Source organism: Acinetobacter sp. RUH 2624 (assembly GCF_000162375.2).
GTDB classification, from domain to species: Bacteria; Pseudomonadota; Gammaproteobacteria; order Pseudomonadales; family Moraxellaceae; genus Acinetobacter; species Acinetobacter nosocomialis.
Genome location: NZ_KI391939.1, coordinates 2,043,596 through 2,094,954, shown reverse-complemented (window position 1 = coordinate 2,094,954; position 51,359 = coordinate 2,043,596). Strand labels below are relative to the sequence as shown.

The 51,359-nt window shown below is 38.6% G+C and carries 58 protein-coding genes, 1 tRNA gene and 1 pseudogene (1 of these 60 cut by a window edge); 29 read left to right on the top strand and 31 right to left on the bottom strand.

All coding sequences use genetic code 11. The features are described from left to right. From tolA to HMPREF0014_RS16485, 9 genes are all read right to left on the bottom strand, one after another. A partial coding sequence (gene tolA, locus HMPREF0014_RS26305) for a cell envelope integrity protein TolA (protein ID WP_020992257.1) occupies positions 1–899 on the bottom strand: 899 nt, incomplete at its 3' end. 3 nt (positions 900–902) lie between these two features. Next, the gene (tolR, locus tag HMPREF0014_RS16520; RefSeq protein WP_002052868.1) at positions 903–1,355 is read right to left on the bottom strand and encodes a protein TolR; all 453 of its coding nucleotides are present in this window, start codon (positions 1,353–1,355) and stop codon (positions 903–905) included. Continuing rightward, complete coding sequence (gene tolQ / locus HMPREF0014_RS16515; protein WP_002052880.1) at positions 1,355–2,053, bottom strand: protein TolQ; 699 nt, start codon at positions 2,051–2,053, stop codon at positions 1,355–1,357. Before tolQ ends, tolR begins: the two co-directional genes overlap by 1 nt. Before the next feature lie 24 nt (positions 2,054–2,077). Continuing rightward, a complete protein-coding gene (ybgC, locus tag HMPREF0014_RS16510) occupies positions 2,078–2,485 on the bottom strand; it encodes a tol-pal system-associated acyl-CoA thioesterase (protein WP_002052673.1) in 408 nt (135 codons plus the stop codon). A 210-nt stretch (positions 2,486–2,695) separates the two neighbouring features. Beyond that, the gene (locus HMPREF0014_RS16505) at positions 2,696–4,030 is read right to left on the bottom strand and encodes a M20 family metallopeptidase (RefSeq protein WP_004885765.1); all 1,335 of its coding nucleotides are present in this window, start codon (positions 4,028–4,030) and stop codon (positions 2,696–2,698) included. Positions 4,031–4,234: 204 nt separating this feature from the next. Further along, a complete protein-coding gene (gene ruvB, locus HMPREF0014_RS16500) occupies positions 4,235–5,239 on the bottom strand; it encodes a Holliday junction branch migration DNA helicase RuvB (RefSeq protein WP_002052424.1) in 1,005 nt (334 codons plus the stop codon). 8 nt (positions 5,240–5,247) lie between these two features. Then, positions 5,248–5,847: a Holliday junction branch migration protein RuvA gene (gene ruvA, locus HMPREF0014_RS16495; RefSeq protein ID WP_004707498.1), complete on the bottom strand. Its 600-nt coding sequence runs from the start codon at positions 5,845–5,847 to the stop codon at positions 5,248–5,250. Positions 5,848–5,855: 8 nt separating this feature from the next. Next, positions 5,856–6,524, bottom strand: coding sequence for a hypothetical protein (locus tag HMPREF0014_RS16490; protein ID WP_004885766.1), 669 nt, complete (start codon positions 6,522–6,524; stop codon positions 5,856–5,858). After that, positions 6,524–7,864, bottom strand: a complete 1,341-nt coding sequence (locus tag HMPREF0014_RS16485; protein ID WP_004885767.1) for a deoxyguanosinetriphosphate triphosphohydrolase — start codon at positions 7,862–7,864, stop codon at positions 6,524–6,526. Before HMPREF0014_RS16485 ends, HMPREF0014_RS16490 begins: the two co-directional genes overlap by 1 nt. 309 nt (positions 7,865–8,173) lie before the next feature. On the opposite strand from HMPREF0014_RS16485, the gene purL reads away from it, so the two are divergent. From purL to HMPREF0014_RS16470, 3 genes are all read left to right on the top strand, one after another. Then, positions 8,174–12,007: a phosphoribosylformylglycinamidine synthase gene (gene purL, locus HMPREF0014_RS16480; protein ID WP_004885769.1), complete on the top strand. Its 3,834-nt coding sequence runs from the start codon at positions 8,174–8,176 to the stop codon at positions 12,005–12,007. Positions 12,008–12,089: 82 nt separating this feature from the next. Continuing rightward, positions 12,090–13,304 carry a multidrug effflux MFS transporter gene (locus HMPREF0014_RS16475; RefSeq protein ID WP_006581320.1) on the top strand — a complete coding sequence of 405 codons (1,215 nt, stop codon included), beginning with the start codon at positions 12,090–12,092 and terminating at the stop codon, positions 13,302–13,304. 123 nt (positions 13,305–13,427) lie between these two features. Next, on the top strand, positions 13,428–13,901 hold the full coding sequence (locus HMPREF0014_RS16470) for a hypothetical protein (protein ID WP_004885773.1): 474 nt from the start codon (positions 13,428–13,430) through the stop codon (positions 13,899–13,901). On the opposite strand, the gene HMPREF0014_RS16465 is transcribed toward HMPREF0014_RS16470, so the two are convergent. Further along, a complete protein-coding gene (locus tag HMPREF0014_RS16465; protein ID WP_004885775.1) occupies positions 13,896–14,489 on the bottom strand; it encodes a hypothetical protein in 594 nt (197 codons plus the stop codon). The two genes, HMPREF0014_RS16470 and HMPREF0014_RS16465, sit on opposite strands and share 6 nt — an antisense overlap. A gap of 171 nt (positions 14,490–14,660) precedes the next feature. On the opposite strand from HMPREF0014_RS16465, the gene HMPREF0014_RS26440 reads away from it, so the two are divergent. After that, on the top strand, positions 14,661–14,786 hold the full coding sequence (locus HMPREF0014_RS26440) for a KGW motif small protein (protein WP_023188229.1): 126 nt from the start codon (positions 14,661–14,663) through the stop codon (positions 14,784–14,786). Between the two features lie 68 nt (positions 14,787–14,854). Next, positions 14,855–15,172, top strand: a complete 318-nt coding sequence (locus HMPREF0014_RS16460) for an NIF3 1 (protein ID WP_004707506.1) — start codon at positions 14,855–14,857, stop codon at positions 15,170–15,172. Here the strand turns inward: HMPREF0014_RS16460 and HMPREF0014_RS16455 are convergent. Next, positions 15,169–15,969, bottom strand: a complete 801-nt coding sequence (locus HMPREF0014_RS16455) for an enoyl-CoA hydratase-related protein (protein WP_004885783.1) — start codon at positions 15,967–15,969, stop codon at positions 15,169–15,171. The genes HMPREF0014_RS16460 and HMPREF0014_RS16455 overlap by 4 nt on opposite strands. Positions 15,970–16,078: 109 nt before the next feature. Here HMPREF0014_RS16455 and HMPREF0014_RS16450 point away from each other — a divergent pair, with 109 nt between their 5' ends. Continuing rightward, on the top strand, positions 16,079–16,654 hold the full coding sequence (locus HMPREF0014_RS16450) for a nicotinate-nicotinamide nucleotide adenylyltransferase (protein WP_004885787.1): 576 nt from the start codon (positions 16,079–16,081) through the stop codon (positions 16,652–16,654). Between the two features lie 11 nt (positions 16,655–16,665). Here HMPREF0014_RS16450 and HMPREF0014_RS16445 read toward each other — a convergent pair whose 3' ends face one another. From HMPREF0014_RS16445 to dapD, 8 genes are all read right to left on the bottom strand, one after another. Then, positions 16,666–17,028 carry a glyoxalase/bleomycin resistance/extradiol dioxygenase family protein gene (locus tag HMPREF0014_RS16445; protein WP_004885789.1) on the bottom strand — a complete coding sequence of 121 codons (363 nt, stop codon included), beginning with the start codon at positions 17,026–17,028 and terminating at the stop codon, positions 16,666–16,668. An 11-nt stretch (positions 17,029–17,039) separates the two neighbouring features. After that, on the bottom strand, positions 17,040–17,609 hold the full coding sequence (locus HMPREF0014_RS16440; RefSeq protein WP_004885791.1) for a CAP domain-containing protein: 570 nt from the start codon (positions 17,607–17,609) through the stop codon (positions 17,040–17,042). 121 nt (positions 17,610–17,730) lie between these two features. Further along, positions 17,731–18,192 carry a peroxiredoxin gene (locus tag HMPREF0014_RS16435; protein ID WP_004885795.1) on the bottom strand — a complete coding sequence of 154 codons (462 nt, stop codon included), beginning with the start codon at positions 18,190–18,192 and terminating at the stop codon, positions 17,731–17,733. Between the two features lie 17 nt (positions 18,193–18,209). After that, positions 18,210–18,896 carry a diphthine--ammonia ligase gene (locus HMPREF0014_RS16430; protein WP_004885797.1) on the bottom strand — a complete coding sequence of 229 codons (687 nt, stop codon included), beginning with the start codon at positions 18,894–18,896 and terminating at the stop codon, positions 18,210–18,212. 91 nt (positions 18,897–18,987) lie between these two features. Then, positions 18,988–19,404 carry a hypothetical protein gene (locus HMPREF0014_RS16425; protein WP_002052853.1) on the bottom strand — a complete coding sequence of 139 codons (417 nt, stop codon included), beginning with the start codon at positions 19,402–19,404 and terminating at the stop codon, positions 18,988–18,990. Positions 19,405–19,417: 13 nt separating this feature from the next. Further along, positions 19,418–20,089, bottom strand: a complete 672-nt coding sequence (queC, locus tag HMPREF0014_RS16420) for a 7-cyano-7-deazaguanine synthase QueC (protein WP_001247780.1) — start codon at positions 20,087–20,089, stop codon at positions 19,418–19,420. 40 nt (positions 20,090–20,129) lie between these two features. Further along, positions 20,130–20,840 carry a 7-carboxy-7-deazaguanine synthase QueE gene (gene queE, locus HMPREF0014_RS16415; protein WP_004885803.1) on the bottom strand — a complete coding sequence of 237 codons (711 nt, stop codon included), beginning with the start codon at positions 20,838–20,840 and terminating at the stop codon, positions 20,130–20,132. Between the two features lie 78 nt (positions 20,841–20,918). Then, positions 20,919–21,740 carry a 2,3,4,5-tetrahydropyridine-2,6-dicarboxylate N-succinyltransferase gene (dapD, locus tag HMPREF0014_RS16410; RefSeq protein ID WP_002052807.1) on the bottom strand — a complete coding sequence of 274 codons (822 nt, stop codon included), beginning with the start codon at positions 21,738–21,740 and terminating at the stop codon, positions 20,919–20,921. Between the two features lie 285 nt (positions 21,741–22,025). Here dapD and carO point away from each other — a divergent pair, with 285 nt between their 5' ends. Next, positions 22,026–22,775, top strand: a complete 750-nt coding sequence (gene carO, locus HMPREF0014_RS16405; protein WP_004885810.1) for an ornithine uptake porin CarO type 1 — start codon at positions 22,026–22,028, stop codon at positions 22,773–22,775. 86 nt (positions 22,776–22,861) lie between these two features. Here carO and HMPREF0014_RS16400 read toward each other — a convergent pair whose 3' ends face one another. From HMPREF0014_RS16400 to HMPREF0014_RS16375, 6 genes are all read right to left on the bottom strand, one after another. After that, positions 22,862–23,785: a CysB family HTH-type transcriptional regulator gene (locus HMPREF0014_RS16400; RefSeq protein WP_002052645.1), complete on the bottom strand. Its 924-nt coding sequence runs from the start codon at positions 23,783–23,785 to the stop codon at positions 22,862–22,864. A gap of 71 nt (positions 23,786–23,856) precedes the next feature. Further along, positions 23,857–24,918 carry a sulfate ABC transporter ATP-binding protein gene (locus tag HMPREF0014_RS16395; protein ID WP_002052588.1) on the bottom strand — a complete coding sequence of 354 codons (1,062 nt, stop codon included), beginning with the start codon at positions 24,916–24,918 and terminating at the stop codon, positions 23,857–23,859. A gap of 11 nt (positions 24,919–24,929) precedes the next feature. Continuing rightward, positions 24,930–25,814: a sulfate ABC transporter permease subunit CysW gene (cysW, locus tag HMPREF0014_RS16390; RefSeq protein ID WP_004707525.1), complete on the bottom strand. Its 885-nt coding sequence runs from the start codon at positions 25,812–25,814 to the stop codon at positions 24,930–24,932. After that, complete coding sequence (gene cysT / locus HMPREF0014_RS16385; RefSeq protein WP_004885813.1) at positions 25,811–26,644, bottom strand: sulfate ABC transporter permease subunit CysT; 834 nt, start codon at positions 26,642–26,644, stop codon at positions 25,811–25,813. Before cysT ends, cysW begins: the two co-directional genes overlap by 4 nt. A gap of 80 nt (positions 26,645–26,724) precedes the next feature. Further along, entirely contained in the window at positions 26,725–27,333 is a 609-nt protein-coding gene (locus tag HMPREF0014_RS16380) for an alpha/beta hydrolase (RefSeq protein WP_004885816.1), read from the bottom strand. A 30-nt stretch (positions 27,334–27,363) separates the two neighbouring features. Next, positions 27,364–28,371, bottom strand: a complete 1,008-nt coding sequence (locus HMPREF0014_RS16375; protein ID WP_002052521.1) for a sulfate ABC transporter substrate-binding protein — start codon at positions 28,369–28,371, stop codon at positions 27,364–27,366. 263 nt (positions 28,372–28,634) lie between these two features. Between HMPREF0014_RS16375 and pabC the strand changes: the two genes are divergently transcribed. The 4 genes from pabC to HMPREF0014_RS16355 all read left to right on the top strand — a co-directional run bounded on the left by pabC (position 28,635) and on the right by HMPREF0014_RS16355 (position 31,684). Further along, positions 28,635–29,447 (top strand): aminodeoxychorismate lyase, encoded by an 813-nt coding sequence (pabC, locus tag HMPREF0014_RS16370; protein WP_004885819.1) that lies wholly within the window; start codon positions 28,635–28,637, stop codon positions 29,445–29,447. 1 nt (position 29,448) lies between these two features. After that, on the top strand, positions 29,449–30,519 hold the full coding sequence (gene mltG / locus HMPREF0014_RS16365) for an endolytic transglycosylase MltG (protein ID WP_004885822.1): 1,071 nt from the start codon (positions 29,449–29,451) through the stop codon (positions 30,517–30,519). 9 nt (positions 30,520–30,528) lie between these two features. Beyond that, positions 30,529–31,128, top strand: a complete 600-nt coding sequence (tmk, locus tag HMPREF0014_RS16360; protein WP_002052412.1) for a dTMP kinase — start codon at positions 30,529–30,531, stop codon at positions 31,126–31,128. A 133-nt stretch (positions 31,129–31,261) separates the two neighbouring features. Beyond that, positions 31,262–31,684, top strand: a complete 423-nt coding sequence (locus HMPREF0014_RS16355; RefSeq protein ID WP_004885824.1) for a PaaI family thioesterase — start codon at positions 31,262–31,264, stop codon at positions 31,682–31,684. Between the two features lie 50 nt (positions 31,685–31,734). On the opposite strand, the gene nadB is transcribed toward HMPREF0014_RS16355, so the two are convergent. Further along, on the bottom strand, positions 31,735–33,378 hold the full coding sequence (gene nadB, locus HMPREF0014_RS16350; RefSeq protein WP_031944226.1) for an L-aspartate oxidase: 1,644 nt from the start codon (positions 33,376–33,378) through the stop codon (positions 31,735–31,737). A gap of 230 nt (positions 33,379–33,608) precedes the next feature. Here nadB and HMPREF0014_RS16345 point away from each other — a divergent pair, with 230 nt between their 5' ends. The 13 genes from HMPREF0014_RS16345 to HMPREF0014_RS16285 all read left to right on the top strand — a co-directional run bounded on the left by HMPREF0014_RS16345 (position 33,609) and on the right by HMPREF0014_RS16285 (position 44,480). Further along, the gene (locus HMPREF0014_RS16345; protein ID WP_002052609.1) at positions 33,609–34,985 is read left to right on the top strand and encodes a Do family serine endopeptidase; all 1,377 of its coding nucleotides are present in this window, start codon (positions 33,609–33,611) and stop codon (positions 34,983–34,985) included. A 118-nt stretch (positions 34,986–35,103) separates the two neighbouring features. Continuing rightward, entirely contained in the window at positions 35,104–35,559 is a 456-nt protein-coding gene (locus HMPREF0014_RS16340; RefSeq protein ID WP_004885831.1) for an acyl-CoA thioesterase, read from the top strand. Positions 35,560–35,572: 13 nt separating this feature from the next. Continuing rightward, positions 35,573–36,121 (top strand): GNAT family N-acetyltransferase, encoded by a 549-nt coding sequence (locus HMPREF0014_RS16335; RefSeq protein WP_004885833.1) that lies wholly within the window; start codon positions 35,573–35,575, stop codon positions 36,119–36,121. Between the two features lie 183 nt (positions 36,122–36,304). Beyond that, positions 36,305–38,122, top strand: coding sequence for a translation elongation factor 4 (gene lepA, locus HMPREF0014_RS16330; RefSeq protein WP_002052578.1), 1,818 nt, complete (start codon positions 36,305–36,307; stop codon positions 38,120–38,122). 70 nt (positions 38,123–38,192) lie between these two features. Beyond that, positions 38,193–39,020: a signal peptidase I gene (gene lepB, locus HMPREF0014_RS16325; RefSeq protein WP_002052421.1), complete on the top strand. Its 828-nt coding sequence runs from the start codon at positions 38,193–38,195 to the stop codon at positions 39,018–39,020. 24 nt (positions 39,021–39,044) lie between these two features. Continuing rightward, positions 39,045–39,419, top strand: coding sequence for a DUF4845 domain-containing protein (locus HMPREF0014_RS16320; protein ID WP_001224037.1), 375 nt, complete (start codon positions 39,045–39,047; stop codon positions 39,417–39,419). Next, positions 39,391–40,083 carry a ribonuclease III gene (rnc, locus tag HMPREF0014_RS16315; protein ID WP_004707545.1) on the top strand — a complete coding sequence of 231 codons (693 nt, stop codon included), beginning with the start codon at positions 39,391–39,393 and terminating at the stop codon, positions 40,081–40,083. Before HMPREF0014_RS16320 ends, rnc begins: the two co-directional genes overlap by 29 nt. Before the next feature lie 11 nt (positions 40,084–40,094). Continuing rightward, positions 40,095–41,117, top strand: a complete 1,023-nt coding sequence (gene era, locus HMPREF0014_RS16310) for a GTPase Era (RefSeq protein ID WP_079376989.1) — start codon at positions 40,095–40,097, stop codon at positions 41,115–41,117. 18 nt (positions 41,118–41,135) lie between these two features. Then, positions 41,136–41,336 (top strand): NF038104 family lipoprotein, encoded by a 201-nt coding sequence (locus tag HMPREF0014_RS16305; protein WP_004885836.1) that lies wholly within the window; start codon positions 41,136–41,138, stop codon positions 41,334–41,336. A gap of 9 nt (positions 41,337–41,345) precedes the next feature. After that, complete coding sequence (gene recO / locus HMPREF0014_RS16300; protein ID WP_004707550.1) at positions 41,346–42,059, top strand: DNA repair protein RecO; 714 nt, start codon at positions 41,346–41,348, stop codon at positions 42,057–42,059. Positions 42,060–42,072: 13 nt separating this feature from the next. Further along, positions 42,073–42,798 (top strand): pyridoxine 5'-phosphate synthase, encoded by a 726-nt coding sequence (pdxJ, locus tag HMPREF0014_RS16295; protein ID WP_002052525.1) that lies wholly within the window; start codon positions 42,073–42,075, stop codon positions 42,796–42,798. 6 nt (positions 42,799–42,804) lie between these two features. Further along, entirely contained in the window at positions 42,805–43,449 is a 645-nt protein-coding gene (locus tag HMPREF0014_RS16290; RefSeq protein ID WP_002052437.1) for a tRNA-(ms[2]io[6]A)-hydroxylase, read from the top strand. A 272-nt stretch (positions 43,450–43,721) separates the two neighbouring features. After that, on the top strand, positions 43,722–44,480 hold the full coding sequence (locus tag HMPREF0014_RS16285; protein WP_004885840.1) for an SDR family oxidoreductase: 759 nt from the start codon (positions 43,722–43,724) through the stop codon (positions 44,478–44,480). A 187-nt stretch (positions 44,481–44,667) separates the two neighbouring features. Here HMPREF0014_RS16285 and HMPREF0014_RS16280 read toward each other — a convergent pair. After that, a tRNA-Asn gene (locus tag HMPREF0014_RS16280) sits at positions 44,668–44,743 on the bottom strand. Positions 44,744–44,792: 49 nt separating this feature from the next. Here HMPREF0014_RS16280 and HMPREF0014_RS25965 point away from each other — a divergent pair. Beyond that, positions 44,793–44,937 (top strand): annotated as a pseudogene (locus tag HMPREF0014_RS25965) (hypothetical protein); the annotation flags it as partial. A 41-nt stretch (positions 44,938–44,978) separates the two neighbouring features. After that, positions 44,979–45,407 (top strand): hypothetical protein, encoded by a 429-nt coding sequence (locus tag HMPREF0014_RS16275; RefSeq protein WP_004885843.1) that lies wholly within the window; start codon positions 44,979–44,981, stop codon positions 45,405–45,407. A gap of 14 nt (positions 45,408–45,421) precedes the next feature. Here HMPREF0014_RS16275 and HMPREF0014_RS16270 read toward each other — a convergent pair whose 3' ends face one another. Next, positions 45,422–45,859 carry a PaaI family thioesterase gene (locus HMPREF0014_RS16270; RefSeq protein WP_004707558.1) on the bottom strand — a complete coding sequence of 146 codons (438 nt, stop codon included), beginning with the start codon at positions 45,857–45,859 and terminating at the stop codon, positions 45,422–45,424. A 186-nt stretch (positions 45,860–46,045) separates the two neighbouring features. On the opposite strand from HMPREF0014_RS16270, the gene HMPREF0014_RS16265 reads away from it, so the two are divergent. After that, positions 46,046–46,456: a GFA family protein gene (locus HMPREF0014_RS16265; RefSeq protein ID WP_004885853.1), complete on the top strand. Its 411-nt coding sequence runs from the start codon at positions 46,046–46,048 to the stop codon at positions 46,454–46,456. A gap of 51 nt (positions 46,457–46,507) precedes the next feature. Here the strand turns inward: HMPREF0014_RS16265 and HMPREF0014_RS16260 are convergent, their stop codons facing one another. Further along, positions 46,508–47,743, bottom strand: coding sequence for a pyridoxal phosphate-dependent aminotransferase (locus tag HMPREF0014_RS16260; RefSeq protein ID WP_006581328.1), 1,236 nt, complete (start codon positions 47,741–47,743; stop codon positions 46,508–46,510). Between the two features lie 208 nt (positions 47,744–47,951). Here HMPREF0014_RS16260 and HMPREF0014_RS16255 point away from each other — a divergent pair, with 208 nt between their 5' ends. Further along, a complete protein-coding gene (locus tag HMPREF0014_RS16255) occupies positions 47,952–48,131 on the top strand; it encodes a hypothetical protein (RefSeq protein WP_000139632.1) in 180 nt (59 codons plus the stop codon). A 30-nt stretch (positions 48,132–48,161) separates the two neighbouring features. On the opposite strand, the gene HMPREF0014_RS16250 is transcribed toward HMPREF0014_RS16255, so the two are convergent. Then, entirely contained in the window at positions 48,162–49,598 is a 1,437-nt protein-coding gene (locus HMPREF0014_RS16250) for a diguanylate cyclase (protein ID WP_004885857.1), read from the bottom strand. 143 nt (positions 49,599–49,741) lie between these two features. Next, a complete protein-coding gene (locus HMPREF0014_RS16245) occupies positions 49,742–50,533 on the bottom strand; it encodes a hypothetical protein (protein ID WP_002052788.1) in 792 nt (263 codons plus the stop codon). Positions 50,534–50,712: 179 nt separating this feature from the next. Here HMPREF0014_RS16245 and uvrB point away from each other — a divergent pair, with 179 nt between their 5' ends. After that, on the top strand, positions 50,713–51,359 hold the start of the coding sequence (gene uvrB, locus HMPREF0014_RS16240; RefSeq protein ID WP_004707569.1) for an excinuclease ABC subunit UvrB. It continues 1,375 nt past the right edge of the window; the window shows 647 of its 2,022 coding nt (coding positions 1–647); its start codon is at positions 50,713–50,715; the stop codon falls past the right edge of the window.

The window sequence follows — 51,359 nt, the reverse complement described above, 5'->3', positions numbered from 1 at the left end:
TGTTTGGCTTTTGCATCAGCCTCAGCTTTGCGCTTAGCATCTTCAGCCGCTTTCTGCTTTTGGGCCTTCGCATCAGCTTCAGCTTTATGCTTAGCCTCTTCAGCCGCTTTCTGCTTTTGGGCTTTCGCATCAGCTTCAGCTTTACGCTTGGCTTCCTCAGCTACTTTCTGCTGTTTAACTTTCGCATCTTCAGCTGCTTTACGTTTAGCATCTTCCGCAGCTTTGCGGGCCTCATGTTTAGCTTTTGCCTCAGCTTCAGCTTTACGTTTTGCTTCTTGTTGTGCCTGAAGTTTTGCATTTTCTGCTTCACGTTTTAGTTTTGCGTCAGCCTCAGCTTTACGTTTGGCTTCCTCAGCAGCTTTGCGAACTTCACTTTGTTCATGTTTAGTTTTTGCTTCAGCTTTACGCTTTTGTTCAGCCTCAACTTTTGCAGCTTTCGCTTCAGCTTGACGCTTAGCTTCAGCCTGCTGTTTTTGAGCTTCCTCTAAACGTTGTTGTTCCGCAGCTTGCTTCGCTTTAGCAGCTTCTTCAGCTTTACGTTTTTCCTCAGCTAATTTTGCTTGCTCAGCTTTTTGCTTTTGGGCAACCAGATGTTGTGCTGTTGGTGGAGGAGGTGGCACTGGTACTGCTGGAATATTTTGAGGAACATTTTCATCCACAATCGGACTTAAAACTTCTTCAGCCTGATTTTCTGCTGTGGTTTGTTGCTCAACTTCTTTTGCTAAAGGCGGTGGTAAATCTTCTGGCTTAACTAAAATAGTCGTCAGCTTTTTTGGCTGTTCAGGTGGTTTACTCAAGCCTAAAAAAAGCAAGCCGACAATAGCAATTGCATGAACTCCAAGTGTGAAGCCCAATGCAATTGCATTTTGTTTAAAAGGAGGCTTTTGATTTTTGTTCATAGCTTATTTTAAAGGCTCTGTCAGAAGGCCAACTTGCGTTAAACCTGCTTCTTGTAAACTTGCCATCAATGATACGACTTCGCCATAAGGACGAGATTTATCACCATTCACTAAAACCGTAAGCTGTTTGTTTTCTTGTTCAGCTTGCTTTTGTGCTTCACTTAAAACAGATTCAAGTTTTTCACGAGAAAGTGGTTCGTTATCTTTGTAGTCTTGATATTGAAGATAAATATTGCCGTCTTTACCAATGGTTACCATGGCTGGCATATCTTTGGATTCAATTGGACGATTATTTGCCTGCGGTAAATCAACTTTAATACCGCTAGTAATCATGGGAGCAGTCACCATGAAAATGACTAAAAGCACAAGCATTACATCGATATAAGGGACGACGTTCATGTCACTTTTTAATGGTTTTTTTATGCGCTCAAAGCGCCCTGAACGTTGAATAGCCATTATGCATCTTCCTGTGATGAACCCACAGATTGACGTTGCAATAAAGCAATCATTTCTTCGGCAAATAGTGCACGGTCAGAGTAGACGCTTTCACCTTTAGCCGTAAAGTGGTTAAAAGCTAATACCGCAGGAATTGCAGCAAATAAACCAATAGCAGTTGCAATAAGCGCTTCAGCAATACCCGGCGCAACTGTTGCTAAAGTCACTTGATCAACGGCAGCCAAACCGATAAAGGCATTCATGATTCCCCAAACTGTACCGAATAAACCGATATATGGAGCAACAGAACCGATACTTGCTAGAGTACCTAGGCCATATTCAAGAGTACCCTGATCACGACTTAAACCTACACGTAAAATACGCTCGGTGCCTTCGATCGTTTGAGAGGTAGACGCGTTACGCTTTTTAAGTTTGAAAAACTCACTCAGTCCTTGATAAAAGATATCCTCAAGGCCTGAGCGTTTTGAATTGAGTTGTGCGTTGTTATAGAGCGTATTAAGTTCAGCACCAGACCAGAACATTTTTTGGAAATGTTCATCACCTTGACGTGCTTTTTTATAACCCATATGTAACTTGGCAATTAAGTACCAACTAAAGATTGATGCTAACAATAAAATTAGCATGACCAATTGGACGACTGGACTTGCTTGTAAGATAAGGTCAGAAATATGCAGGGTTGATTCAATGTTTGTTGCCATAGTTACATATGCCGGTTGCTTTTTTTAGTCTTGTTCCAATTCTTTACGAATAAGATCACGTATTTCTTCAGGAAGGCGACGTGGCATCATTTCTTTACTTAAACATGCCAATTCAACCTCGCCAGAAGCAAGCAAGATTTCACCACGATAAATATTTTGTTGCAACACAAATGACGCAGCTTTACATGAAACTACACGTGCTGTAACAGTAATTAAGTCATCCATTAAAATAGGACGCATGTATTTCACATCAATTTTATGAACAACAAAGTTGTAATCTTTTTGACGCCAGTAATGGTCAACACCAGCAGCGCGGAGCCATTCTGTACGGGTACGTTCCATATAGCGAATGTGGTTGGCATGGTAAACAATACCACCTGCGTCCGTATCTTCGATATAAACACGAATGTTGAATTCAAAATGATTCGCCATGAGAGTATTCCGTTTTAGTTCACTATAGAGCTTTATATTTAAAATATGACTGCTGAATAAAACATCAGTTCTATCTCAAGTCATACATCTGCTTTTAAATACGGGGCAGTTTAGCAGATTGCATACTAAGTCCTATGGCACAACCTTTCAATTGCGATGGCTGTCTTTGTTGTCTAAAACCGTACCCTCTATGACGAGCATATTGTTAAGTTAAGACTGTTTCCAAGCAGCCTGAACTTGTTTAGCTATATTGGGATAATCTAATACAAATCTTATATGCAGCTCAGTTCCTGTTTTTAAGGCCTTATTATCTACAATAAAATAGGGGCTATGATTTGGTGCAGCTTGAGTTAAATCATGATTTTCTGGTGTTGCACCCAAGAAAATAAAAAATGAGGGCATTAATTTACCATAATAGGCAAAATCTTCACTTGCGCTTGCATTATGATCCAAAACATGAAGTTTTGAGTCTCCAACAACCTTGAGTAATGTGGGTTGAATAAGTTGAGTCAGTGCTTTGTCATTCATTGTTACGGGAGCATAGGGCGCAATTTCAACTTTGGCAGTCACATCATTAGCTTGAGCATTATGCTCTATCATGGCTGGTAAACTTTTTAAGATATTCGCCCGTATCTGTTCGTTATTAGAACGAATAGTCCCCACCATATTAACTTGTTCAGGAATTATATTTCCTGCTGTGCCACCCTGAATATTACCAATGCTCACTACACCCATACCTTTGGTGAGATCAGTCCTTCGGCTAATAAGGCTTTGTAAATTATTAATCATTTGTGCCGATGCATAAATTGGATCTCTACCTAACCAAGGGGTAGAGCCATGTACTTGCTTGCCGTTGACTTGGATACGTAAATGATCTGCACTATTTAAAATTGCACCGTCTTTATAATAAAGATGTCCACTTTGCATACCAGATATGACATGTATGCCAAAAATGGCTTCAGGTTTATAGTCTCTAAATGCTCCATCTGCGATCATTTTTCTTGATCCGATTTGATCACCTTGCGTGAAATTGTCTATATCTGCTCCACCTTCTTCAGCGGGTTGAAAAACAAAGACAACGGTACCTGATATTTTATCTTTATTGGCAGCCAGAATTTTTGCAGCCCCTAATAACATTGCAGTGTGCGCATCATGTCCACAAGCATGCATTACATAGGTTTCTTTACCTTGGTAAATTGCTTTTTGTTTACTTGCAAATGGCACACCACTTTTTTCTTCCATAGGTAGTGCATCCATATCGGCTCTAAGCGCAATAATAGGGCCGGGTTTATTTCCTTTTAAAATACCTACAACCCCTGTTTTGGCATAACCCGTTTTGACTTGAATGCCATAAGACTTTAATTCTTTTTGAACAAGTGCAGATGTTTTAAATTCCATATTGCCAAGTTCAGGATTTTGATGAATATGTTGTCTTAACTGAATGACCTGATTTTCATTTTGTTGTGCAGCATCTTTGATCCAATCTGCTAGGCTCAGTTGACTCATTAAGGCGAATGGCAGAAGTAAAGCGGCTTTTTTGTACATGTCCTTATCCTAAAAATATTATTGTTCATAAGATTTAATATCTAGATTTCTTATAATTCAGTTTTTAAAAATATTAAAAAATCAATAAGGTATAAATAAAGACTTAAAAGGTATAGAGTAATTAACTTATTGATAAGACAGTTATTATTTGAGTTAAAAAGAATAGTTAAATTAAAAAAGGAAGAGAAAATTCTCTTCCTTTGATTAGTTTTTAGGCTCAGGGGGCGTCATTCCAAACTGTAAATAAGATTGGTTGGTTGCTATACGACCTCGTGCGGTACGCATGACATAACCTTGTTGAATTAAATAAGGTTCAATCACGTCTTCAAGTGTGCCGCTGTCTTCAGCCATGGCAGCTGCAAGCGCTTCAACTCCAGCAGGACCGCCATCAAAACGCTCGAGTAACATGCTCAAATAACGACGGTCTAGGGTATCTAGACCAGCTTTATCAACATTGAGCATATCAAGCGCACGTTGTGCCATTTCATGAGTCACTTCACCCGTACCTTTTACTTGTGCATAGTCTCGAACACGTCGTAATAAACGGTTGGCAATACGCGGAGTACCGCGTGAGCGACGAGCTACTTCTTCTGCACCTTCAACTGTAATTGGTACATCCATGAGGTTTGCAGAACGTGACACGATATGAGTTAGGTCTTCTACAGAGTAAAACTCAAGACGCTGCACAATACCAAAACGGTCGCGTAGAGGTGAGGTGAGTAAGCCGGCACGTGTGGTGGCAGCAACGAGCGTAAAAGGTGGTAAATCTAGTTTAATTGAACGAGCAGCAGGGCCTTCACCAATCATGATATCGAGTTGGTAATCTTCCATTGCCGGATACAGAATTTCTTCAATCACTGGAGAAAGACGGTGAATTTCATCAATAAATAGAACATCGCCTTCTTCAAGGTTGGTGAGCATTGCAGCCAAATCACCCGCACGCTCTAAAACAGGTCCTGAAGTGGATTTGAGATTGCCACCCATTTCACGCGCAATAATATTGGCAAGCGTGGTTTTTCCTAAGCCCGGTGGACCGAAAATCAGTGTGTGATCGAGTGCTTCACCACGACCACGAGCCGCACCGATGAAAATTTCCATTTGCTCGCGTACAACTGGCTGTCCAATATAATCGGCAAGTGAAGTCGGTCGAATAGCCCGATCAAAATGATCTTCAGGTTTTTCTGTTCCACTGATTAGACGGTCTTGCATAAGTGTATTTACTTCATCATTGATTTAAGAGCAGCACGAATAATATCGGCTGATTCAGTGTAATCGGCTTTAACCGCAGCTACAGCTTTTTGTGCTTCAAGTGGTTTATAACCTAAAGATTGCAGCGCAGCTTCTGCTTCAGCAACTGGAGAGTTCGCAGCAAATTGAATTTGAGGCATGGTAGCCACAGTTGAAGTGCCTTGAGCCAAGGTTTTGAAACGGTCACGTAGTTCAATCATTAAACGTTCAGCCGTTTTTTTACCTACGCCCGGAACTTTAACCAAAGTGTTTACATCGTCATGTTCAATTGTGTGTACTAGCAATTCAACACTTAAAGTAGAGAGAATACCTAATGCCATTTTCGGGCCAACACCATTTACTTTTAATAAGGTGCGGAAAATTGTTTTCTCTTGAGCATCACTAAAACCATAAAGCTGCTGAGCATCTTCACGGACGACCAAATGTGTCCATAGCGTAACTTTCTGGCCTTTTTGTAATTGGCAAAATGTTGAAAGTGGCGTATCAATTTCATAGCCCACACCATTTACATTCAGTAAGACAGTTGGGGCTTCTAAGGCAAACACTTCGCCAATTAAACATCCGATCATTGAATCTTTCACTTATTTGTTAATGGTTGAATAGTAGATGCCATTTGTTCTAAACGCAAAATGGCTTTTAAAATTTCCTTTCGATTTCGTGTGGATTTTATCCATGCAGGTAGACGCGAAAAGTAACTGCTATTACCAGTCTGTTTCGTTCGTTCTCTTAGATTAGCTTCAACAAACATTTTTAATTCTTTTAAATGTGTAGGGTTATAAACGTATATATCTCCATGCCTACTTGAAGTTTTCAAATAAAGTTCAAGTCCATAATTTGTATAACCAAATTTTTGGTCTAAAACAAAATCTACATTATATTTTTCAAATTTTGAAAAATTTTGGCATAAATGACATTTAGCTTGAATATACGGAGGATATGCTCCGGAATTATTCAGCTTTTGATTTGCTTTGAGCCATGACCCCCCACAACTGTGACAACGCTGATAAGTTGTGGCGTAAAAATGGCCATTGTGACGACTCGATATTGAACTATCTTCAGCTTTAATTTGATAACAACAATTTAAACAACTAAAAGAAAAAGTTCCGTGATAAGGCGCATTTACTAGTGACAAAGGACTGTCATATTTCAAGATACTCAGATAAGAACATTTAGGACATTTGACCCACTGATCTGAATACATAAAAGATGATGGATAAAGCCCTCTATCAACATGTCGACTTATCATTAAAACAGACCTATTTTATTACCTTGTAGCTCTTGCGCCAAGCTATAAGCCTGATGATCTGAAAACTTACTAATAATATCGAGTACCTGCATGATATTGTTATAGTGGTTGTTGCTAAAGCGAGCACCGTATAAATGGAGAATAGACATTAAACGTTGCTCTTTAAAGCTTAAAGATTTATGCGGCATGGTTAATGGTACAAATGCATCAAGAATAGTTTGCAAACTTTGGTGAGCAATAATTTCTAAACCAGACTTTTGTGGATGTTCAAATATTTTTTCACGTGCCAGATTTTTGGCTGTTTCAATTCCTTTAGCAATATCAGGTGAGCAGTATTGTAAAAGGCTACCTTGAAGCTGACCCGTAATAATTTCATACTGATGCTTGGCAAAAGCTGTTGTGACTTCATCAACCAAACGTTTCATAACACGGCCACGTAATGCCGAGATTTTTTGTTGCCATGTGCTGCTTGGAAGTGATAGCTCTTCAGGTTGACCATAATCTGCAATTAAGTTGAGAAAAATCGGCTCAACCTCTTGGTAACTCAGCATATTTAGAATAATGCCATCTTCTAAGTCGATGAGGGCATAGCAAATATCATCAGCAGCTTCTAACAAATAGGTAAGTGGATGGCGGCAGTAGTGATATTCACCTAATTGAATGAGACCAAGCTGTTCAGCAATTTGCTTTAAAATTTCTTTTTCAGATTGATAACAACCAAACTTCGCCCGTTGGTGAGAGGGACGATCGCCTTGGGAAGCAATTGTTTTTGAAAGCCAAGGATATTTTAAATAAGCGCCTAAGGTCGCGTAAGTTAAACGCATACCTCCATCATCTGGGTGGTAGTCAATACGGGTTAATAAACGTAAACCTTGAGCATTGCCTTCAAACTGACGAACATCGGCTTCTTCTTCGGGCGTCAATTTTTTTAGAAAATCATTATGTGAGGCATCGTCAAACCATTCACGAATCGCATACTCGCCGGCATGACCGAAGGGTGGGTTGCCAATATCATGAGCAAGGCAGGCTGCTTGAATGATTGCACCGACATCGGCAGGAGAAATCCAAACGGGCAATTCATCTTTTATTTTTTCGGCTGCCAGCATGCCCATGGAACGGCCAATACAGGAAACCTCAAGGGAGTGAGTTAAACGGGTATGGATACCGTCATGCTGTGCTAGAGGGTGAACTTGAGTTTTACGGTTTAACTGACGAAAACTTTGCGAGAATATAATGCGGTCATAATCTTTATGAAATGGGCTACGAGCCAACTCTGTACTGCTTTTTTTACTGCCTAAACGAACTGCAGAAAGCAGTTCTAACCAACGCATTTGTTCCATTTATCATTATTCAAAACTATAAAGCCTGATCATGCCAAAAAAAACTTAAAAGCACTAGCGTGGTGCGACATAGTTTGTCTTAGTTCAGGTTTTATTATGTTATTGAATAAACATGAAACAATTTATTTTGAGTGAGAATGATTAAAAAAATGATTTTGAACAAAAAACACGTCACTTCTTGCAGAATTAGGTTACAGAATACTGATTCTACATCTAGCTGATTTTAGCAAGACACAGTAGAATATGCGCTCTCTCTAAAGTCACATTGCGGTAAGGTTCACAAGACCTGCCCGTGGAGCCAAAATCAACATGTTTATCGTGGCCGGTGCAGCAGCACATTCTTCTTTTAAGAAAGCTCAACTATTAACACGTTTATCGTCAATTAGTTCTGTTCAATCTTTTGACAGCCAATGGGTCTATTTGTTTGATCAAGCGCTCAACGAGCAGCAACATCAATCTGCTTTGCAATTATTAAATGACGGTGAGTCTTTTGAATTTCGTCAACCTGCAAGTGATGAGATTCAGATTTTAGTGACACCACGTGTGGGTACTATTTCACCTTGGTCTTCTAAAGCAACTGACATTTTCAAAAACTGTAATACGCCAGTTCACCGTTTAGAACGTGGTCTTTTATTTACGTTAAAAGGTGTTTCTGAAATTTCTAATGAAGTAAAACAAGTACTTCATGACCGTATGACTGAAACTGTTTTTGCACAAATTGAAGATGCAAAAGCACTATTTTCAGAAACAGCACCAAAACCTTTAAATTCAATTGATATTTTAGGTCAAGGTAAAGAAGCATTAGTAAAAGCCAACAACGAATTTGGTTTTGCTTTATCTGAACAAGAAATTGATTATTTAACAGAAGCATTTACTCGACTTGGTCGTAACCCAAATGACATCGAGTTAATGATGTTTGCACAAGCAAACTCTGAACATTGTCGTCATAAAATCTTTGGTTCTGAATGGACAATTGATGGTGAAAAACAACCATTATCATTGTTCCAAATGATTAAAAACACCTATAAAGAATCTCCAACTGACGTGTTATCAGCATATAAAGATAACGCTTCTGTAATTGTTGGTTATGACACGATGCGTTTTTATCCGAAAGCAGATGAAAACGGTCATTTTGTTTACAAATATAAGAGCCAAGCTGCTCATATTTTAATGAAGGTTGAAACGCACAACCACCCAACAGCAATTTCTCCATTTGCTGGTGCAGCAACAGGTTCAGGTGGTGAAATCCGTGATGAAGGTGCAACTGGTCGTGGTGGTAAACCAAAAGCGGGTTTAACAGGCTTTACAGTTTCTAACTTAAATATTCCTGGTTTTGAACAACCTTGGGAAGAAAACTACGGTAAACCTTCACGTATGGCATCGCCATTACAAATTATGATTGAAGGTCCATTAGGTGGCGCGGCATTTAACAATGAATTTGGCCGTCCTGCATTAAATGGTTATTTCCGTACTTTCGAACAAAACGTAAATGGTGAAGTGAAGGGCTTCCATAAGCCAATCATGATCGCTGGTGGTTACGGTAACATTCGTCCTGACCATGTAGAAAAAGATGCGATTCAACCGGGTGACCTGCTCATTGTATTGGGTGGTCCTGCGATGTTAATCGGTCTTGGTGGTGGTGCAGCCTCTTCTGTAGATAGCGGCACAATGGGTGAAAGCCTTGATTTCGCATCTGTACAACGTGAAAATCCAGAAATGGAACGCCGTTGTCAAGAAGTGATTGATACATGCTGGCGTTTAGAAGACTTCAACCCAATCGTATCTATTCATGACGTAGGTGCAGGTGGTTTATCAAATGCAATGCCTGAGCTTGTAAACGACCACGAGTTAGGTGCAGTTCTTAACCTTCGTAAGATTCCTTCATTAGAGCCGGGCATGAGCCCAATGGAAATCTGGTCAAATGAAGCACAAGAGCGTTATGTTCTTGCAATTCGTCCAGAGTCTTTAGAACAGTTCGAATCAATCTGTGCTCGTGAACGTTGTCCGTTTGCCGTGTTAGGTGAAGCAACTGAAGCTCGTCACTTAACTGTTGAAGATCCATTGTTCCAAAACAACGCAGTTGATATCCCAATGCAAGTGATGCTTGGTGGTACACCGCGTATGCAACGTTCTTATGAAACAATTGAACGTAAAGGTAACGAATTTGACGCTTCAAAAGTTGATTTGAAAGATGCCATTTTCCGTGTATTGAAAAATCCTACAGTTGCATCTAAGTCATTCTTGATCACCATTGGTGACCGTTCAATTACAGGTATGGTTGCACGTGACCAAATGGTTGGTCGTTGGCAGATTCCTGTTGCAGATGCAGCAGTAACGACTACAAGCCTACAAGGCTTCACTGGTGAAGCAATGGCAATGGGGGAGCGTCCGCCAGTTGCATTGTTGAATCCAGCAGCGTCTGCTCGTTTGGCAGTTGCTGAAGCAATTACCAATATTGCATGTGCAAACATTGAACAAATTAGCGATATCAAACTTTCAGCAAACTGGATGGCTGCTGCTGGTCAAAAAGGTGAAGACCAAGCATTGTTTGAAGGTGTGAAAGCAATTGGTATGGAAATGTGTCCTGCTTTAGGAATTGCGATTCCTGTAGGTAAAGACTCACTTTCAATGCGTACCACTTGGAATGAAAACGGCGAAGATAAAGCTGTAACATCTCCAATGACTGGTGTAATTACTGCATTTGCTCCAGTAGCTGATGTTCGTAAGACTTTAACGCCTGAACTTAAGAATTTAGAAGATTCAGTACTTGTACGTATTGATTTATCTAAAGGTCAGTTCCGTTTAGGTGGTTCGATTCTTGCGCAAGTATATAAAGCAATTGGTTCAGTCACTCCAGATGTTGATAGTTTTGATGATTTCAAAGCGTTCTTTGCTTTAATTCAAGACTGGAATAACCGTGGCTTGATTCAAGCTTACCACGACATCGGTGATGGTGGTTTACTTGCAACTGTAGCTGAAATGATGTTTGCTTCACGTTTAGGTGTAGCATTAGAGAACCAAACTACTGCGGGCTTATTTGCAGAAGAAATTGGTGCAGTAGTTCAAATCAAAGCAGCTGATTGGGAAGCTTTACAAGCAGAAGTTGCTGCTTCTAGCTTAAAAGATGCAATTGCTGTAGTTGGTCGTGTAAATAACACCGATCAATTATCTGTAAATGGCTTAACACTAGAGCGTGCAGAGTTACAACAGGCTTGGTCTGAAGTCTCTCATCAGATCCAACGTTTACGTGATAACGTTGAAACTGCTGATCAAGAATTTGCTTTAATTACTGATAAATCACATCAAGGTTTAATTGCAAAACCTACATTTGATTTAAATGAACCTATTGAAGCGCCGTTTATTAATAGCCGTCGTCCTAATATGGCAATCTTGCGTGAGCAGGGTGTAAACGGTCATATTGAAATGGCAGCAGCTTTCGACAAAGTTGGCTTTAATACGATTGACGTACATATGAGTGATTTACTTGCTGGTCGTGTAAGCCTAAGTGATTTCGAAGGCTTGGTAACTTGTGGTGGTTTCTCTTACGGTGACGTAATGGGTGCAGGCGGTGGCTGGGCAAAATCAGTTTTATTTAATGCAAAATTACGTGATCAGTTTGAACAATTCTTCCACCGTGAAGGTACGTTTAGCTTAGGTATCTGTAATGGTTGCCAAATGTTGTCACAATTAGCACCGCTTATTCCGGGTGCTGAACACTGGCCACGTTTCCACCGTAATATGTCAGAAGTTTTTGAAGCGCGTAGCGTAAACGTTCGTGTTGAAAAATCTGTTTCTGTATTACTAGATGGTATGGAAGGTTCGATTTTACCGATTGCTGTAGCACATGGTGAAGGCCGTGCAGTTGCGAGTGAAGCTAACATAGCAAGCTTAAATGCAGCGAATCAAGTTGCATTGCGTTATGTTGATAGTCACGGTAACCCGACTCAACATTATCCATTGAACCCGAACGGTTCGCCGGAAGCGATTACTGGTGTAACATCTAAAGACGGTCGTGCAACGATTATGATGCCGCACCCAGAGCGTACTTTCCGTGCTATCCAGCATTCTTGGAGTCCAGAAGAGTGGACTGAAGACGGTGCATGGTTACGTATGTTCCGTAATGCACGTAAGTTTATTGGATAATATAAAAATTGAAATAAGCCACCGTCAGGTGGCTTATTTGTATGTAGTACAATGTGAATAAAATAAATAGTAGAGAAGAAAAATGAATTCAAAAATCCATTTCCGTGAGTTTGCACTTCTGATGGCATTACTCATGTCTATTGTTTCTTTTTCGATAGATGCAGTTTTACCTGCCTTAGGTGAGATTGGACGAGTTTTTGACTTAAAAAATAATAATCAGACACAGTGGGTCATCATTGGTATTTTTTCCGGTATGACAATAGGTCAGCTTATAGCGGGACCGCTATCCGATGCAATCGGCCGTAAGCGCATTTTATTTACCGGTATCATCATTTACTTTTTGGGAAGTTTATTGTGCTTTACCACACAAAGTTTTGAATGGTTTTTAGTAGGACGCTTCATTCAAGGTATTGGGGTTTCTGGGCCTTATGTTGCTTCTATTTCAATTGTTAGAGATAAATACAGCGGTGCTCAAATGGCCCGTATTATGTCTTTAATCATGATGGTCTTTATGGTTGCTCCTGCGATTGCACCAAGTCTGGGGCAGCTTATTATTCATTTCTTTGGTTGGCGTGATATTTTTGTTTTATACATGGCGTATGCGCTAGTCGTTGGGGCATGGGTCGCTCTACGATTAGAAGAGACACTACTTCCTGAAAAACGTTTACCTATGCGTTTACAAGCATTTCAAGAGGGCTTTAAAGAGGTAGTGAGTAATAAAACCACCATGAGCTATTTGCTATGTGCGGGCTTTTGTTTTGGTGGATTTATTGGTTACTTAGGAACTTCTCAGCAAATTTTTATGCAGCAGTTTGGTAAAACTGGGCAAGAATTTAGTGCTTATTTTGCTGTGCTTGCTGGTGTAATGGGCATTGCTTCATTTACCAATTCTAAAATTGTCATGAAATTTGGTATGCGTCCAATCTGTATTTATGGCTTTCTCGGTCTTTGCTTAATTTCAGTCATTTTCTTAGGGATTCAACTTATAGGTGTGACTGTAGCATTTTGGATGTTCATGCTTTATGCCTGCATTCTGTTCTTATTATTTGGAACTCTATTTGGTAATTTAAATGCGATTGCAATGGAGCCAATGGGGCATGTTGCCGGCATGGCATCGGCTATTATTGGTGCAGCGTCCTCCGTTTTGTCACTTATTCTTGCCGCTATTATTGGGCAATTATATAACGGCACATTAATTCCAATGACTTGCGGTTTTGTCATTTTATGTGGTTTAGCATTTATGATGACCGTATATGAGAAGAGGCAGTTAAAGATTGTAGATAATGCAAATCTTTGATTAATTATGATAAAAGTTTTATTTCTATATTATTGTCTTTAAATAAATGAAGAAAAGATTATTAGATACCGCAACTGTATTACTAGATAAGTTTGTTAATCGTTATCATGATTGTGAGGGGTTTTGGCAATCGGTGTTTTGTATACACATTGTTTTTCACTAGGTGAGTTTTCCTTAACATTTGATCTATTAAATCGTAACTCTTTCATAAATGATGAATTTTTGAAGCAAATAAATAATAAATTCTCGAGCTATCTAGATGATTATTTAGCAATTCATAAGAAAAAAAGAGAGGATTTGATTGAGGCCGTCATAAAAATTGCATTTGATAAAGATCATAAAATATCAGCAGGTACTTTATATGGTGATTATTTCCAGGTTAGAGTAATTCTTGTTGATTCATGTACAAGAACTTTTTCAAGATACAATGATGGATATTGTGTGGCTCATACTCATTGGATAAAGCAAAGAAATTATATAGATTCATTACCAATAGAAGATCATCCACTCATAGGGAATTATAATTTCTCATTAAATCTATCTCCAAAATCTTTAGAGATTACAGATGTGTTATTTAATATTCCTAAAGTTCTATAATCCATCAGCTCGTGGTGAAAGCCAATCGTTATACTTATTTATTAACTCATTCCTTTTGGCATCATTAAAGATGATAATATCAATGCCACCATCATATGGAGCAATAATTATATTTTGCTCAAAAGAAATCATAAAGGCTCGAACCTCATCGTCGGCGATCTTTTTTAATAAATCATTGTGTTCATTTTTTTTCCAAATTTCATTGATGGAGTACGGTCTATAGAAATGATCTTCTTCGTCATCATCATAATATTCGGGATTAGCTTGTGTTAGATTTATTTCTTTTTCTGGATGAAATTCGTATTTGAGCCTTAAAGTTGGATCATATATTTTATTATTATCGCTTTGGCTGAAATAATGACCGGTAACAATAAAAATAGAAGCATTAGAATCGAAACAGTCATCAATAATTTGATTATGACGATTTAATAATAATTCATATTCTGCAGGTGTATCTGCATATCTTTTTGATTCTGGAAGGCTATGAATTCGGAACCAAAATTGTGAAAAATATTGTCGAAAACAATGTGAAATTGGAAGTTTATTAGGATAAAAAAACTTCCATTGATTTATGAATGAATTAGTCATTTTTCTTTTGGCCTAAATATTTATTAACATATTATTTGATAAGTTACACAAAAAACAATTTAATAAGAAAAATATTTCGATGGATAAGGTAAATTTATATTAAATTATACTTTAAGGAAGTTGGTTCAATTTTTGCTTTCTCTGTAACAACGATAAAAATCGGAGATCAAAATGATGAAAAACAAAAATCACATAAGAACGATGTACACAAGAGATAAAGGTTGGCGCTTATTTGGCTTGGCGCTTGCCATACAAATACTTTTTATTGGAGTAAATTATCTAGCAATGATGAGCTGACTTTGATTCGTGGTCTTCTTAAGGGGTATGATTTAAAGCAAATTTACTAGTTTTGAGTCATTCTATTCATGTTAAAGCTGATTTATTACGTACCTGAGTCACATCTTGAGTCGACTAAAGAGTCTATATTTGCGGCTGGAGCAGGTGGGATAGGGAACTATGAACAATGTGCTTGGCAAGTTAAAGGAATAGGGCAATTCAAGCCAGTTAAAGGAGCTGATCCTTATATTGGAGAGCTAGGTGAACTTGAGCAAGTTGACGAATGGCGTGTTGAAACGATTGTGCTTGAAGAAAAGGCAAATGCAGTAGCAAAAGCATTAAAGGCAAGCCATCCTTACGAAGAGCCTGCCTTTGAGTTTATTCAAATCATAGAAGTTGATTTTTAATTAAACTGTGAAAAGTCCGGTTTACGTTTTTGCATAAATGCCTGCACAGCTTCTAGCATTTCTGGAGATTGAACGCGTTGCATAAAGATTTCTGCTTCATGGTCAATACATTCAATAATCTGATCTAAATCATGTTTCATTAAGGCTTTGGTTTGTTTTAATGAAGCAAGTGGTAAAGCTGTTAAGTGTTGAGCAGTTGCCTGAGCAGTTGCATAAGCATCTTCAACGATTTCATTCACTAAGCCAGCTTGTAGAGCAGTTTCTGCATTGAACTTTTTCGCAGTAAACAGTAGTTCAGCTGCTTTGTGATAACCGGCTTGTTTAACCAATAATTGACTTGCGCCACCTTCAGGAGAAAGCCCAAGGCTAACAAAAGGAATTTGGAAGAGGGCCGTATTGTCGGCAAAAACGAGGTCTGCCTGTAATAAAATCGTAACGCCAATACCAATTGCTACGCCTTTTACTGCAATAATAAGCGGCTTTGATAGTCTGGCAGCAGATTTAAGGAGTACAAATGGAGGAACTTGACCTGCTGGGCCAGCATTCGGATTTTGTACAAAACCCATAAAGTCTTTCATGTCATTACCAGCGGTAAAGTCATGTTCGGCACCGCGTAGAACGACTACTCGTACATCTTTATTTTGGTCAGCTTCATCAAGTGCTTTGGCAATCCATAAATAAAGTTCGCCATATAATGCATTTTTTGCTTCTGGGCGATTTATGGCTAAGGTGAGTACGCCACCTTCTAAATTTGCTTGTAAATGTTGATGAGGTTGTTGAATACAGCTAAGTGTCATCGTACTATCCTTGCTTTAAACCACGTTGTTAATTTTTAGGTTCTCATTATGGCGCATATTTTTTGTAATAAGCGTAACTGGTGAGTTCATAAAAAGTGAAAAACTCATTATGTATACATTTGATTATCTCGTTTTTATAGGTCGTTTTCAGCCATTTCACTTGGCACATATGCAAACGATCGAAATCGCGCTACAACAAAGCCGTTATGTGATTTTGGCATTAGGTTCCGCTCAAATGGAACGTAATATTAAAAATCCGTTTCTCGCGATTGAACGAGAGCAAATGATTTTATCTAATTTTTCATTAGATGAGCAAAAGCGTATTCGATTTGTGCATGTTGTCGATGTTTATAATGATGAGAAGTGGGTAAAACAAGTCAAATCACTGGTAAATGGCGTGATAGAGCCGAACTCGAAAGTTGGTTTAATTGGCCACTTTAAAGATGAGTCATCTTATTATTTAAGATTATTTCCAGAATGGGTAATGGTGGAGCTGGATAGTTTAAAAGACTCTATTTCAGCAACACCAATGCGTGAGGCGTATTATCGTGGTGAAATCCAAACGGAATTTTTTCCTGTTGGAACTATTCAATTTTTAGATGAATTTAAAAAAACACGTACTTACCAAAAACTTCAACAACGTTTTGAGCAAGATGACCGCTCTAACTTAGATGAAATTGAGTAATTAAATATAGATTAAGCATCTGCCCAAAAGATAATTCGGTTGGAAAAAGGATCGGTAATACTGAGTTCTAGCGTTTCCCAATCTGTTTTTTCAACCTGAGCTTTAGAAAATTTATAATCTTTTTGACTGAGTTCACTATGTAACTCATAAATATGTTCCCAATAAATACGGATTGCGCTGTGCGGACTTGCATCTCCAAAATGTTCAGATAAATGAATGATGCAATCATCTTTGGAAATCTGTAAATACAGTGGAAAGTTGTCTTCAAACTGGTGTTGCCAATCGAGCTGAAAGCCTAAAAACTCAAGGTAAAATGATCGAGCTAAATCAACATCAAAAATTCTTAAAATTGGTGTAATAGAACCTGATTGCATCATTTTTCCTTTTAACGTGTACCAAATTGTTGAGTCCAATAGCTCTTTTGTTTACCTGTTTTGTCAGAAGCACAAGCAATTGCGTAAGTTGTGAATTTTGGATTCATTAAATTGCTACAGTGTAGGGGACTCGATAGCCATTTAGACATTACCTCATTTAAAGTTTTCTGCCCACTCGCGACATTTTCACCGTTGGCTTTACCAAGTGAATTATAAAGTTTTAATCGTGACTTTAGATCGAGGCCAGTCGAGCCAACATGCCCAAGAAAGTTATGTGTCGCCATATCTTCACTATGAGAAAGTGCGCCTTTATATAAATTATTATTCCAACTCAGCGGAGTGGTTGCGGAAAAATACTGCGGACCACATTGGCGTGATTGCTGACGAATTTGATTAATTGTATTAAGAATAGCTTGTTGGTAGGCAGGGTTTTGTAAATCTTGGCAGTTTATTTCTATAGATGATTTCTGAACTTGTGGTGTAGAAGAGCTCAGTGTAAGAGGCATGCTTGATGAGTTAACTGAGCAGGCAGCAGTAACAAGGCTACAAGGCAATAAAGTACAAACTTTTAGTATATTCATAATAATGCTTGAGTTCGAATTATTTTAATATTTTTATCATACGCCAAATTAAAATATATGAGTAATTTTTGTACATGTAAAAAAGCGAGTCTTAAACCCGCTTTTTTGTTGCTCAAGCTTATTAAGCCGTTTGTAATGCTTTTAAGTCTTCTAAAACTTGTTCTGCATGTCCAGCAGCTTTTACTTTGCGATAGCTTTTAACTAAAGTTTTGTTATGGAAAATAAAAGTAGAGCGCTCGATACCCATTACTTTTTTTCCATACATATTCTTTTCTTTAATGACATCAAAGTGATTACAAAGCACTTCTTCTTTATCACTAATGAGATCAATGGTCAGTGCCTGTTTTTCTGTAAAGTTTTGGTGGGCTTTTACTGAGTCACGTGATACTCCAAAAATACGAGCACCCAAAGCATCAAACTGGTCTTTTAAACAAGAAAAACCGACAGCTTGTGTGGTACAGCCTGGAGTTGAATCTTTAGGGTAGAAGTAAATAATCAGCCATTCATTGTCGACTTCAGCTAAATTCACTTCGCCGTGTGTAGTTGGGAAAACCTGATTTGGTAGTTGAATATTTTCAGACATTTCTTATCCTTTAAAAGTTAAATTCGATCTAATTCAAGTGGTAGAAAAGCATATTCTTCATGATAAACAATATCGAGTTTTCTTACAGGAATAGCTTTGTTAAAAATTGGGCCGTCAATGACAGTGGTATGGAATTCGCCGCCCTCACCACATGGATCAATTCCGCGGTTTTCAAGTTCCTGTATATACTCTAGCGATAACATTTGACCTAAATCTTCTACCTTCATCCCGAGTTTAAGGTTTACGGTCACAATGATGCTCTGAAATCCAAGTTGAATAAACTCTTCAACAACTTCACGGTGAGGGCGTAGCCAAAGTGGCATTCCTAGTTTAAGTCCAACCATTTGAGTGACGCGATCATGCCAACAGCCATGTTCAGGCATATCTAAGTCACCTGTAACCAGTACTTCTGCACCTTTTTGTTTAGCTTCATTCAATAAGTTAATGAATTTACTTTCATAGTCATTCCAGCTAGATGAAGCCATAAACACGGGTAAGCCAATTGCTTTCGCTTGTGCTTGAATAATATCAAGTGGCATAGCATGGGAACGGGAGCGTTGGCCATGTTCTTCCAGCATAACGATTAAACCAATTACATTCCCAGTTCGCATTGCATCATACAGTGCAAGAGAACTGTCTTTACCTCCACTAAAGGAGACAATTGACTGTCTGTTATGTGCGTTGGTTTTCCATTGTTCTTGCATGGTTTATTTCGAATGATGAGGTCAGTGTCATTTTAACAGAGCTATAAAAAAAGCCTGCATAAATGCAGGCTTAATTTGGAGCAACAAAAGCTTATTTTTTAGGAGCTTGTTGTTGAGCTGCTTTCATCGCTTCTTCAGTTAATTTTTCAAGCTTAGTTGTTAACTGCGGACCGAAACATGCTTTAAGATCACGGTTTTGTTGTTGTACAAAAGCTAAAGAGCTTGGGCTTTTCTTCGCATTGATTGCGCTTTGGATTTCCCATTTTTGTGCTTCAGTCACTTTACCTTGTGCTTCCACTTGGCAGCTACAGAATTTGCTAACTTCAGCTGAGCTTAATTTACCGCCTTTTGCAGTTTGGTCTTTACAAACGTTGATTAATGCACCTTTAACGTTAGTGCTTTTATATGCTGCTTGAACTGGGTTATCAGCTGCATGAACTGAACCAGCCATAAGTGCAGCTGCTGAGAATAAAGATGAAAGAATAAGATTTGATTTTAACAACTTCATAAATTTTACCTACTTATTGCGGTATATAGCGTGTTGGATCGGTGACACCAGCATCGATAAAGCCTTCTTTACGCAAACGGCAACTGTCACACTTGCCACACGCACGTCCTTGAGCATCTGCTTGATAGCAAGATACCGTTTGACTATAGTCTACGCCATGTTCAATCCCTAAACGTATAATATTCGCTTTGGATAAATGTAACAGGGGTGTTTCAAATTTAAGTGGTTTTCCTTCAACGCCAGCTTTAGTTGCTAAACGAGCCATATTGGCAAAAGCATCAATAAATTCTGGGCGACAATCAGGATATCCTGAATAATCAACAGCATTGATACCAATAACAATCGCTTCAGCATTGAAAACTTCTGCTGCTGCTAAGGCATAAGAGAGGAAAATTGTGTTACGTGCTGGTACATAAGTTACAGGAATGCCTTCTTGTAATTGTTCTGGTACAGCAATGTTATGGTCTGTAAGTGCAGATCCACCTAAATTGGCTAAATCGATATTAATAACACGATGTTCAACGCCTGCGCGCTGCGCTAATGCTTTTGCTGCATCAAGTTCAGTGGTTGAGCGTTGACCATACATAAAACTAATAGCGATACATTCATAGCGCGCTTGTGCCCAAGCTAGGCAAGTGGTTGAGTCTAAGCCGCCTGAAAGTAAAACAATGGCACGAGGGCGCATATTTTTCTCCATATTCGGAATGATTTGTTTTATTGAATGATTAACGACCTGATTCATCGTTCCAGAGCAGTTTATGTAACTGTAGCTGGAAACGAACAGGCAGTTTATCGTCCAGTATCCACTGTGCCAGATCACGTGCTAAACGTGGTAGGCCAACAGCACCTTTTTCAACTGCAAAGGCAGGGGAGAACCAAACGGTACTGACTTTGTTCTGCAGTTGATATTGTTCAACTTGTTGTTTTGACCACTCATAGTCTTCACGATTACAAATCACAAATTTGATTTGGTCATGTGAAGTTAGGTAGTCAAGATTGCTGATGAGATTACGATGTTCTTCACCAGAAGTTGGAGTTTTTAAATCGAGAACTTTAGAAACACGTGGGTCTACTTTTGACACATCGAGCGCGCCACTGGTTTCCAAAGAAACGTCAAAACCGGCATCGCATAAACGTTGTAATAAAATTAAGCAATTTGGCTGTGCTAAAGGTTCGCCACCAGTTACACAAATATAAGGCGTTTGATATTTTTCAGCCGTTTCAATAATGTGCTCTAGTGATAAACGTTCACCTCCTTCAAAAGAATAGGTGGTATCACAATAACTACAACGTAAAGGGCAACCTGTGAGACGAATAAATACAGTCGGTAGACCAGAGGCATTTGCTTCACCCTGCAACGAGTAAAAAATCTCGGTAATGCGTAAACCAGACGCAGGGTCAGAGACAGGAATTGCAGAGGAACGTAAGGAAGCCATTCTAGAAATACCACACTATATAAAAAATAAAATCTCTACGATCAGTGTTGACCGTAGAGATGCTTGATCAAACTGAAATTAGTCAGCGCGTAACAAATCGTTCAAACTTGTTTTTGCACGTGTTTGCGCATCAACTTTTTTCACGATAATTGCAGCGTATAAGCTGTATTTACCGTCAGCAGACGGGATGTTACCTGGTACAACAACTGAACCAGCAGGAACGCGGCCATAATGGATTTCGCCAGTTTCACGGTCATAAATTTTGGTTGATTGACCAATGAAAACGCCCATTGAAATGACTGAACCTTCTTCAACAATAACGCCTTCAACGATTTCAGAACGCGCACCGATAAAGCAGTTGTCTTCAATAATAGTTGGGTTAGCTTGTAATGGCTCTAAAACACCACCGATACCAACACCACCAGACAAGTGAACGTTTTTACCGATTTGAGCACATGAACCTACAGTTGCCCATGTATCAACCATTGTACCTTCATCTACATAAGCACCAATATTGACATAAGATGGCATTAACACCACATTTTTAGCTTGGAAGCTACCACGACGAGCAACAGCAGGAGGAACAACACGAACACCAGCAGCTTTAAATTGCTCTTCAGTCCAACCAGAGAATTTAGTTTCAACTTTGTCGTAGAAACGAAGATCACATGACTCGATTGGTTTATTGTCATTTAGTTTAAATGATAATAAAACAGCTTTTTTTAACCATTGATGAACAACCCATTCACCATTGATTTTCTCTGCAACACGAAGTGTACCGTTATCTAATCCAGCAATTGCTTCTTCAACAGCTTGGCGAATTTCGCTTGAGCAATCTGCTGCAGTAAAGTTTGCGCGGTCTTCAAATGCTTGCTCAATGATCGTAGAAAGCTGAGACATGATCTTCCTTCCATAAAAAATTTTAAAGATTTTACACTAATTTGTGACAAGAATCTTTGAAAAAACGTGTTACGTTTAAAGCGAGAGTTAAAGTGGAAAAGCTTATTAGATAATCAAGTGTTTTTTACACAAAAATGATTTGAAAATAAAAATTTAACTCAATTTGTATCAAAAAATAACAGAAATCTAGCAGTTTTTGTATAAAAAAGAATCTATGCTCTTGAATATAATTTTTGTCACAAGCTGAATAAATTAAAAACAGAGCCTTTTCTTGAGGAGAAAACGATGAAAGTATTACGTGTTTTAGTGACAACTACAGCTTTACTTGCTGCTGGTGCTGCAATGGCAGATGAAGCTGTTGTTCATGACAGTTATGCATTCGATAAAAACCAATTAATTCCAGTAGGTGTTCGTGCTGAGGTAGGTACTACAGGTTACGGTGGTGCTTTATTATGGCAAGCAAACCCATATGTAGGTTTAGCATTGGGTTATAACGGCGGTGATATTTCTTGGCGTGATGATGTGTCAGTAAATGGCACTAAGTACGACTTAGATATGGACAATAACAACGTTTATTTAAATGCTGAGATTCGTCCTTGGGGTGCAAGTACTAACCGTTGGGCTCAAGGCTTATATATCGCTGCAGGTGCTGCTTACTTAGATAATGATTATGATCTTGCTAAACGTATTGGTAATGGTGGAACATTAACAATCGATGGTAATACTTATCAGCAAGCAGCTGCCGGTCAGGAAGGCGGTGTTCGCGGTAAAATGAAGTATGATAATGATATTGCTCCTTACGTTGGTTTGGGTTTCGCACCTAAAATCAATAAAAACTGGGGCGTATTCGGTGAAGTAGGTGCTTACTATACTGGTAATCCAACAGTTCAGTTAACGCAATATAACCTTGCACCTGTAACAGGTAATACTACGCTTCCACAAGATGCAGTTGATAAAGAAGCAAACAAAATCCGTAACGATGACAAATACAAATGGTTACCAGTGGGTAAAGTTGGTGTGAACTTCTACTGGTAAGATCCTAAAGAAAAAACGAGCCTCGGCTCGTTTTTTTATAGATAAAAATAAAAGAGCTAAAAAGCTCTTTTATTTTTTTGCAGTTCTTATTCATCTGGATAAGCAATTTTCTTCAACGCTTTAATGTCAGCATCAGGTGAGCATAAAGAAATAAACTCATAACCGTAACCGCGTAATAAGTGACCTTTGCGAACAGCAATCCATGTAGTATTAACACCAAAGATATCAGTTTTAATTTGCTTTAAACGATAGTCACGTTCCGCATCATAGGCAACATCGTTGACAATTCCGACTCCCATACCAAGTTCAACATAAGTTTTAATAACATCGGCATCAAGTGCAGACATTACGATATCTGCATCAATTTGAGCATCTTCAAATGCTTTATCAATTTTAGAGCGACCTGTAAAACCACCGTGATAAGTAATCAATGGATATTCAGATAAAGCATCAAGATCGATTTTATCGAGCTTTGCAAGTGGATGATCTTGCGGAGTAATAATACTGTGCTGCCATTGATAGTATGGAATACTTGCTAAGTTTTCTTCAGTGGTTAAAGACTCTGTCGCAATACCAATATCGGCTTCGCCTTGTAAAAGCATTTCTGCAATTTCGACAGGACTGGCTTGTTGCAAAATCAAATGGACTTTAGGGAACAGCTTTTTAAATTGATTGACAATCGGTGGTAGCACATAACGCGCTTGAGTATGCGTTGTCGCAATTGTTAAAGTACCTTCGTCCACTTTATTAAAGTCATCTGCAAGACGTTTAATATTTTCTGCATCTACAAGCATACGTTCCACAATGCTAAGTAGCGATTGGCCTGGTTCAGTTAAACCAAGTAAACGTTTACCTTTACGAACGAAAAGTTGTACACCTAACTCATCTTCTAAATCTTTAATATGTTTACTTACACCTGATTGAGAGGTATATAACGCGGCAGATGCTTCCGTTAAATTAAAGTTTTGGCGTACTGTTTCTCGGATAATTCTTAATTGTTGAAAGTTCATTTACACTTTTCCTCGAAAGAGGTGAGGAACGGCTTTAAATTCCGCGAGATGGCTCCTCACCAAATAATTCCTTAAGCAACTTGATCTGCAAATAGGTGAAGTTGAGATGCACTCACCCAAACAGTTTGATTCGGTTTAAATGCATGTTGTTTTGCAGCTTCACTGCTCAAAGCAATCTCAATTAAACGTCCATTACGATCTTGTAATTCCGCCACTACTTTTCCAGCAATCCAGACTTCACGTACAAAAGTTGCTTCAATTGTATTTGCCTGTGGTTGCGAATGAATATGTAACTCATCCGGACGGGCAAAAGCAATCACTTTTCCTTGCGGTGCCTGAACTGTAGTCGGTAATTCGATACGATCATTGCCAATACGGATAATACCGCCAGCATGTTCGCCTTCAAAACGGTTTGCTTGACCTAAGAAATCAAATACGAATGGTGTGGCAGGTTTTTCGTAAACTTCACGCGGCGAACCAATTTGTTCGACGTTACCTTTATTCATCACAATAATTTGATCAGCTACCTCAAGTGCTTCTTCTTGATCATGGGTTACGAAAATTGAAGTGATATGCAGCTCATCATGCAAGTTCCTTAACCAGCGGCGTAGTTCTTTACGGACTTTGGCATCAAGTGCGCCAAATGGTTCATCAAGCAATAGCACACGAGGCTCTACAGCGAGTGCTCGCGCTAAGGCAATACGTTGACGTTGACCACCAGAAAGCTGAGCAGGGTAGCGGTCTGCTAAAAAGCCCAGTTGAACTAGGTCAAGCAAGCGAGTAACACGTTTTTTAATCTCAGCTTCCGAAGGACGTGTGGCACGAGGGCGAACACGTAAGCCAAAAGCAATATTGTCAAATACAGTCATATGGCGGAATAAAGCATAGTGCTGAAATACAAAGCCAACTTGACGTTCGCGAACATGGACATTAGTTGCATCTTCGCCTTCAAGTAATACTTGACCGCCATCGGCCGATTCTAAGCCGGCAATAATACGAAGTAGTGTGGTTTTACCGCAACCAGATGGTCCGAGTAGCGCAACCAGCTCGCCCTCTGGAAAGTCTAGGGAAATATTTTTAAGCGCATGGAATGCACCAAAGTGTTTTTCAATATTCTTAACTTGAATACTCATGATTTCATTCCTTACGAATCAGTTGAATGCGGTTCTGGTTTGTCTTGATGTAGTTCTAACCAAGTTTTCAATACCAGTGTTAATAAGGCTAAGAAAGCAAGCAATGAGGACACGGCAAAGGCTGCGCTGAAGGTGTACTCGTTATATAAAATTTCAACATGCAGTGGCAGAGTATTGGTTTCACCACGGATGTGTCCCGAAACTACCGATACTGCGCCAAACTCACCCATTGCGCGGGCATTACACAAAATCACACCGTAAATCAGACCCCACTTAATGTTAGGCAGAGTGACTTTCCAAAAGGTTTGCCAACCTGATGCACCGAGTACAATAGCTGCTTCTTCTTCCTCTGTTCCTTGCGCTTCCATAAGAGGAATTAACTCACGTGCAACAAATGGAACTGTGATAAAGATGGTCGCTAAAACAATTGCAGGTACGGCATATAAAATCTTAATGTCATGATCCATTAGCCAGCCGCCTAACCAACCTTGAGCACCAAAAATCAGTACAATCATTAAACCTGCAATAACAGGTGAAACTGAAAAGGGCATATCAATAATGGTGGTTAAAACTGCTTTGCCTTTAAACTGGAACTTAGAAACAGCCCATGCTGCTGCAACACCAAAAATCACATTAATCGGAACGGCAATTGCTGCGGTGAGTAATGTTAATTTCACTGCTGACAGGGTATCTGGATCAATTAAAGCTTGAACATAGACTTCAAGGCCTTGTTTAAATGCTTCAACAAAAACCAGAATAAGTGGCAGCATGAGGCAGCTAAGGAAAAAGATCAGCGCAATTGTAATGAGCGTATAACGTACCCAAGTTGGTTCACGTGTCGCATCACGAGATTGCAATTTCAAAGCAAGAGCATTGCTGTCGGTATGTAGGTTCATGTGATATTTCTCCCTGTACGACGGTTTGCCCATGCTTGAAGTAAGTTAATGACAAATAAAATAATGAAAGAGAGAACCAACATTACTGCTGCAATAGTCGTTGCACCTGCATAGTCATATTCTTCAAGGCGCGAAATGATCATGAGCGGGGCAATTTCAGTTTTAAACGGCTGGTTTCCTGCAATGAAAATTACAGAACCATATTCACCTACACCGCGAGCAAATGCTAAAGCAAAGCCTGTAAATAGGGCAGGGAGTAGTATTGGTAAAATAATTTTAGTAATGGTCTGCCAACGATTTGCACCGAGTGCGGAAGCCGCCTCTTCAAGTTCAGTTTCAATATCGCTTAATACCGGTTGAACGGTTCGAACAATAAAAGGAATACCGATAAACACTAAAGCTAGCGTAATCCCGATAGGGGTATATGCAACATGAATACCAAGTGGTTCTAAATATTGACCAATCCAGCCAGTAGGAGCATAAAGCGAAGTGAGTGCAATACCTGCGACTGCCGTTGGTAGTGCAAAAGGTAAGTCTACTAAAGCATCAACTAGACGTTTTCCGGGAAAGTTATAACGGACAAGGCACCAAGCTAAAAGTAGTCCGAAAACAACATTAATAAACGCCGCAATTAAAGCTGAACTAAAGCTGAGTTGAAGCGATTTTAAAATACGTTCAGAGGTTAAAATTTCCCATAGTCCGTCCCATCCGATTCCAAATGATTTGATAAAGACTGCGGCTAATGGAATAAGCACAATAAGAGAAACGTAGGCGAGGGTGAAGCCCAATGATAGACCAAACCCAGGCAGCACTCGGGATCGCTGCGACATGATATTTCCTCAAAGAGAAAAGCCTGCTGAAACCAGTAAGCGAATAAATAAAGATAAACGGCGCGGTATAAAGCTGGGTATTAAGCAAATTTCAAAGAGAAATGTGTCTTTACCGGATCAATAGATGAGTGGCTACACATCGAGTCTTCAGGAAGTAGATAGTTCAGTAAGTCAGGAAATGGGCCAAAACCAGACGCAACATTAATATGCCCAACTTGTCCAAGATTAATCGGGTCTAATTGCCAAGCTTTAGCAAGTTGTAAAGCATCGAAAAAATCTAGCCAAGGGTCATTTTCACTAATCAGTAGTGTTGTAGGCACATTAATTTTTAACTGATGAAAATAATCTTTGTAGTCAGTCAGGCTATGGCGGGCAAAACCTGCTTCACCAAAACGTGCTGGATTTGCAGGAGCAACCAAAATTAATTTTTTAACTTGAAGTTGTAAATCAGGATGCTCAGCCAAAGCAGCAACACTGGTTAAGCAACCGAAACTATGCGCAACGATTTGTACGGGTGCTTGTACTGCTTGAACTGTTTTAACAAATTGCTCAATCCATTCACTTAATACGGGTCTATCCCAGTTTTTTTGCTCAACACGAGAACTAGACACGAGTTGACGCTGCAACCAAGATTGCCAATGTTGATGTTCACTTCCACCTACACCTGGGACAATTACAGAGTGAGTCATGTCTGTTCTCCTTATCGTTAGTACAAAGAATTACTTCTCTGCACTATTGATTTTCACGATTTGATCGAAAACACCACCATTATCAAAGTGTTGTTTTTGTACTTTTGTCCAACCGCCAAACTCTTTATCAATTGTCACGAGTTTCAATGGTTTAAATACATTGCTGTATTTTTTGAGTACAGCTGCATTACGCGGACGGTAGAAGTTACGTGCTGCAATTTCTTGGCCAGCAGGTGAGTACAGGTAGTTGAGGTAACCTTTCGCGATGGTGAGGTTGCCTTTTTTGGCAGCGTTTTTCTCAACAACAGCAACTGGTGGTTCAGCTAAAATAGATAGAGATGGGGTAATAATTTCAAACTTGCCTGGCTGTTCGCGAACAGCTAAATGAGCTTCGTTTTCCCAAGCAAGCAATACGTCACCAATGCCACGTTCAGCAAAAGTTGTTGTTGCACCGCGTGCACCTGAGTCTAAAACTTTAGTGTGCTTATAAATTTGGCGGACATATTCTTGTGCTTTAGCATCGTTACCACCTGGTTGATGTTTTGCCCAAGCCCAAGCTGCAAGATAGTTCCAACGAGCACCGCCAGAAGTTTTCGGGTTTGGTGTAATAATTTCTACACCTGGTTTGATTAAGTCACCCCAGTCTTTAATTTGTTTAGGGTTACCCTTACGTACCAAAAACACGATTGTTGATGTGTATGGTGTAGAGTTTTGTGGCAACTTCTTTTGCCAATCAGTTGGAAGTAATTTTGCTTTTTCAGCAATTTCGTCAATATCAGCTGCAAGTGCTAATGTCACAACGTCAGCATTTAAGCCATCAATTACTGCACGAGCCTGTTTACCAGAACCGCCGTGTGATTGCTTAAACTGAATGTCTTGACCAGTACGCTGCTTCCAGTAAGTACCAAACTGTTTATTAAAGTCTGTATATAACTCACGAGTAGGATCGTAAGAAACGTTTAAAAACTCTTGCGCTGCAAATGATGAAACAGAAAGAAGCGCAGCAATAACCCCAACTTTTAATTGAGAAAAACGCATGAGATAACCCCTCAAAAATACGAAATGTTCAAAACATGAACGCAGAATAGCGCTAGTCTTTATTCTAAAAAAATAATAAAAAACGAATTTAATATGAAAAAAATAGAAATAATAAAAATGGATAAACTATTCTTAAATCTTGATATATAACAAGTTTCAAAAGTTCAAACTAAATCGGTATAATTTTTAAAAATCAGTCGTTTATTAATTAAATGAATGGTGTTGTATTGTTGAGCGGTTTTTAAATAAAGGACGGATTAAACATGTGGTGTTTTAAAAATGGACAACCTGTTGAAACCATTCCGTTACTAGACCGAGCATTTCATTATGGAGATGGTTGCTTTAGCACAATTCGTGTTTTTCAGAATGAGATAGAGCTTAAAGCTCGTCACTGGGAACGTCTAAAACTTGCTTGTCAAAAACTAGCTTTAATTGCAAATTTTGAATTAATTGAACAGAGTTTGCAGCATTTATACCAACAAAACCTTGTGCTCAACGGCACTTTAAAAATTGTGATTAGCCGCGGTGAAGGTGATCGTGGTTATACTTTACCAAAGCATGAGGCAGATATTTATGTCTGGTTTTATCCAAAAGCACTGGAGCAATTCCAACCCGACTTTATACAGTGCGGGGTTTTAAATCAGGCCTTAGGTTTAACCATGCCGAGTCTAGTTGGACTTAAATCTTTAAACCGTCTAGAACAGGTATTGCTAAAAAAAGAAGCAGATCAACAAGGGTGGGCAGAAGCATTAGTATCTGATGTACAAGGTTATATTGTTGAAGGGGTAAGCAGTAATTGTTTTATTCGTTTAAATGATAGATGGATTACACCGGAACTTCGCTATAATGGCGTCCACGGTGTGATGCGTGCAGAAATTTTGGCACGTATGCAGCACCATGGAATTGCCTGCGAAGTCAGAATAATTGAATTAGATGAAGTGCCACAAATACAGAGTCTATTCTTTTGTAATGCTTTACATCCAATGCGAGTGGTTACTCAAATCGGTGAACAAACTCTAGATTCACAGGCGTGCCTAAATTTATTTCATAATCTTAACTTGAATCAGATTCATTAATATGCCGAAGCCACCTGTGAACGCGAAAGCAAAAAATGCTAAAAAAAAGAGCAAGAAAACAGCATCTCATTTTCCTAAAAAGTTGGTGCTGATTGGCTTTTTTATCGTTTTAATTTCTATTTTTGCTATTTTGTGGTCAAGTTTATTTAAAGCTTATCCTGTTGAAGGGAAAAAGCAGATGCTATCGATCACATCAGGTGAGACCTATTCTGGTTTTATTGATCGTTTAGCCAAAGAAAATAAAATCCATTTCCCAATTGTACTTAAGCTTTATCAAAAGTTTATGATTCATGACAGCATGAAAGCTGGTGTGTATGAAATCGAACAGGGAATGAGTGTAAGACAAGTATTGGAGATGTTGTCTAATGCTGATAATGCTCAGATGAACCGTATTTTGGTGATTGAAGGTACGACTTTTAAACAGCTTATTACTGCACTCAAAAATGATAAAAATGTAAAAAATACAATACTCGATTTACCAGATGACCAGCTTATGAAGGCTTTAGGTATTCCTTATCATCATCCGGAAGGTTTATTTGCGCCTAACACTTATTTCTTCGCAAAGGGTGAGACTGATAAAAAAATCCTCACCGATTTATATCATCATCAAATGAAAGCTTTAGATACTGCTTGGGCAAATCGCGCACCAAACTTACCTTATAAAGATAAGTATGAAGCTTTAATTATGGCTTCAATTGTTGAGAAAGAAACAAGTGTAGATAGTGAGCTTGAGCAAGTATCTGGTGTATTTGTACGCCGTCTGAAAATTGGTATGCGTTTACAAACTGACCCAACCGTGATTTATGGAATGGGTGATAACTATAAGGGTAAGATCAGTCGCGAAGACTTACGTACACCAACCGCATATAATACCTATACAATTAATGGCCTACCGCCAACACCAATTGCTTTGCCAAGTCAAAAAGCAATTGAAGCAGCACTACATCCAGATGACTCAAATAATATTTATTTTGTGGCAACTGGTAATGGTGGCCATAAATTTACAGCAGATTTACAGGCTCATAATCAAGCGGTGCAAGAGTACTTATCCGTGTTGAGATCGAAGAAATAAGGAAAAGAGATGTTTATTAGCTTTGAAGGCACGGAAGGGGTAGGTAAAACTACACTAATTCGAAAAATTCATCAGCATTTTGAAGAGCAAGGTAAACAAGTTGTTTTAACTCGCGAGCCAGGTGGTACACCGCTCGCAGAACAAATACGTTCGATGCTTTTAGCGGTAAATCATGATGAAAATATGAGTCATGATACTGAGCTACTCTTAATTTATGCGGCACGTGCTCAACATTTACAACAAGTGATTTTGCCGGCTTTAGCCTCTAACAAAATTGTTTTAAGTGATCGTTTCACAGATGCCAGCTTTGCTTACCAATGTTCTGGTCGTGGTTTAAGCCAAGATAAATTACAGCTTTTAAATCAGAACTTTGTTTCACGTATGCCAGAGGTGACTTTCTGGTTAGATGCACCGATTGAACTCGGTATGAATCGTGCACGTGAGCGTGGAGCTTTAGACCGTTTCGAGCAAGAAAAGTTAAGCTTCTTTACTAAAGTTCGCGAAGGTTATGAGACTTTATGGAAATCTGAACCAGAACGTATTAAACGTTTAGATGCTACGCAAAGTCCTGAACAGGTATTTGAGCAAGCCTTGCAATACTTAGGATAAATAATAAAAGCCACTCTCAGTTCTGTGGGAGTGGTTAAAAATGACGAAAAATCTGCTTAAAAAGATCATAGAACATATTGAACAGTATTTTATGCTATTTTGAATACTGTTCTAAAATTGAAGAAAAATAAGGATGAAAAGTTCAAAAGAAGAAATCATAGCGTTTCTTGAAAAGGAATTTCCCCCAAGTCTTGAACATTGCACGATTGAATCAGTTACACCTAGAGCTGCTGTCGTTTATTATCATGTAGATCAAAGACATCAACGCCCAGGCGGTACCATATCTGGTCCAACCATGATGACTTTGGCAGATTTTGCTTTGTATATTGCAATACTCGGTGAAATTGGAATTGTGGGTTTGGCGGTAACGACGAATTTTAATATTAATTTTCTAAGAAAACCTGCAGGTGATAAAGACTTACGTAGTGAATGTAAGCTTATGAAAGTAGGAAAAAGCTTAGTCGTGGGTGAGGTCTGGATTTATTCAGTTGGGCTAGAAGAACCAGTAGCGCATGTGACCGCGACTTATTCAATTCCACCAAGACCACAAATATAAAACTAAATAAAAAGCACAGCCAGAGCTGTGCTTTTTTGTAGAAAAATAGCCTAAATGTCGGTATTAACCAAGGGCTGCTCTACTGCAAAGTTTGGAGGCGTTAGAACTGTCTTACGAATCTCACTCGAAGTTCCCGGATAATCTAGAGTGTAATGTAGGCCACGCGATTCTTTACGTTGCATGGCACAGCGCACAATCATTTCAGATACTAAAACAAGGTTACGCAGTTCAATTAGGTTTTTGCTGACACGGTAGTCTTGATAATATTCAGTGATTTCACGCTTTAACATCTCAATACGGTGTAAAGCACGTTCTAAACGTTTTGTGGTTCTGACAATACCAACATAATTCCACATGGTTGAACGTAACTCATCCCAGTTTTGTAAAATAACCACATCTTCATCTGGGTTGGTTACTTGTGAATCATCCCAAGTTGGTACTTCTGGTAATTTGAAGTTTTCATCAAATTTATTTTCGATGTCTTTTGCTGCACTCATACCGTAAACAAAGCACTCAAGTAACGAGTTACTTGCCATACGGTTTGCGCCATGTAAGCCTGTATAAGAGGTTTCACCAATTGCATATAGACCTTCAATATCGGTCTGACTATTTGAGTCAACTACAACACCACCACAGGTATAGTGTGCAGCCGGCACCACCGGAATCATGTCTTTGGTAATGTCGATACCTAGCTCAAGCAATCGTGCATAAAGTGTAGGGAAGTGCTCTTTAATAAACTCAGGTGATTTGTGCGTAATGTCCAACCATACGTGACGAATACCAAGACGTTTAATTTCATGGTCAATGGTACGTGCCACAATATCGCGAGGAGCCAACTCTGCACGATCGTCAAAACGTAGCATAAAACGTTCGCCGTCTGGTAGACGTAAATAAGCACCTTCGCCACGCATGGCTTCGGTGATTAAGAAAGAACGTGCTTGCGGATGGTAAAGGCAGGTTGGATGAAACTGGTTAAACTCCATATTGGCTACACGGCAACCTGCGCGGTAAGCCATAGCAATACCATCACCTGTAGCAATATCTGGATTAGATGTATAAAGATAAGCTTTCATCGCACCACCGCAAGCAAGTGCGGTAAATGGAGCAAGGAAAGTATGAACTTTTTCTGTTTTTTCATCTAATGCATATAAACCAATAGCACGATTCGCTTGATCTATATGACCCAACTTATGCGACGTAATTAAATCAATCGCAATGTAATTTTCAAAAATTGTAATATTCTTGCGTTCTTTCGCTCGTTCAACCAATGTAGTTGAAATAGCTTTGCCTGTTGCATCAGCAGAATGGATAATACGGCGCTGTGAGTGACCGCCCTCACGAGTTAAATGAAGCTGTTCATCTTCATCTAAGGTGAACTGCACGCCTTGCTTTAAAAGAAAATCAACAGAAGGACGACCACCTTCTACAGTATGCTGTACTGCATCTATTTCACATAAATGAGCACCTGCAATCATAGTGTCATTAATATGTTGTTGAATAGAGTCAGTTTCATCAAGAACTGCAGCAACACCACCTTGTGCATAGAAGGTACTTGCTTCAGTTAAAGCAGCTTTGGCTAAAACTGCAATATTAAAATGACTTGGTAACGATAAAGCTAAGCTTAAACCAGCACCGCCACTGCCCACAATAATCACGTCAAAGTGGTGAATTGTCTGTTGATTAGGCATGTCCATTCGCATCAATTTAAAACGTCCGCTAATGACACCCCTTTTTACCTAAAAAGGCAAGAGCTTAAGCGCTCTAAGTCATAGAAAAATTGCAATTAGCTTAAAAAACTGCAATGTGTAAAATAAACGTGATGAGGATGCCTTACAAATAAACATATTGTTACGCACAATTCCAAAGCGTTGTGATACAACAGTTTTATTCTTATTCTCGTAGACCAATTGTGGGTGAGCACCGAATGAAATCTCGCTATTTACAACAAGGAATGTATGCAGCGGTATTTACAGTTGCTGCTGTTCAAGCAAACGCTGCTGTTGATTTTTCAAACCTCGTTGAACAAGTTAGTCCGGCTGTGGTGAGTGTAAACGTTGTAAAAAAAATGACGCAGGATGAACTGTTACAGCAGCAAGTTCCTGAAATTTTAAAACGTTTCTTTGGTAATCAGGTCATCATTCCACAGCAACAAGGTCCTCAAGAAAAAACCGCATACGGTAGTGCATTCTTTATTAGTAAAGATGGTTACTTACTTACAAACCATCATGTGATTGAAAATGCTTCCCGCATTAGTATTACTTTAAATGACCGTCGTGAGATTGATGCAACTGTTGTTGGTAGTGATGAACGTACCGATGTTGCTTTATTAAAAGTGAATGGAAATAATTATCCTGCTTTAAAAGTAGGAAATGTTGACCGTTTACGCGTAGGAGAGCCGGTTTTAGCAATTGGTTCACCATTTGGTTTTGACTACTCTGCTTCAGCAGGTATTGTCAGCGCTAAATCACGTAACATGAGCGGTGAAACCTCTGTACCATTTATTCAAACAGATGTAGCTTTAAACCCTGGTAACTCAGGCGGTCCATTGTTTAATCAAAATGGTGAAGTTGTCGGGGTGAACTCACGTATCTTTAGTGGTACTGGCGGTTATATGGGCTTGTCTTTCTCTATTCCAATCGATGTTGCGATGGATGTAGCTGAACAGCTTAAAACGAAAGGGAAAGTCACTCGTTCATATCTAGGCGTTATGATGCAAGATATTGACCGTAACCTTGCCGATGCTTACAAACTGCCTAAACCAGAAGGTGCTCTTATCACACAAGTTACGCCAAATTCACCTGCTCAAAAAGCAGGACTTAGAGCTGGCGATGTGATTTTAAAACTTAATGGTGCTTCTGTACTACGTACAAGTGATTTGCTCTATGCCTTAAACAAAGTACAGCCAAACCAAACAGTTCAGTTTGAAGTATTACGCGATGATAAAACTCGTAATATTTCGGCAACTCTGGCAACTGCACCAGATGAAACACCTGCTACAGGTACTCAGGCTTCTACTTCTAAAGGTCCAGTATTAGGCATGAGTATTCGTGATTTGGCTGAACCAGAGAAAAATGCGTTAAGCGTGAAAGGTGGTATTTATGTTCAAGATGTTCGCCGTGGTGGACTAGCATCATTGTCAAATATCATTCCTGGTGATGTAATTGTTCAGGTTAATAATACTCAAATTTTGAATAGCCAAGATTTTGCTAAAGTTGTTTCTAACTTACAAAAAAATACGGTTGCTCGGGTTGGGATTATTCGTCAAGGCCAACGTGCAATGCTTGGTTTACGCATCCAGTAATATGACATAAAAATGAGCCACCCTGAAAATGGGTGGTTTTTTATTATTTGGATTCGGCATAATGTGATCTAGCTAATTTGGATGTAGCTTTAGATTTAATGATTAAAGTGGGTGTTTTGTGAGCAGTATTTTCGATTTGCATATTCTGGTTCAGCCACAGCATATTGATGCTTTGGGCCATGTTAACAATGTAATGTATGTCCAATGGATGCAAGATGTTGCTGCTGCTCATGTTGAAACATTAGGAGTAGGCGTAACCAAATATCTTGAGCTTAAACATGCAATGGTTGCTGTTGAGCATCATGTACAATACCGTAAAGCTGCGTTTGAAGACGAAGAAATCGTACTACGGACATGGCTCGATGATATCAATGCACTTTATTCATTTCGCCAGTATGTTTTTTTTCGCCCTTCTGATCAGGCTGTCTTATTTGTTGGGAATACCAAATGGGCATGTATTGAAATTGAATCTGGCCGACCAAAACGTATGTCACCGACTTTTACACAAGCCTATAAGCCACTTGACTCAAGTATAAATCCTTTAGATTTTACTATTTCGTATAGAAGCGATTAAGAGAGATCAAAATTTGGAACATTTATTTTCGATTGAAACTCCTAGACTAATTTTAAGTGAATTGGAGGAAGGTGATAAAACATCTGTTTTTGAATTATTTTCAAATTCAACAGTACTTGAATTCTATGATTTGAAAGCTTTTGTTTCCTTAGAAGAAGCGGAAGTTTTGATTGAAAAAATGCATCTAAAATGGAAGACGCGTATAGGTTTTAGGCATGCTATCCGTCTTAAACAAAATAGAACTATGTTGGGAACATGTGGTGTAAATAGCATCAAGCAAGTTGATAATGATTTCGCTGTAGTGATTGGTTATGAGCTTCACCCGAAGGCATGGGGTATTGGCTATATGCAAGAAGCGCTTACAGGGATAATTCAGTATTTGAAGCAAGAACGTTTATTTGGGAACAAAATAAAATATATTTGGGCTGAAATATTTGAACGGAACATTAAATCTCAGCAAGTTGTAAATAAACTTGGATTTGAATTAATTGGTAAAACAGTTAATCATACTAACAATACGGTATCTGACAACTTACTCAAATTTGAGCTGAAGTTGTACTAATTTAAGTTTTCTTTAAAGAACATTACTTGGTTACATAAAGAAGTTTAAAAGCTTTTTTTAAAAGAAATAATTTATATCTTTTTCATTTCTGCAATCTGCTATAATCTCTCGCAATTTGTTAAACCGCTTTGGCTATGTATTAAAACAAGCTACATAGCACTTTATATTTTCTCAAGGTAGCCCATGGCGCAAGCTAAAAAATCAGTTGATATCAAAAATATCCGAAATTTCTCGATTATCGCTCATATCGATCATGGTAAGTCTACTTTGGCTGACCGTTTTATTCAGATGTGCGGTGGCTTACAAGATCGTGAGATGCAAGCTCAGGTCTTGGACTCAATGGAGCTTGAGCGCGAACGTGGGATTACCATTAAAGCAGCGTCTGTGACATTGTATTACACCCATCCAAATGGGCAAGAATATCAGCTTAACTTTATTGATACCCCGGGGCACGTCGACTTCTCGTATGAAGTATCTCGTTCATTAGCAGCGTGTGAAGGCGCGTTATTGGTCGTAGATGCGGCGCAAGGCGTAGAAGCTCAATCAGTTGCAAACTGTTATACAGCAATTGAACAAGGCCTCGAAGTTCTTCCTATTTTAAATAAAATTGATTTACCTCAGGCTGAACCTGAACGTGTAATTCATGAAATTGAAGAAATTATCGGGATTGAAGCGACAGATGCGCCAACTTGTTCAGCAAAAACAGGTTTGGGCGTTGAAGGTGTATTAGAACGTTTAGTCGATGTTATTCCAGCGCCAGAAGGTGATCGTGAAGCTCCACTTCAAGCGTTAATCATCGATTCATGGTTTGATAACTACTTAGGTGTAGTCTCTCTTGTCCGCATTAAAGAAGGTCGTATCCGTAAGGGCGATAAAATGTTGGTTAAGTCGACAGGACAAACTCATCCAGTAACTTCTGTAGGTGTATTTAACCCTAAACATACTGAAACCGATATTCTTGAAGCTGGCGAAGTAGGATTTGTTATTGCTGGTATTAAAGACATTTTTGGTGCACCAGTAGGTGATACTATTACGCTTGCGTCTACACCAGATGTTGCAACTTTACCTGGGTTTAAAAAGGTTAAACCACAGGTTTATGCGGGTCTTTTCCCAATCGATTCAAGTGATTTTGAACCATTCCGCGAAGCATTACAGAAATTACAAATTAACGATTCTGCCTTGTTCTTTGAACCTGAAAGTTCTGATGCACTTGGTTTCGGTTTCCGCTGTGGTTTCTTAGGCATGTTGCATATGGAAATTGTACAAGAGCGTTTAGAGCGTGAGTATGATCTCGATTTGATTAGCTCTGCACCAACAGTAGTCTATGAAGCCGTTACCAAAAAAGGCGATACGATCTATATCGACAGTCCATCTAAAATGCCTGATGGTTCAGTTGTTGAAGATTTACGTGAGCCAATTGCTGAATGTCATATTCTTGTGCCACAAGAGTACTTAGGTAATGTCATGACCTTGTGTATTGAGCGTCGTGGTGTACAAAAAGACATGAAATTTTTAGGTAATCAAGTTTCGATTACTTTTGAAATTCCAATGGCTGAAGTCGTGATGGATTTCTTTGACAAGCTCAAATCATGTTCACGTGGTTTTGCATCGCTAGACTATAACTTCGTACGTTTCGAAAGTTCATCTTTAGTTAAGGTTGATGTATTAATTAATAGTGAAAAGGTTGATGCCTTGGCTATGATTTGTCACCGTAATGATGCTCGCCATCGTGGTATTGCTTTAGTTGAAAAAATGAAAGATTTGATTCCACGTCAAATGTTTGATGTTGCAATTCAGGCTGCTATTGGTGCTCAAATTATTGCTCGTTCGACTGTTAAGGCGATGCGTAAAAACGTTCTAGCAAAATGTTATGGCGGTGACGTGTCTCGTAAGAAGAAATTACTTTCTAAACAAAAAGAAGGTAAGAAACGTATGAAACAAGTGGGTAGTGTAGAAATTCCACAAGAAGCGTTCTTAGCTGTTTTGAAAGTAGAAAGATAAAAGAAAGGGCTGGGATGAACTTATATTCTCCCAGCCATAAAGCAAGCAGCTAGGCTGCGAGTGAGGTCATGTGGATTTTGATTTTAATTTAATTCTTGTTCCAGTTACGCTGATTTTATTTGCAGTGTGGTTGCTAGATAAGCTGGTTTTTAAACAGCGTGCAAATAAAGGGCGAGAGAACGAAAATTTTGTTATTACATGGGCCTATGACTTTTGGCCAGTTTTAGCTGTTGTGCTTGTACTTCGCTCATTTCTTTATGAGCCATTTAATATTCCATCAGACTCTATGGTTCCAACTTTAGAGACTGGCGATTTTATCTTAGTTAATAAATTCGACTATGGTGTGCGTTTACCTATCGTAAATAAAAAAGTCATTGATGTAGGTGAACCGAAACGTGGTGATGTCATCGTATTCCGTTACCCACCTCAACCGACCATTAGTTATATTAAGCGTGTAATTGGTTTACCAGGTGACCATATTGTTTACGATCATGGTCAATTGATTATTAATGGTCAGAAAATTCCTAAAGTACCAACACAATTTAGTCGTGAAAAAGATGCTTTAGATACACCAACGTCTATTTATCATAAAGAAACAATTGGTGATCATACCTTTACGATGCGTGAACTCGAAGGTGTAAACGTTGCGCGTCAGGCACCATTTATCAACTATGTTGATAATGGCAAATATTCAAACCAAGACGGTTTATATTGGGAAGTAACTGTTCCGAAAGGACATTACTTTGCAATGGGGGACAACCGTGATCAAAGTGCTGACAGTCGTTTCTGGGGGTTCGTTCCTGAAGAAAATTTAACAGGCCGAGCTTTCTATGTCTGGATGCACAAAGAACCTGGTTTCCACCTGCCAAGCTTTAACCGAAATGGAAAAATAGATTAAAAACAACCATTAGGAAAAACAAAAATGCGTAAGGCACAACAGGGTACTTCGTATTTAGCAATTTTATTTGGGGTGGTTATATTTGCAATTGCGGCGAAAGCCGTACTTGCAGTTTGGCCAGCATATTGGGATGATCGTGTGATTAATAATCAGATTACAGAGCTCATGCAACAAAGCTCAGCTGATATCACACCCCAAAAGTTTATGACACAGATGGACCAACGGCTGGAAATGAACAATATTCGTGATCTCCATTTTAAGGAAATTGCTGAAGTGTTTAACGAGTCTGGTCTAATCGTCAAAAAGAAATATGAAGTAAGAAAACCTTTCTTACTAAATATTGATTTAGTTTTAACATTTGAGAAGAGTTTTGACAAAACATCAGTTCAAACTAAGTGATCCTCGCTTACTCAGTCGAATCGGTTATCAATTTAAGCAGCCCGAATTGCTACAGTTAGCTTTGACTCATCGTTCGGTGAGTCATAAGTATAACTATGAACGTCTGGAGTTTTTAGGCGATTCGTTGTTGGGGATGATCATTGCCAATTATTTATATCATGCCTATCCACATGAAAATGAGGGGCGTTTAACACGTATGCGTGCGACTTTAGTTCGCCAAGAAGCATTAGGTAAAATTGCAACCGATTTGCAACTTAGTCGGTGTTTAATATTAAGCACAGGCGAGTTGAAATCTGGTGGTCATCATCGTGAGTCAATATTAGCGGATACGGTAGAGGCGATTATTGGTGCAATTTATCTTGATAGTAGTGATCTGAACCTACTCAAAGATATTGTGTTAAAATGGTATGTACCTTATTTAGATCATATTGAGCCAACAGATCAACTCAAAGATCCAAAATCACGTTTACAAGAGTATCTACAAGCACGTAAAAAACCTCTCCCTGTTTACGAGGTTGTAGATATTCAGGGTGATGCACCTCATCAACACTTTAAAGTCGAATGTTTGGTAGATGGTTTACCAAAGATTTATGGTGAGGGGTCAAGTCGTCGTTTTGCCGAGCAGGCAGCAGCGGCGGAAATTTTAAAGTTATTGGAGCAATAACCTGCATGTCGATGCATTCTGATCAAATCAATCCAGATTCAAATGAAAACCAAGATCCAAACAATCTGATTGATCAATTTTTTAGTTCCAAAGGCGTTACAATTCCTTCGGATTTTAAGAGCGGATTTGTGGCGATTGTAGGACGTCCAAATGTGGGTAAATCTACCCTCATGAACCATTTATTGGGTCAAAAACTCTCAATTACTTCACGTAAACCTCAAACGACTCGCCATAAAATTATTGGTATTGATTCACGTGAGAAGATGCAAGCGGTTTATGTAGATACACCGGGAATGCATAAGAAAGAAGTACGTGCGATCAATAAAATGATGAACCGTGCTGCTCATTCTGCATTACGTGATGTTAACTTGGTTTTATTTGTTATCGATGCGTATAAGTGGACTCAAAATGACGATTTAGTGCTTGAGAAACTCAAGAACGCTGAAATGCCAGTTATTTTGGTTATTAATAAAGCTGATACTTTTGAAGATAAAAGAGAGATTCTTCCTTTAATTCAAGAGCGTACCAAGCTTATGAATTTTGCTGAGATTGTTCCTGTTTCTGCTCTTCGTGGAGCAAACTTGGAACATTTAAGTGAAACGATTGAAAAATATCTTCCTTATCAGCCGCCATTGTATTCATTCGATCAAATTACGGACCGTTCAGAACGCTTTTTAGCAAGTGAAATCATCCGTGAAAAAATTATGCGTCAGTTGGGTGAAGAGTTACCATATGATTTAACAGTACAGATTGAATCTTTTAAAACAGAAGAGGCAACTGTTAATGAGAAAAATGGTCGATTAAAACCAGCTTGTACCTATATTGATGCAACAATTTTTGTCGATCGTCCTGGCCAAAAAGCGATTGTGATTGGTGAAAAAGGTGCCAAGCTTAAAACGATTGGTATGGATGCTCGCAAAGACATGGAAAAAATGTTCGAACAAAAGATCATGCTTACCTTATGGGTTAAGGTTAAAGGCGGTTGGTCTGATGATGAACGTGCTTTGAAAAGTTTAGGATATAGCGATATCTAACAAGCAGGGAATACTGGTATGAAAACAATTACATCAATATTGGCTATTATTGGGTGTACATTGATGTTACAAGGTTGTGTATATAAGCTTGTAACCGTACCAGTAGGTATTGCTTATAAAACAACTAAAGGTGTGGTGAAGGGTACAGCTGCTGTTGTAGGAGCTGTAATTCCTGATGGTGATGATGACGATAAAAAAGAAAAAGAATCTAAGGAATAGTTTCTTTTTATGATGCGCAATGAAGTCCTACATGGATATATGATTCACCATCGTAAATATCGTGAAAAAAGCCATATTGTGCATCTCTTCACTCAGGAATACGGGCGGGTCGATGGCATTTTAAGACAGACTCCGCCTCCCCAATATCAACCAATTCGGTTGCAAGCTACAGGTAAAAGTGAACTCAAAAATTTTACGAAGCTGGAAATATTAAATCAGCCGGTTTTCTTTTTTGGTGATGCTTTTTTTGCTGGCTTTTACTTAAATGAAATTGTTCTAAGACTTTGTCCGCTAGAAGAACCAATGCCACAAACTTTTGAACAATATCAATTAACTTTGCTTCAGTTACAACAATTATCTTCTCACGAAAATCCCGATCTTTTTCTCAGACAGATCTTAAGGCAGTTCGAACATATCTTACTTCCAGAGTTGGGCTATGCGATTGATTTTTCAGTTGATAGCTCACAAAAAGAAATTTTGCCAAATCAGTTTTATCAATTTCAAGTGACTGAAGGCTTTGCTCCCGTTGTCCAGGCAGGCCGCTCATCTTTGTCGGGAAAAGCAATTTTATCTATGCTGGATTATGAGCAAGGGCAGGATTTTTCTCACGAACAATTGCAATTATTAGGTAAACTATACCGTCAAATGATTACATCGCTTTTAGGTGATCGTCCCCTAAAAAGTCGACAATTGTGGATTCAAAATACTCAAACTCAATCGTAATTAGGATTTATTTATGGCTGCATTGCTTGGTGTAAACATAGACCATGTTGCTACTCTAAGACAGGCGCGCGGTACTACTTACCCAGACCCTGTAGAAGCTGCTCTTATTTGTGAACAAGCTGGTGCAGAGGGGATTACTTTGCATCTTCGTGAAGACCGCCGCCATATTCAAGATGATGATGTGCGTCGCATGCGCCCATTGTTAAAAACACGTATGAATCTAGAGTTGGCCGTTACTGATGAAATGGTTGAGTTTGCCAAAGAAATTAAACCACAGCACGTGTGTTTTGTTCCTGAAAAACGTCAGGAAGTAACAACTGAAGGTGGTTTAGATGTAGTAACTAACTTTGAAAAAGTTAAGGCTGCAACCCAGGCTTTAGCTGCTTTGGGATGTGACGTATCATTATTTATTGATGCGGATTTTGCTCAAATTGATGCGGCAGTTGCATGTGGCGCACCTACGATTGAGTTGCACACAGGTGCATATGCCGATGCAGCAACAGAACAAGAACAACAAGAAGAGCTGGCTCGTATTGTAAAAGGTGTTGAATATGCCGCTTCAAAAGGTTTGGTTGTAAATGCAGGACATGGCCTTAACCTAAAAAATATTGCACCAATTGCAGCAATTCCACAAATCCATGAATTAAATATTGGTCATTCAATTATTGCAGATAGTGTTTTTGTAGGTCTGGCACAGGCTGTTAAAGATATGAAAAAAGCGATTCAGGCAGCAGGATAAGTAGTAATGTCGAGTATCAATTACGATGAATTAATGCAGCCTGTGTTGGCATTTTTGGGGTGTCAAACTCCAAATGAATGGTTAGATGAGGCCGTTAATAATTTAGACATCTTGATGCAAGATCATGCCAATTGTGAGAAAAAAGCAGCCGGTACGGCAATGAACTTGATGTTCCGCTATAGTTTTTTTACAGATCTACAAGTCAAACTTGCTCAACTTGTACGTGAAGAAATGCTTCACTATGAACAAGTTCTCGAGTTTATGACGAAACGTGGCCAAGAGTGGAAAGGTTTAAGCGCAGGACGATATGCAGGTGGCTTACGAAAAGAAATACGTACCTATGAGCCAGAAGCTTTAATTGACGTACTGGTTATTGGAGCCTTTGTAGAAGCACGTTCGTGTGAGCGTTTTTATGCACTTGCCCCGCGTGTAGATGACGAACTTGGGCGTTATTATCGTTATCTGCTGAAGTCGGAATCTCGTCATTTTGAAGACTATTTAGCACTAGCGCTTGATGTCGCAAAAACTGCCAAAATGAAAGATCCTGAAGAGGATATTCAGCAGCGTATTGAACATATCCGTGAGGTTGAAAAGAACCTGATTTTGACTCCGGATGATACTTTCCGCTTTCATAGTGGTATTCCTGCATAGTCTTGGGTGCCTCAAATAAAAAAGTTTACCTTTCATGGTAAACTTTTTTATTAGGTGAGCTTCATCCTTTGGCAGCAGACATGTCCTGCTTTTAGTTCTTTAATGCATATAATTATTTAATAAATATATTTTTTATAGATTTTAATTTCTCATAAAATTTTTAAAAAAACTTTTATTTTTTTAGGCTAATAATAAATATTATGTAAATATAAAGGCTGATATGTTCATCATGAGTTCAACTGAAATAGTTGATTATTTCTAAGGATATAAGAATGTTAGCATTAGTTACAGGTGCATCGGCAGGTTTTGGTTATAGCATTTCAAAAAAATTGATTGAGTTGGGCTATAAAGTTATTGGTTGCGGAAGACGGGCAGAAAAACTAGAAGAATTAAAACAAGAACTTGGTGAGAAATTCTACCCACTCGTGTTTGATATGACAGATACAGTAGAAAATATAAATAAGTTATTTAAAGAATTACCAAATGAATTTCAAATCGATCAAATTGACTTACTGGTCAATAATGCAGGCTTGGCATTGGGTCTAGAGCCAGCAGATAAAGCTGAATTAGATGATTGGTACACGATGATTGATACCAATGTTAAGGGGCTTGTTACTGTTACCCGACTAATTTTACCAAGTATGGTGCAGAAGAAATCGGGTCTAATTATTAATATGGGGTCAATTGCAGGAACATATCCATATCCTGGTGGTAATGTTTACGGTGCAACAAAAGCTTTCGTGGAGCAATTTAGTTTAAATCTTCGTGCAGATTTAGCTGGTACTGGTGTACGAGTAACAAATATTGAGCCAGGACTATGTGGCGGTACTGAATTTTCTCTTGTGCGTTTTAAGGGAGATCAGGAGAAAGCTAGTAGTTTATATGATAAAAAGAATCCAATCTTGCCTGAAGATATTGCAAATACGGTCGCATGGATTGCATCACAACCACCGCATATTAATATTAACCGTATAGAAATGATGCCAACAACGCAAACTTTTAACCCTTTAAAAGTTGTGGAAGTCGAATAATAGAATTTTAAAAATGATCTAAAGATGGAGGGGTTATTCTTTAAATTTAGATCTAATGATTCAATCTGGTAAATATCAATTCATGGAAAGCAAATCCTCTACAGATAGGTAGGGGATTTTTTTATAGGTATACTGTAATAGAAGGCAATAAAAAAGCCCGCTTTAATGCTGCGGGCTTTTTAGTATTTGGCTCTCCCACCTGGGCTCGAACCAGGGACCTGCGGATTAACAGTCCGTCGCTCTACCGACTGAGCTATGGGAGAATCTGCATGCGATTATAAGGAGATTTTGACAAGGGTCAAGTGAAAATCGTCATGTTTCCTTCATTTTTGTGTTGTATGCTTTTTATTTGATCAAGTTGAGTGGCGAGGATATAAATTACTTGCACTTTAAAAACTCAATTGCTAGATTCAAAAAAGAACAAGCGTTTGGAGTAATCCAAACAGTGTGGATTTAAACCAACTTGCCAGCACTAAAATGGCTAAATCGGAGATAAGTATGAAAACACTTACTGTTGCTTCTATTTTTTCTAATTTTGATTTTTATCAACGCAATTATCTCAATATTTTAAATCAACCAGAATCTTATTACACACTTGTAGAAGATGCATGGATCAATGCTTTTCCATTTAAAAAGCAGGATTTGTACTTAGGTGACTTATTACAACTCTGGTTTAGTTCAAAATGGGATGTGCATACTTCACTGAAAGTTTTAAAGTCTTGCAATATATTAGATCAATCTAAACCCCTTTATATTTTCCAGCTCGAAGGGGAGTTATTGTGGGGTAAAAATAAAGTTTTAGCTTGGTCTACTCAGTTTCATAAAGTGATAGAGCTTCAACTTAAGAATATTTGGGCACCTTATGTGGTTGCACAAACTTGTGACCGTCCAGATCTTCCTGACTTAATAAAAAAGGCAGCCGTTTAAAGCTGCCTTAGTTTTTATGGTCGAATAATCATACAAGTCGCTGTTGCATAAGCATAAAGTTTACCTTCTTCATCAATAATTTTGCCTTCGGAAATACCCAAATTTTTACTTATATTAATAATCTTACCTGTAGCAATTAAAGTCTGATTTTGAGGAATAGGGCGACACATTTTTACATTCAGATCGATAGTTCCATAACCTACACCAGCGGGTAACATCGTATGCACAGCACAGCCAGTCACTGAATCTAGAACAGTTGCAGCGAAACCACCATGTACGCCACCTAAAGGGTTTAAATGGCTATGATCTGCTTGTGCTTTAAAAGTTACTGATCCTTCAGAAATTTCAGTGGGTTGCATAGGTATAGTTTTGCTAATACTCGCAGGCGGAATGTGGCCTTCAACCATGGCTTGTAAAAATTCGAGGCCTGTCATTTCCATAGGATTTTTCATTTTTGAGTCCTTCAATCAATAAAGTTCTAAAATGGAACTTGTTGATAAGTTAGGCGTTAAAAAAACAATTGTCAAGTTGCTAAATACCAGAAAAATAGTTGAGTTAACTGTTTATAAACTTGTAAAGTTGGATTGGGCAGAATATTTTATAAATCTAAAAATATAAATTTCGTATGGAAAATAATAATGAACGGTCAGTGTTTATGTGGTGAAACAACTTTTGAAGTTGAATTAAAAAATCATGATGTTCATGTTTGTCATTGTTTGATGTGTCGAAGACAGACAAGTGGTGTCATTATGACAGTTGATGTAGTTAAAGGTAGTTTAAATTTTCTTCAGCAAAAGCATCTTAGTGTATTTAACTCTTCTGAATGGGGTGAAAGGGGCTTTTGTAATGCTTGTGGAACAACAATTTTTTGGAGAACGAAAGATCATAGTTATTGCAATATCAATGCATTTTCCTTAAATGAGCCGGTAGAAGGTTTACACCTTGATATGGAAATTTTTATTGATTCAAAACCCGATTTTTATACTTTTCAGAATGATACCAAGAAACTAACTGGGGCCGAGGTGGTTGCGCTATTTAACCCAGAATAATTTTAATTATAAAAAAGGCCTCAATTTTGAGGCCTTTTTTAGTTTTACAAATTATTTTGCAGCTTTTTCAGCTTCGATAGATGCAATCGCAGCGTCAACACCTTCGATTGATTCAGCAGCTTTTTTGATACGTGCTAAAGCATCAACGAGTACTTCATCAGCTGTTGCATATGAAATGCGCATGAAGCCGCCTAAACCAAATGCATCACCAGGAACAACTGCTACGCCAGTTTCTTCAAGTAACCATTCAGAGAATTCTGTGCAAGACTTTAAGCCTTTTGCACGAATAAGAGGGCGAATATTTGCATATGCATAGAATGCGCCATCAGCCGGTAAACAAGAGATGCCTTTGATGTCGTTTAAGCCGTTCACCACTAAGTCGTGACGACGTTTAAACGCTTCGATCATTGGTTTTAATACATCTTGTGGACCATTTAATGCAGCTTCAGCAGCAACTTGCGAAATTGAAGTTGGGTTTGAAGTTGATTGAGACTGAATTTTTTTCATTGCACCAATGATTTTTGCTGGGCCGGCTGCATAGCCAATACGCCAACCTGTCATTGCATATGCTTTAGATACACCATTTAAAACAATTGTGCGGTCATATAAATCTGGAGCAACAGTTGCGATGTTATAGAACTCATCTTCCCAACGGATTGGTTCATACATGTCATCAGAAGCAACAAATACTTGTGGATGACGACGTAAAACCTCAGCTAAAGCTTCTAATTCAGCTTTACTATAAATCATACCTGTTGGGTTAGATGGACTGTTTAATACTACTAAGCGAGTGTTAGGAGTAATTGCTGCTTCAAGTTGTTCAGGTGTAATTTTGAAACGTTGGTCTTCACCACATTTCACAATAACTGGCGTACCTTCAGCAATAATCACCATATCTGGATAGCTTACCCAGAATGGCGCAGGGATGATCACTTCATCACCTTTGTTTAATAATGCAAGTGCCAAGTTAAAGAAGCTTTGTTTACCACCACATGAAACCAAAATCTGGTTTGGTTGATAATCAAGATTATTATCACGCTTCAATTTAGCAATAATTGCTTTTTTTAACCCAGGAGTACCATCTACAGCCGTATATTTTGTGAAACCATTATTAATCGCTTCAATTGCAGCATTTTTGATGTGTTGAGGGGTATCAAAATCTGGCTCGCCAGCACCTAAACCAATCACATTCTTGCCAGCAGCTTTAAGATCAGCTGCTTTATTAGTTACAGCAAGTGTAGGGGACGGTTTGATGGCATTGACACGATCAGAAAGACGTACGTCCACGGCAATATTCCTCTTATGGGATTAAAAAATAAAAAGCATACTATCTTATCGCAAAAATTAAGTAATTTGCGGATGTGGGTATTTTTAGATGTAAAAAAGTTTAATTTAGGAACGTTCTTGTTGCGGTTTTATTCAATTGAAGCTTTTTTCGAAAGAAATGAGAAAAATCCTTTATAATAAATCGCAATCGAAATATCGAGACTGAATTATGACTGAGCAACAGCCAAAACAGAAAAAGGCTTTGGTGAAATTGCCATTCCCAATGCCGAATGAAAGCAATCAAGCTGGCGATGCTGTACACAACCAAGTGCGTCCGAAGCCAGAGCAATATGCAGATAGAACTTGGATGCCTCCTCGTGGTACCCGTCGTTCTATGGGTAAGCGTTAATTTAAAAAAACAGGCAATATGCCTGTTTTTTTATTGTTGTAGTACTTCTTGATAATAAATTTTTTTCTTTTGATACATGTGATGATCTGCGCGTTTTAACATCTCTTCCACTTGTTCATTTTCTTTTGTCGTTGCGTGTCCAATTGCAATACTAATAGGATGGCTTGAGTAATATTGATTATCGATATTAAAAAGCTCCTGAATAGTTTGAAGCATAATCAATACATTTGCCTCATCTGCACCAGGCATCAAAATTACGAACTCGTCTCCACCAATTCGGGAGGCAGTATAAGCAGTATTCGTAATAGCTTGGTTTAAAATATTCCCCACACGACGTAATAAACCGTCACCAATATCGTGGCCAAGTTGATCATTCGTTTCTTTTAAACCATTCATGTCTAAAAAAATTGAAGAAACAGGACGAATAATGCTGCGGTTTAAACGATTAAGCTCTTCTGTAAAGAAAGCACGGTTATAAAGTTTAGTCAGTACATCATGCTGACCTAAATATTCTAAATAATTTTCAGCTTTCTTTCGTGCGGTAATATCTGTAAGAGCAACCTGTACCAATCCCCAAGTATCTTCATAACCGGGGAATACGGTAAATTGCAGTAAAACATTTCTGATTTGGCCATCTAATGCATAGTTAACGGCTTCACGCTTATGGTGAATATTTCCTTGCCAGAGTTCAATTAGTTGTTCTCTAAAAGTTTCCACCATCTCTTGAGCAAAAATTTTATGCGTATTTTTTAAGAGAGCGGTTTTGTCGGGTGCTTTAAATAAATCAAGAGTCGACTGGTTAACATCTAAGATTAAAATATCTTCGATACATTGACGCACAAATTCAGGATGTACATCTAGAAAAGTTCTAAAGTCTTCAATACCTAATAGCCTAAGCTGATCAATTCTATTTTTAATACGGCTAAAATCTTCAACCCAAAGAGAAGTGGGGGAGTAGATAAACATTGATTCTGCTAGACGTCGATTTTTCTCTTCCTGACGAAGTGCATTTTGATAAGGCGTAATGTCTTCGGTGGTAATTAAAATACGGTCAAATGTAGTTTCAGAACCCGGTAAAATTGCTCCCCGTAGTTGTACATCAATACGTTTACCAGAGAGCGTGTAATTTATAGTGGTGCTTGAGAAATGAGTTTTGCCATTCCATAACGCTTCGAGTTCATGAATGTGAGCTTCAAACATCTCTTTTTTAAAAATAAGATTTAAATTGGCGCATAATTCTTCTTGGTTTTTTGCTTCAAAGAGTTCTAATACTTTTTGGTTGACCTTAATAATTTTAATTTTATGGGCGCATTCGACAATCAAATTTTCATTTTGACTTAGAAATTCGTAAAGGTTTTCGACCCCTTGATTTCTCCATAGATCAAATAGCTGTTTAACTTCACTGAAGTCCTCAATCCACATTGGAATTGGGGTTAGGTCAAAAATTGAAGAATCTAAAGTTTCCATTTGTTTCTTTAAGTATTCAGTTTGTCTTAAAGTATAATGAGAAAAATTAGGATTTGGGAAAATAATCAATTTAAATCTTTAGAAAAATTAAAATAATGAGAAAGCAGAATTTATCTGCTTTACTCATAAAATATCAAAATAAATTAACGGTTAATCGGGTGGTCGATATTTTTCTCGCCGCGCCATAATTTAATGAAGTCTTGTTCATCAAAATCATAAAGTTCCATCAGTGCCACAATGACACTGACAAAAATCATTGCGCCTTCTGAGTTACCATGAATATTGAAAATCTTGCCATTGAGCTTCCCTAAAATATCACTCAATTCGTGCTCTCGGCCTCTGCCATAGCGGTCACGAGGGTACAACTCTTCATTTAAAACAATCAGCGCTATTGCTTTTTCAGCATCTGATAAATCAGTTTTATCTAAAGCATCTTCAAAAGATTCACTGCCATGATTAAAGTAAAAAATAACCTCATCGTTAATAAAACTTTGAACCATTTTTTGAGTGAGTGTCGGAAACTGTGAAACAGCATTATCTTCAACATAAGGTTTAAAGGATTCTGGAAAAATCACGTTGTGATATATGCCTTTAAAAAGCGGGGCAATTTCAGAAACTTTATAACCCGCGATCCCACATCCTAAAGCAGTGACAAAGTATTTCATTTTAGGATGATTTTTTGCATAAATTTTAAAGTCTTCAACATAATGCTCGATTTGGGAGAGAGGCATTTGTTGAATGTGTTCATTTAATGTTGGAATTGCAAAGCTTTGTCCAGCCCAGCCACGTCCCACACCTTCTACAGCCCCAAAATGCTGACTGGCAACACGTGCGGCTCCACTACCATGTTGCCCAGCCATATTACTACCGAAGACAAACACTGTATCTTCAGGGAGTTCAGTTACAATACTTTCATCATGATATTGATAGGTCATGGTTATGCTTTTTATCTAATGGATAAGTTCATGTTGCAACCGTTTAAAGCATTGGTCAAGTGTCAAGATGCTTAATATTTTCGCTGTATATTAATCTGGCTACAGACTTTAAATTAGGGAAAAAATCCCCATTAAATTGCTAGACGATAAATTCAAATTTTTTATAAAGAGAGAGAACTGTGAACGAAAATCAACCTTTCGATTTGGTCACTCATTACCAGCCAGCGGGTGATCAGCCACAGGCAATTGAAAAGCTGGTAAATGGCGTCGAAAAAGGTTTTCGTAATCAGTTACTTTTGGGTGTGACTGGTTCCGGTAAGACCTATACCATGGCAAACGTGATTGCCCAAACACAGCGACCAACCATTGTGATGGCGCACAATAAGACATTAGCAGCCCAGCTTTATGGTGAATTTAAAGCCTTTTTCCCAAATAATGCAGTTGAATACTTCGTAAGTTATTACGACTACTATCAACCCGAGGCTTATGTTCCGTCTTCAGATACATTTATTGAAAAAGATGCAGCAATTAATGACCATATTGACCAGATGCGTTTATCTGCAACACGTGCTTTATTAGAGCGTCGTGATGCAATTATTGTAGCTTCTGTTTCTGCTATTTATGGTTTGGGTGACCCAAATGCCTATATGCAAATGTTATTGCATGTGGTTCAGGGTGACCGAGTGAGTCGAGACGAAATTATTCGCCGTTTGGTTGAAATGCAATATACCCGTAATGAGCTTGAATTTTTACGTGGTACTTATCGAATTCGTGGCGAAATTATTGATATCTTCCCGGCAGAATCTGACCAACACGCAATTCGTAT

What these genes read in the sequence shown, in the direction of transcription:
- cysT (WP_004885813.1), bottom strand. Translation starts at nt 26,644, where the DNA reads ATGTCGCAGCGATCCCGAGTGCTGCCTGGGTTTGGTCTATCATTGGGC.
- HMPREF0014_RS16255 (WP_000139632.1), top strand. Translation starts at nt 47,952, where the DNA reads ATGACTGAGCAACAGCCAAAACAGAAAAAGGCTTTGGTGAAATTGCCA.
- HMPREF0014_RS16305 (WP_004885836.1), top strand. Translation starts at nt 41,136, where the DNA reads ATGAAAACAATTACATCAATATTGGCTATTATTGGGTGTACATTGATG.
- tolQ (WP_002052880.1), bottom strand. Translation starts at nt 2,053, where the DNA reads ATGGCAACAAACATTGAATCAACCCTGCATATTTCTGACCTTATCTTA.
- HMPREF0014_RS26440 (WP_023188229.1), top strand. Translation starts at nt 14,661, where the DNA reads ATGATGAAAAACAAAAATCACATAAGAACGATGTACACAAGAGATAAA.
- purL (WP_004885769.1), top strand. Translation starts at nt 8,174, where the DNA reads ATGTTTATCGTGGCCGGTGCAGCAGCACATTCTTCTTTTAAGAAAGCT.
- carO (WP_004885810.1), top strand. Translation starts at nt 22,026, where the DNA reads ATGAAAGTATTACGTGTTTTAGTGACAACTACAGCTTTACTTGCTGCT.
- tmk (WP_002052412.1), top strand. Translation starts at nt 30,529, where the DNA reads ATGTTTATTAGCTTTGAAGGCACGGAAGGGGTAGGTAAAACTACACTA.
- HMPREF0014_RS16285 (WP_004885840.1), top strand. Translation starts at nt 43,722, where the DNA reads ATGTTAGCATTAGTTACAGGTGCATCGGCAGGTTTTGGTTATAGCATT.
- pabC (WP_004885819.1), top strand. Translation starts at nt 28,635, where the DNA reads ATGTGGTGTTTTAAAAATGGACAACCTGTTGAAACCATTCCGTTACTA.
- dapD (WP_002052807.1), bottom strand. Translation starts at nt 21,740, where the DNA reads ATGTCTCAGCTTTCTACGATCATTGAGCAAGCATTTGAAGACCGCGCA.
- HMPREF0014_RS16320 (WP_001224037.1), top strand. Translation starts at nt 39,045, where the DNA reads ATGCGTAAGGCACAACAGGGTACTTCGTATTTAGCAATTTTATTTGGG.
- HMPREF0014_RS16425 (WP_002052853.1), bottom strand. Translation starts at nt 19,404, where the DNA reads ATGAAGTTGTTAAAATCAAATCTTATTCTTTCATCTTTATTCTCAGCA.
- HMPREF0014_RS16270 (WP_004707558.1), bottom strand. Translation starts at nt 45,859, where the DNA reads ATGAAAAATCCTATGGAAATGACAGGCCTCGAATTTTTACAAGCCATG.
- HMPREF0014_RS16275 (WP_004885843.1), top strand. Translation starts at nt 44,979, where the DNA reads ATGAAAACACTTACTGTTGCTTCTATTTTTTCTAATTTTGATTTTTAT.
- pdxJ (WP_002052525.1), top strand. Translation starts at nt 42,073, where the DNA reads ATGGCTGCATTGCTTGGTGTAAACATAGACCATGTTGCTACTCTAAGA.
- HMPREF0014_RS16440 (WP_004885791.1), bottom strand. Translation starts at nt 17,609, where the DNA reads ATGAATATACTAAAAGTTTGTACTTTATTGCCTTGTAGCCTTGTTACT.
- HMPREF0014_RS16460 (WP_004707506.1), top strand. Translation starts at nt 14,855, where the DNA reads ATGTTAAAGCTGATTTATTACGTACCTGAGTCACATCTTGAGTCGACT.
- HMPREF0014_RS16395 (WP_002052588.1), bottom strand. Translation starts at nt 24,918, where the DNA reads ATGAGTATTCAAGTTAAGAATATTGAAAAACACTTTGGTGCATTCCAT.
- HMPREF0014_RS16455 (WP_004885783.1), bottom strand. Translation starts at nt 15,969, where the DNA reads ATGACACTTAGCTGTATTCAACAACCTCATCAACATTTACAAGCAAAT.
- tolR (WP_002052868.1), bottom strand. Translation starts at nt 1,355, where the DNA reads ATGGCTATTCAACGTTCAGGGCGCTTTGAGCGCATAAAAAAACCATTA.
- HMPREF0014_RS16445 (WP_004885789.1), bottom strand. Translation starts at nt 17,028, where the DNA reads ATGCAATCAGGTTCTATTACACCAATTTTAAGAATTTTTGATGTTGAT.
- HMPREF0014_RS16435 (WP_004885795.1), bottom strand. Translation starts at nt 18,192, where the DNA reads ATGTCTGAAAATATTCAACTACCAAATCAGGTTTTCCCAACTACACAC.
- HMPREF0014_RS16430 (WP_004885797.1), bottom strand. Translation starts at nt 18,896, where the DNA reads ATGCAAGAACAATGGAAAACCAACGCACATAACAGACAGTCAATTGTC.
- HMPREF0014_RS16380 (WP_004885816.1), bottom strand. Translation starts at nt 27,333, where the DNA reads ATGACTCACTCTGTAATTGTCCCAGGTGTAGGTGGAAGTGAACATCAA.
- era (WP_079376989.1), top strand. Translation starts at nt 40,095, where the DNA reads ATGCATTCTGATCAAATCAATCCAGATTCAAATGAAAACCAAGATCCA.
- ybgC (WP_002052673.1), bottom strand. Translation starts at nt 2,485, where the DNA reads ATGGCGAATCATTTTGAATTCAACATTCGTGTTTATATCGAAGATACG.
- HMPREF0014_RS16345 (WP_002052609.1), top strand. Translation starts at nt 33,609, where the DNA reads ATGAAATCTCGCTATTTACAACAAGGAATGTATGCAGCGGTATTTACA.
- mltG (WP_004885822.1), top strand. Translation starts at nt 29,449, where the DNA reads ATGCCGAAGCCACCTGTGAACGCGAAAGCAAAAAATGCTAAAAAAAAG.
- HMPREF0014_RS16485 (WP_004885767.1), bottom strand. Translation starts at nt 7,864, where the DNA reads ATGGAACAAATGCGTTGGTTAGAACTGCTTTCTGCAGTTCGTTTAGGC.
- recO (WP_004707550.1), top strand. Translation starts at nt 41,346, where the DNA reads ATGATGCGCAATGAAGTCCTACATGGATATATGATTCACCATCGTAAA.
- HMPREF0014_RS16265 (WP_004885853.1), top strand. Translation starts at nt 46,046, where the DNA reads ATGAACGGTCAGTGTTTATGTGGTGAAACAACTTTTGAAGTTGAATTA.
- HMPREF0014_RS16290 (WP_002052437.1), top strand. Translation starts at nt 42,805, where the DNA reads ATGTCGAGTATCAATTACGATGAATTAATGCAGCCTGTGTTGGCATTT.
- ruvA (WP_004707498.1), bottom strand. Translation starts at nt 5,847, where the DNA reads ATGATCGGATGTTTAATTGGCGAAGTGTTTGCCTTAGAAGCCCCAACT.
- HMPREF0014_RS16355 (WP_004885824.1), top strand. Translation starts at nt 31,262, where the DNA reads ATGAAAAGTTCAAAAGAAGAAATCATAGCGTTTCTTGAAAAGGAATTT.
- HMPREF0014_RS16245 (WP_002052788.1), bottom strand. Translation starts at nt 50,533, where the DNA reads ATGACCTATCAATATCATGATGAAAGTATTGTAACTGAACTCCCTGAA.
- HMPREF0014_RS16475 (WP_006581320.1), top strand. Translation starts at nt 12,090, where the DNA reads ATGAATTCAAAAATCCATTTCCGTGAGTTTGCACTTCTGATGGCATTA.
- queE (WP_004885803.1), bottom strand. Translation starts at nt 20,840, where the DNA reads ATGGCTTCCTTACGTTCCTCTGCAATTCCTGTCTCTGACCCTGCGTCT.
- ruvB (WP_002052424.1), bottom strand. Translation starts at nt 5,239, where the DNA reads ATGCAAGACCGTCTAATCAGTGGAACAGAAAAACCTGAAGATCATTTT.
- HMPREF0014_RS16250 (WP_004885857.1), bottom strand. Translation starts at nt 49,598, where the DNA reads ATGGAAACTTTAGATTCTTCAATTTTTGACCTAACCCCAATTCCAATG.
- HMPREF0014_RS16375 (WP_002052521.1), bottom strand. Translation starts at nt 28,371, where the DNA reads ATGCGTTTTTCTCAATTAAAAGTTGGGGTTATTGCTGCGCTTCTTTCT.
- HMPREF0014_RS16400 (WP_002052645.1), bottom strand. Translation starts at nt 23,785, where the DNA reads ATGAACTTTCAACAATTAAGAATTATCCGAGAAACAGTACGCCAAAAC.
- HMPREF0014_RS16505 (WP_004885765.1), bottom strand. Translation starts at nt 4,030, where the DNA reads ATGTACAAAAAAGCCGCTTTACTTCTGCCATTCGCCTTAATGAGTCAA.
- HMPREF0014_RS16450 (WP_004885787.1), top strand. Translation starts at nt 16,079, where the DNA reads ATGTATACATTTGATTATCTCGTTTTTATAGGTCGTTTTCAGCCATTT.
- queC (WP_001247780.1), bottom strand. Translation starts at nt 20,089, where the DNA reads ATGCGCCCTCGTGCCATTGTTTTACTTTCAGGCGGCTTAGACTCAACC.
- HMPREF0014_RS16490 (WP_004885766.1), bottom strand. Translation starts at nt 6,524, where the DNA reads ATGATAAGTCGACATGTTGATAGAGGGCTTTATCCATCATCTTTTATG.
- nadB (WP_031944226.1), bottom strand. Translation starts at nt 33,378, where the DNA reads ATGGACATGCCTAATCAACAGACAATTCACCACTTTGACGTGATTATT.
- HMPREF0014_RS16465 (WP_004885775.1), bottom strand. Translation starts at nt 14,489, where the DNA reads ATGACTAATTCATTCATAAATCAATGGAAGTTTTTTTATCCTAATAAA.
- lepA (WP_002052578.1), top strand. Translation starts at nt 36,305, where the DNA reads ATGGCGCAAGCTAAAAAATCAGTTGATATCAAAAATATCCGAAATTTC.
- cysW (WP_004707525.1), bottom strand. Translation starts at nt 25,814, where the DNA reads ATGAACCTACATACCGACAGCAATGCTCTTGCTTTGAAATTGCAATCT.